51 protein-coding genes, 1 tRNA gene and 1 pseudogene (2 of these 53 only partly in view) are annotated in these 57,671 nt (G+C 75.3%); 19 read left to right on the top strand and 34 right to left on the bottom strand.

The features are described from left to right. Positions 1 to 473: the 3' portion of an EAL domain-containing protein gene (locus KKR89_RS11265; protein ID WP_208195425.1), read on the top strand. Its footprint begins 256 nt before the window's first position; 473 of the gene's 729 nt are visible here — the last part of the coding sequence; its start codon lies beyond the left edge, outside the window; its stop codon occupies positions 471 to 473. A gap of 115 nt (positions 474 to 588) precedes the next feature. Then, positions 589 to 1,203, top strand: coding sequence for an EAL domain-containing protein (locus KKR89_RS11270; RefSeq protein ID WP_208195426.1), 615 nt, complete (start codon positions 589 to 591; stop codon positions 1,201 to 1,203). 29 nt (positions 1,204 to 1,232) lie between these two features. Here the strand turns inward: KKR89_RS11270 and holA are convergent, their stop codons facing one another. From holA to leuS, 5 genes are all read right to left on the bottom strand, one after another. After that, a complete protein-coding gene (holA, locus tag KKR89_RS11275; protein ID WP_372438533.1) occupies positions 1,233 to 2,276 on the bottom strand; it encodes a DNA polymerase III subunit delta in 1,044 nt (347 codons plus the stop codon). Positions 2,277 to 2,340: 64 nt separating this feature from the next. Beyond that, positions 2,341 to 3,891, bottom strand: coding sequence for a ComEC/Rec2 family competence protein (locus KKR89_RS11280; RefSeq protein WP_208195427.1), 1,551 nt, complete (start codon positions 3,889 to 3,891; stop codon positions 2,341 to 2,343). Further along, entirely contained in the window at positions 3,888 to 4,862 is a 975-nt protein-coding gene (locus tag KKR89_RS18310) for a helix-hairpin-helix domain-containing protein (RefSeq protein ID WP_251140860.1), read from the bottom strand. The genes KKR89_RS11280 and KKR89_RS18310 overlap by 4 nt, the downstream gene beginning before the upstream one ends. 173 nt (positions 4,863 to 5,035) lie before the next feature. After that, complete coding sequence (locus KKR89_RS11290) at positions 5,036 to 6,016, bottom strand: DegV family protein (RefSeq protein WP_208195754.1); 981 nt, start codon at positions 6,014 to 6,016, stop codon at positions 5,036 to 5,038. Further along, a complete protein-coding gene (gene leuS / locus KKR89_RS11295) occupies positions 6,013 to 8,928 on the bottom strand; it encodes a leucine--tRNA ligase (RefSeq protein WP_251140861.1) in 2,916 nt (971 codons plus the stop codon). The genes KKR89_RS11290 and leuS overlap by 4 nt, the downstream gene beginning before the upstream one ends. A 104-nt stretch (positions 8,929 to 9,032) precedes the next feature. Here leuS and KKR89_RS18315 point away from each other — a divergent pair. After that, positions 9,033 to 9,362 (top strand): annotated as a pseudogene (locus tag KKR89_RS18315) (helicase HerA-like domain-containing protein); the annotation flags it as partial. Positions 9,363 to 9,529: 167 nt separating this feature from the next. On the opposite strand, the gene KKR89_RS11305 reads toward KKR89_RS18315, so the two are convergent. From KKR89_RS11305 to KKR89_RS11325, 5 genes are all read right to left on the bottom strand, one after another. Continuing rightward, a complete protein-coding gene (locus tag KKR89_RS11305) occupies positions 9,530 to 10,207 on the bottom strand; it encodes a metal-dependent transcriptional regulator (protein ID WP_208195428.1) in 678 nt (225 codons plus the stop codon). A gap of 19 nt (positions 10,208 to 10,226) precedes the next feature. Further along, positions 10,227 to 11,819, bottom strand: coding sequence for a D-alanyl-D-alanine carboxypeptidase family protein (locus KKR89_RS11310; protein WP_243882454.1), 1,593 nt, complete (start codon positions 11,817 to 11,819; stop codon positions 10,227 to 10,229). A gap of 140 nt (positions 11,820 to 11,959) precedes the next feature. Beyond that, on the bottom strand, positions 11,960 to 13,930 hold the full coding sequence (locus tag KKR89_RS11315) for a metallophosphoesterase family protein (protein WP_208195430.1): 1,971 nt from the start codon (positions 13,928 to 13,930) through the stop codon (positions 11,960 to 11,962). Between the two features lie 87 nt (positions 13,931 to 14,017). Further along, positions 14,018 to 14,809, bottom strand: a complete 792-nt coding sequence (locus KKR89_RS11320) for an LLM class F420-dependent oxidoreductase (RefSeq protein WP_208195431.1) — start codon at positions 14,807 to 14,809, stop codon at positions 14,018 to 14,020. A 43-nt stretch (positions 14,810 to 14,852) separates the two neighbouring features. Next, positions 14,853 to 16,574 (bottom strand): hypothetical protein, encoded by a 1,722-nt coding sequence (locus KKR89_RS11325; protein ID WP_243882455.1) that lies wholly within the window; start codon positions 16,572 to 16,574, stop codon positions 14,853 to 14,855. A 196-nt stretch (positions 16,575 to 16,770) separates the two neighbouring features. Between KKR89_RS11325 and KKR89_RS11330 the strand changes: the two genes are divergently transcribed. Further along, the gene (locus tag KKR89_RS11330) at positions 16,771 to 17,832 is read left to right on the top strand and encodes a glutathione S-transferase family protein (RefSeq protein WP_208195433.1); all 1,062 of its coding nucleotides are present in this window, start codon (positions 16,771 to 16,773) and stop codon (positions 17,830 to 17,832) included. Between the two features lie 15 nt (positions 17,833 to 17,847). Here KKR89_RS11330 and KKR89_RS11335 read toward each other — a convergent pair whose 3' ends face one another. Next, positions 17,848 to 18,480: a CYTH domain-containing protein gene (locus KKR89_RS11335; RefSeq protein WP_208195434.1), complete on the bottom strand. Its 633-nt coding sequence runs from the start codon at positions 18,478 to 18,480 to the stop codon at positions 17,848 to 17,850. 309 nt (positions 18,481 to 18,789) lie between these two features. On the opposite strand from KKR89_RS11335, the gene KKR89_RS11340 reads away from it, so the two are divergent. After that, positions 18,790 to 20,442, top strand: a complete 1,653-nt coding sequence (locus KKR89_RS11340) for a DEAD/DEAH box helicase (protein WP_208195435.1) — start codon at positions 18,790 to 18,792, stop codon at positions 20,440 to 20,442. 109 nt (positions 20,443 to 20,551) lie between these two features. On the opposite strand, the gene KKR89_RS11345 is transcribed toward KKR89_RS11340, so the two are convergent. After that, entirely contained in the window at positions 20,552 to 21,574 is a 1,023-nt protein-coding gene (locus tag KKR89_RS11345; protein ID WP_208195436.1) for a sigma-70 family RNA polymerase sigma factor, read from the bottom strand. 107 nt (positions 21,575 to 21,681) lie between these two features. Between KKR89_RS11345 and KKR89_RS11350 the strand changes: the two genes are divergently transcribed. From KKR89_RS11350 to KKR89_RS11360, 3 genes are all read left to right on the top strand, one after another. Further along, positions 21,682 to 22,083 (top strand): VOC family protein, encoded by a 402-nt coding sequence (locus tag KKR89_RS11350; RefSeq protein WP_208195437.1) that lies wholly within the window; start codon positions 21,682 to 21,684, stop codon positions 22,081 to 22,083. 37 nt (positions 22,084 to 22,120) lie between these two features. Next, entirely contained in the window at positions 22,121 to 22,627 is a 507-nt protein-coding gene (locus tag KKR89_RS11355) for an NUDIX domain-containing protein (RefSeq protein WP_208195438.1), read from the top strand. Positions 22,628 to 22,702: 75 nt separating this feature from the next. Continuing rightward, entirely contained in the window at positions 22,703 to 24,199 is a 1,497-nt protein-coding gene (locus KKR89_RS11360) for an AAA family ATPase (protein ID WP_208195439.1), read from the top strand. 103 nt (positions 24,200 to 24,302) lie between these two features. Here the strand turns inward: KKR89_RS11360 and KKR89_RS11365 are convergent, their stop codons facing one another. After that, on the bottom strand, positions 24,303 to 26,978 hold the full coding sequence (locus KKR89_RS11365; RefSeq protein ID WP_208195440.1) for a phosphoenolpyruvate carboxylase: 2,676 nt from the start codon (positions 26,976 to 26,978) through the stop codon (positions 24,303 to 24,305). A gap of 132 nt (positions 26,979 to 27,110) precedes the next feature. Here KKR89_RS11365 and KKR89_RS11370 point away from each other — a divergent pair, with 132 nt between their 5' ends. Together KKR89_RS11370 and KKR89_RS11375 are read left to right on the top strand one after the other, a co-directional pair. Beyond that, the gene (locus tag KKR89_RS11370; protein WP_208195441.1) at positions 27,111 to 27,611 is read left to right on the top strand and encodes a MarR family winged helix-turn-helix transcriptional regulator; all 501 of its coding nucleotides are present in this window, start codon (positions 27,111 to 27,113) and stop codon (positions 27,609 to 27,611) included. Continuing rightward, a complete protein-coding gene (locus tag KKR89_RS11375; RefSeq protein WP_208195442.1) occupies positions 27,608 to 27,841 on the top strand; it encodes a hypothetical protein in 234 nt (77 codons plus the stop codon). The genes KKR89_RS11370 and KKR89_RS11375 overlap by 4 nt, the downstream gene beginning before the upstream one ends. A 91-nt stretch (positions 27,842 to 27,932) precedes the next feature. Here the strand turns inward: KKR89_RS11375 and KKR89_RS18580 are convergent, their stop codons facing one another. Next, complete coding sequence (locus tag KKR89_RS18580; RefSeq protein ID WP_208195443.1) at positions 27,933 to 28,961, bottom strand: glycoside hydrolase family 11 protein; 1,029 nt, start codon at positions 28,959 to 28,961, stop codon at positions 27,933 to 27,935. Positions 28,962 to 29,286: 325 nt separating this feature from the next. On the opposite strand from KKR89_RS18580, the gene KKR89_RS11385 reads away from it, so the two are divergent. Continuing rightward, positions 29,287 to 29,577 carry a hypothetical protein gene (locus tag KKR89_RS11385; RefSeq protein WP_208195444.1) on the top strand — a complete coding sequence of 97 codons (291 nt, stop codon included), beginning with the start codon at positions 29,287 to 29,289 and terminating at the stop codon, positions 29,575 to 29,577. A 206-nt stretch (positions 29,578 to 29,783) separates the two neighbouring features. Here KKR89_RS11385 and KKR89_RS11390 read toward each other — a convergent pair. The 12 genes from KKR89_RS11390 to KKR89_RS11445 all read right to left on the bottom strand — a co-directional run bounded on the left by KKR89_RS11390 (position 29,784) and on the right by KKR89_RS11445 (position 41,821). After that, positions 29,784 to 29,856: transfer RNA gene (locus KKR89_RS11390), tRNA-Ala, on the bottom strand. A gap of 113 nt (positions 29,857 to 29,969) precedes the next feature. After that, positions 29,970 to 30,668, bottom strand: coding sequence for a histidine phosphatase family protein (locus KKR89_RS11395; protein ID WP_208195445.1), 699 nt, complete (start codon positions 30,666 to 30,668; stop codon positions 29,970 to 29,972). Beyond that, positions 30,665 to 31,048: a ribosome silencing factor gene (gene rsfS, locus KKR89_RS11400; protein ID WP_191781928.1), complete on the bottom strand. Its 384-nt coding sequence runs from the start codon at positions 31,046 to 31,048 to the stop codon at positions 30,665 to 30,667. The genes KKR89_RS11395 and rsfS overlap by 4 nt, the downstream gene beginning before the upstream one ends. Before the next feature lie 68 nt (positions 31,049 to 31,116). Then, entirely contained in the window at positions 31,117 to 32,415 is a 1,299-nt protein-coding gene (locus KKR89_RS18515; protein ID WP_214765491.1) for a hypothetical protein, read from the bottom strand. After that, a complete protein-coding gene (nadD, locus tag KKR89_RS11410; protein ID WP_208195447.1) occupies positions 32,408 to 33,025 on the bottom strand; it encodes a nicotinate-nucleotide adenylyltransferase in 618 nt (205 codons plus the stop codon). Before nadD ends, KKR89_RS18515 begins: the two co-directional genes overlap by 8 nt. 2 nt (positions 33,026 to 33,027) lie before the next feature. Next, entirely contained in the window at positions 33,028 to 33,183 is a 156-nt protein-coding gene (locus tag KKR89_RS11415) for a hypothetical protein (RefSeq protein WP_191781922.1), read from the bottom strand. A 128-nt stretch (positions 33,184 to 33,311) separates the two neighbouring features. Next, a complete protein-coding gene (locus KKR89_RS11420) occupies positions 33,312 to 34,616 on the bottom strand; it encodes a glutamate-5-semialdehyde dehydrogenase (RefSeq protein WP_208195448.1) in 1,305 nt (434 codons plus the stop codon). A gap of 80 nt (positions 34,617 to 34,696) precedes the next feature. Further along, a complete protein-coding gene (gene proB, locus KKR89_RS11425) occupies positions 34,697 to 35,845 on the bottom strand; it encodes a glutamate 5-kinase (RefSeq protein WP_208195756.1) in 1,149 nt (382 codons plus the stop codon). Positions 35,846 to 35,920: 75 nt separating this feature from the next. Continuing rightward, positions 35,921 to 37,438: a GTPase ObgE gene (gene obgE, locus KKR89_RS11430; protein ID WP_208195449.1), complete on the bottom strand. Its 1,518-nt coding sequence runs from the start codon at positions 37,436 to 37,438 to the stop codon at positions 35,921 to 35,923. Between the two features lie 106 nt (positions 37,439 to 37,544). Continuing rightward, complete coding sequence (gene rpmA / locus KKR89_RS11435) at positions 37,545 to 37,799, bottom strand: 50S ribosomal protein L27 (RefSeq protein ID WP_208195450.1); 255 nt, start codon at positions 37,797 to 37,799, stop codon at positions 37,545 to 37,547. Positions 37,800 to 37,857: 58 nt separating this feature from the next. After that, positions 37,858 to 38,166, bottom strand: a complete 309-nt coding sequence (rplU, locus tag KKR89_RS11440; protein ID WP_208195757.1) for a 50S ribosomal protein L21 — start codon at positions 38,164 to 38,166, stop codon at positions 37,858 to 37,860. A gap of 310 nt (positions 38,167 to 38,476) precedes the next feature. Further along, complete coding sequence (locus tag KKR89_RS11445; protein ID WP_243882235.1) at positions 38,477 to 41,821, bottom strand: Rne/Rng family ribonuclease; 3,345 nt, start codon at positions 41,819 to 41,821, stop codon at positions 38,477 to 38,479. Between the two features lie 466 nt (positions 41,822 to 42,287). Between KKR89_RS11445 and KKR89_RS11450 the strand changes: the two genes are divergently transcribed. Genes KKR89_RS11450 through KKR89_RS11470 form a run of 5 tightly spaced genes read left to right on the top strand, consistent with a single transcriptional unit; the run spans position 42,288 to position 50,176 of the window. Next, positions 42,288 to 43,811 carry a cytochrome ubiquinol oxidase subunit I gene (locus KKR89_RS11450; RefSeq protein WP_208195452.1) on the top strand — a complete coding sequence of 508 codons (1,524 nt, stop codon included), beginning with the start codon at positions 42,288 to 42,290 and terminating at the stop codon, positions 43,809 to 43,811. Between the two features lie 10 nt (positions 43,812 to 43,821). Next, positions 43,822 to 44,871 (top strand): cytochrome d ubiquinol oxidase subunit II, encoded by a 1,050-nt coding sequence (cydB, locus tag KKR89_RS11455; protein WP_208195453.1) that lies wholly within the window; start codon positions 43,822 to 43,824, stop codon positions 44,869 to 44,871. Between the two features lie 18 nt (positions 44,872 to 44,889). Further along, complete coding sequence (cydD, locus tag KKR89_RS11460; protein ID WP_208195454.1) at positions 44,890 to 46,599, top strand: thiol reductant ABC exporter subunit CydD; 1,710 nt, start codon at positions 44,890 to 44,892, stop codon at positions 46,597 to 46,599. Further along, entirely contained in the window at positions 46,596 to 48,407 is a 1,812-nt protein-coding gene (gene cydC, locus KKR89_RS11465; protein WP_208195455.1) for a thiol reductant ABC exporter subunit CydC, read from the top strand. Before cydD ends, cydC begins: the two co-directional genes overlap by 4 nt. Before the next feature lie 17 nt (positions 48,408 to 48,424). Beyond that, the gene (locus KKR89_RS11470) at positions 48,425 to 50,176 is read left to right on the top strand and encodes a sensor histidine kinase (protein ID WP_243882466.1); all 1,752 of its coding nucleotides are present in this window, start codon (positions 48,425 to 48,427) and stop codon (positions 50,174 to 50,176) included. A gap of 27 nt (positions 50,177 to 50,203) precedes the next feature. Here the strand turns inward: KKR89_RS11470 and KKR89_RS11475 are convergent, their stop codons facing one another. Beyond that, on the bottom strand, positions 50,204 to 50,830 hold the full coding sequence (locus tag KKR89_RS11475) for a response regulator (protein ID WP_208195457.1): 627 nt from the start codon (positions 50,828 to 50,830) through the stop codon (positions 50,204 to 50,206). Positions 50,831 to 50,915: 85 nt separating this feature from the next. Here KKR89_RS11475 and KKR89_RS11480 point away from each other — a divergent pair, with 85 nt between their 5' ends. Beyond that, positions 50,916 to 51,860 (top strand): NAD(P)-dependent oxidoreductase, encoded by a 945-nt coding sequence (locus tag KKR89_RS11480; RefSeq protein WP_243882236.1) that lies wholly within the window; start codon positions 50,916 to 50,918, stop codon positions 51,858 to 51,860. 33 nt (positions 51,861 to 51,893) lie between these two features. Here KKR89_RS11480 and mutM read toward each other — a convergent pair whose 3' ends face one another. The 6 genes from mutM to coaD all read right to left on the bottom strand — a co-directional run bounded on the left by mutM (position 51,894) and on the right by coaD (position 55,587). After that, positions 51,894 to 52,853, bottom strand: a complete 960-nt coding sequence (gene mutM / locus KKR89_RS11485) for a bifunctional DNA-formamidopyrimidine glycosylase/DNA-(apurinic or apyrimidinic site) lyase (RefSeq protein ID WP_208195458.1) — start codon at positions 52,851 to 52,853, stop codon at positions 51,894 to 51,896. A gap of 3 nt (positions 52,854 to 52,856) precedes the next feature. Further along, on the bottom strand, positions 52,857 to 53,582 hold the full coding sequence (gene rnc / locus KKR89_RS11490; protein WP_208195459.1) for a ribonuclease III: 726 nt from the start codon (positions 53,580 to 53,582) through the stop codon (positions 52,857 to 52,859). A gap of 46 nt (positions 53,583 to 53,628) precedes the next feature. After that, positions 53,629 to 53,826 (bottom strand): 50S ribosomal protein L32, encoded by a 198-nt coding sequence (gene rpmF, locus KKR89_RS11495; RefSeq protein ID WP_191781891.1) that lies wholly within the window; start codon positions 53,824 to 53,826, stop codon positions 53,629 to 53,631. Positions 53,827 to 53,828: 2 nt separating this feature from the next. Continuing rightward, positions 53,829 to 54,404, bottom strand: coding sequence for a YceD family protein (locus KKR89_RS11500; protein WP_251140862.1), 576 nt, complete (start codon positions 54,402 to 54,404; stop codon positions 53,829 to 53,831). Between the two features lie 179 nt (positions 54,405 to 54,583). Further along, entirely contained in the window at positions 54,584 to 55,084 is a 501-nt protein-coding gene (locus KKR89_RS11505; RefSeq protein WP_208195460.1) for a hypothetical protein, read from the bottom strand. Further along, complete coding sequence (gene coaD, locus KKR89_RS11510; RefSeq protein ID WP_208195461.1) at positions 55,081 to 55,587, bottom strand: pantetheine-phosphate adenylyltransferase; 507 nt, start codon at positions 55,585 to 55,587, stop codon at positions 55,081 to 55,083. The genes KKR89_RS11505 and coaD overlap by 4 nt, the downstream gene beginning before the upstream one ends. A 61-nt stretch (positions 55,588 to 55,648) precedes the next feature. On the opposite strand from coaD, the gene KKR89_RS11515 reads away from it, so the two are divergent. Next, positions 55,649 to 56,287, top strand: coding sequence for a GNAT family N-acetyltransferase (locus KKR89_RS11515; protein ID WP_251140863.1), 639 nt, complete (start codon positions 55,649 to 55,651; stop codon positions 56,285 to 56,287). A 4-nt stretch (positions 56,288 to 56,291) separates the two neighbouring features. Continuing rightward, positions 56,292 to 57,521, top strand: coding sequence for a saccharopine dehydrogenase family protein (locus tag KKR89_RS11520; RefSeq protein ID WP_208195462.1), 1,230 nt, complete (start codon positions 56,292 to 56,294; stop codon positions 57,519 to 57,521). Between the two features lie 24 nt (positions 57,522 to 57,545). On the opposite strand, the gene bla is transcribed toward KKR89_RS11520, so the two are convergent. Then, positions 57,546 to 57,671 carry the end of a class A beta-lactamase gene (gene bla, locus KKR89_RS11525; protein ID WP_208195463.1) on the bottom strand. The gene runs 837 nt beyond the window's last position, so the window shows 126 of its 963 coding nt (coding positions 838–963); its start codon lies off the right edge, out of view; it ends in the stop codon at positions 57,546 to 57,548.

Below are 57,671 nucleotides of genomic sequence, written 5' to 3' on the forward strand. Positions count from 1 at the left end.
GGGCCACCTTCGGACGCGCGGACCTCGAGCACGTCGCGCACGGGCGCCTGCTGTTCGTCCGGTGCCCGCGCGCGCACCTGCTCGGCGAGCTGCCGATCCCCGCACGGCCCGACCGCCTCGTCGTCGAGGTCAGCACCAACGCCGACGTCGACGCGGCTGCCCTGGCCGGCCTGCGCCGGCTGCGGGAGGAGGGGTTCCGGATCGCCCTGCCGGCGTTCGCGGACCGTCCCGAGCAGCGTCGACTCCTGCCGTACGTGGACTTCGTCAAGGTCGACGTGCGTGACCTCGACGTCGAGGGGCACCCGGTCGTCCGGGTCGCGCGGTCGTTCGGCGCGATGCTCGTCGCCGAGTACGTCGAGTCGCCCGACGTGCTGCGGCACGCGCGGGACCTGGGCTTCACGCTCTTCCAGGGCAACCTGATCGAGCGCGCGGGCGTCCTCGACCGCGCCGGCGCGCGCCTCGTCGGCAACTGAGCATCCGGCCCGCCGGCACCCCTGCCGACCGGCGCAGCGATCACCCGCTGCGGCCGAACGGGTGAGTCCGACGCGACCCGCGTCATGAACCTTCGGTACTGCGCTCTCCCACGGTGTGACCCACCACGGAGTCGAGGCGCCGCACGCGCCGGTCGCGCGCCAGCCCATCAGCTGCCCCGACGGCCGTGTGCTGGGGCACGAGTACCTGTACCGCTCGCGCGTCGGCCTCGCCGCAGGCGTGGACCGCTGGCCCCCGGCGCGTCAGGACGCGGCGTCCGCCGCCGTGCTGCACACGCTGTACGGGCACCACGCGCCGTGCGGCACCGGTCTCGTGTTCGTCAACGTCACCCGGGCCTTCCTGGTCGGCGAACGCCCGCTGCCCCCGGCCGACCACCGCCTGGTGCTGGAGGTCGTCGAGTCCGTGCCCGCCGACGCCGCGACGCTGGCCGGTCTCGCCCGGCTGCGGGCCCACGGCTACCGCGTGGCTCTCGACGACTGGACGGCGTCGCCCGCGCAGTGCGCGATGCTCCGTCACGCCGACTTCGTCAAGGTCGACTGCCGCGACCTCGAGCACCTCGGCGAGGCCGGCCTGCGCGAGGCGCGTACCGGCGGTGCGCGCCTGGTCGCCGAGCGCGTGGCGGACGAGCAGCTGCGGGCGCACTGCATCGACCTGCGCTTCGACCTGCTCCAGGGCTACGCCCTGGGCCGACCGGCGCTCATCGGCGCCTGACCTGCACCCGGGAGCGCGCGGCGTGGGTGTCAGCGGTCGACGGCCGCGGCGACGCGCAGCACCGCACGCTCCACGGCGAACCGCGGGTCACGCCCCTCGCCCTTGACCTCGGCGTCCGCCTGCGCGACCGCGGCGATGGCGACGGCGAGCCCCTCGGGGGTCCAGCGGCGCAGGTCCTGCGTCGCCCGGTCCACCTGCCACGGCGCCATGCCGAGCTCGCGGGCGGCGGCCGCGCCGCGCCCACGGACCGCGCCCACCTTTGCCAGGGTGCGGAGCCGGGCCGCGACGGCCGCGACGACGGGCACGGGGTCCAGGCCGGTCGCCAGGGCGTGGCGCAGCAGCGCGACGGCGCGGCCCGCGTCCCCCGCGACGGCGGCGTCGGCGACCTGGAACCCCGTGGCCTCCACCCGCCCGCCGTGGTACTGCTGCACGGCCTCCTCACCGATCAGGCCGCTGGTGTCCGCGACGAGCTGCGCGCACGCGGCGGCGAGCTCCCGCAGGTCGGAGCCCACGGCGTCGACCAACGCGCGCACACCCCGGGCGTCCGCGCGGCGACCCGCGCGCCGGAGCTCCTCGGAGACGAAGGCGCTCTTGTCGGCGTCGCTCCGCACCGGCTCGCAACCGACCGTCGGCACCTGCTCACGCTTCGCGGCGTCCAGCAGGCGCTTGCCGCGCTGCCCGCCGGCGTGCCGCAGCACGACCACCACGTCCGGCACGGGCGCCGCGAGGTAGGCCTCCGCGTCGAGGAGCAGCGCGTCGCCGGCACGCTCCACGCCCTCGACGAGCACGACCTTGGCCTCGGCGAACAGCGACGGGCTCGTCAGGACGGTCAGGTCGCCCGTCGCGTACGTGGCGGCGTCCACGCGCGTGACCTCGACGTCGGGGTCGTTCGCGCGCGCCAGCTCGACGATGCGGTCGCACGCACGCTCGGCCAGCAGCTGCTCGGCACCGCTGACCAGGACGACCGGAGCCGGCTCGGCCTGGGTCCAGGGGATGCCGGCCGGCGCGCCGCCCGCGCGGCCACGGGCGGATCCGCCGGAGCGGGACGAGCGTGCGGGGGTGCGGGCGGCCACGGTCCCAGCCTGCCATGCGCCGCCGACACCTCCGACCCGGGTGCCTGCGTCGGGCACCCCGACGTCAGGTCCGGCGCGGACGACCCAGCGCCAGGGCGGCCGCGGCCAGCGCGACGAGCGTGGCCGTCACGGCTCCCCCGACGCCCGGCCACCAGGCCAGCGCGGCGCCCGGCAGGCCGGCGGCCCAGCGCGCCACGGCGGCGATCCACCAGCAGCAGGCGCCCGCACCCGCCGCCACCAGGTCGGCCAGCACCGGGCACGGTGACGCGAGGAGCGCGGCGAGCAGACCCAGGACGGTCGCCGGCGCCACCGCCGGGACGACGGCGACGTTCGCGACGACGGACCACGGGCCGAGCGTCGGCCACAGCGCGAGGGTCACCGGCAGGCAGCCGAGCTGGGCCGCGACGGGTGCCGCCAGCATCGCTGCGGCGTCGCGGCCGCACCGGGCGGACCAGCGCTCCACGAGGGGGCCACCGAGCACGACGAGGCCTGCGGTCGCCGCGACCGACAGGCAGAAGCCGACGTCGACAGCGAGCCACGGGTCGGCGACGAGCAGCGCGACGACGGCGGCGGACAGCGCTGCCGGACCGGTGGCACGTCGGCCGGCGAGCAGCCCCACCAACCCGACGCCGCCCATGACGGCCGCACGCACGACGCTCGGCTCCGGCCCCACGACCAGGAGCAGTGCCGCACCGGCGGCCGCGGCCGCCGCGACGCGCACCGACGCCGGGGCACCGACGGCCGCCGCCGCGGCGAGCACCAGCGTCCCCAGGATCGCGAAGTGCGCCCCGGACACCGCCATGACGTGGGCCAGGCCCGCGGCGCGCATCGCCAGGACGAGGTCGTCGGGAACACCGTCGGTGTCCCCGACCGTGACCGCCGGGAGCAGCCCCCGGACGTCCGGTGGCAGGGGGCGGGCGACGTCGCGAGCACCGAGGCGCACCCGTGCGGCCCACGTGTGCGCGGCACGCGGTGGCACGGTGACGACGGGTGCCTCCCGCGCCTGGACGCGCACGGCGGCACGGCCGGCGCGCATCGTGCGGGTCGCGACGCCGCGCACGTGGACCACCGCGTCGAGGACCGCCCCGGCCGGGGCCGCGACCTCCACGGGTGCCCGCGCGCGGCGCCACGTGCCGTCGACGCGGACCGCGGAGGTCGTCACCGTGAGCACGACCCGGGGGCCCGCGTCCGAACCCACCTGCCGGGGCGCGACCGTCACCCGTCCGACCACCTCGACGGTGCCACCGTCGTCGGCGGCCGCCAGCAGGACGTCCGGTGCGCGGACCTGCTGGGCCGCGGCCCCGCTGACCAGCACCACCAGGGCGGTCGCGGTGCCGAGCACGACGGCCGGCAGCGCGCGCTGCCGCGCGCCGGCGCGCGGCCCGGGGAGCGCACCGGATCGGCCGGGTTCCCCGGCGCGGTCCCGGACGTGCCGGACCCCCGCGACCATGACGACGACGGCACCCGACGTGAGCAGCGCACCAGCGACCGGGGCGAGCCACGCGAGGACGTGCGGTGCGTGCACGACGACCAGCGCCGCGCACCACGCGGCCACCGCCGGCGGCACGAGACGCAGGTCGGCCGCTGCCGACGTCGCACCGGGGCCGCCGCTCACACCCGTACCCGTGGCAGCAGGTCGGCGAGCAGCGCGGGCCCGATCCCGGACACCTCGTCCAGCTCGTCGACGCTCGTGAAGGGTCGCTCGGTGCGCCGCTGCACGATGCGACCCGCCAGCACCGGACCCACCCCCGGCAGCTCCTCGAGGGCCGCGGCGTCCGCGGTGTTGAGGTCGACGAGACCGTCCGCGAGCGCGGCCGACGGCACCGGCACCGGCGCCCCGAGCAGGGGGACGACCAGCTGCTCCCCGTCCGTCAGGACGCGCGCCAGGTTCACGGCCGCCAGGCCCGCGTCGGGCGTGCCGCCGCCGACCGCGTCGATCGCGTCGGAGACCCGCGCGCCGAGCGGGAGACGCACGATGCCGGGACGCGCGACGGCACCGACGACGTGGACCACCACCTGGTCGGGTGCGTCGGGGGGTCCCCCCGCTCCGGTGTCGGCACCGGTCCCGGATCGGGTGACCGCAGGCACCGGCACGGCGACCGGTTCACCGCGCGGGGCGGACGCGGCGCGCAGCACGATCCCGCCGGCCACCAGCGCCAGGACCAGGACGGCCGCACCCGCCGTGCGCCACCCGGGTACCCAACGGACGCGGGTCACCCGGGCCGTGGGCGATGACGCCGCAGCCGCGGCGAGGGCGGAGGTGACGCTCGGGTGCCACGGGGACGCGTCCCGTGCCCGCGACGCGCCGTCGGCCGACGGGCCGGACAGCGGCGCGGCCTCCCCGGGCCCCTCGTCCGCCACCGGACCGTCGTCCGTCGCCGGACCGCCGTCCGCCACCGGACCGCCGTCCGCCACCGGACCGCCGTCCGCCACGGGCTGGTCGTCGCCGGCGGGCGACCAGGCGGGCGGGCGCGGCGTCCAGCCGGCGTGCGCGCGCGGTGCAGCGGCGACGCGGACCCGGTGCGCGGCGACCACTGCCAGTCGGCGGGCGACGTCCGGCGGGACGCTGGGGCGATCGAGGGGCACCGACGGCACGCTAGAAGGGCGCGCCGTCCGGGGGCGGCCGACGGTGCCCGCCGGTGGACGACGCACGGGTGCGGCGGGGCTGTGGTCGGCTCACCGGTGATCGACGCGCGCGATGCCGGCGCACCTCGCCCCGCGGACCCGTCGCGAGCCCGGTCCGTCCGGTGCCGTCGCCCTCAGGCGTCGGCGACGACGACCGCGAGCAGCCCCGGTCCGACGTGCGCGGCCAGCACGGCGCCGGCGTCCGCGACGAGGACGTCGGCCGTCGGGATGCCGACGGCCGACGCCAGGTGGGCGGCCACCTCGTCGGCGGCGTCGGACGGGCCGACGTGATGCACCGCGATGCGCGCCGCCGGGCGCCCCGCGAGCTCCGCGACCGCGAGCTGCTCGAGCCGGTCGCGCGCCGCCCTGCGGGTCCGGACCTTCTCGCACACGGCGAGCCGGCCGTCCTGGACCGACAGGATCGGGCGCAGCCCCAGGACGGTACCGAGCGCGGCCGCGGCGGTGCCCAGCCGCCCGCCACGGCGCAGGTGCTCGAGCGAGTCCACCAGGAACCAGACGCGGCTGCTCGCCGCGGCGGCGGCGGCGACCTGCGCGACCTCGGTGGCGTCGGGCCACACGGTCACCGGACCGCCCCGGTGGACCGTGCGTGCCATCCAGCGCCGGACCGCACCTCCGAGCCCGTCCTCGGGCTCGGGCGGTACGTCGTGCGCGCCGTCGACGGGCGTGCGCGCGCGGTCCGCCGCGGCGAGGGCCGCGAAGCCCAGGCCGAGGGCCGCGGTCCGCGAGTCGACGACCCGGACCGGGACCGGGCTGACCGTGGCTGCCGTGCGGGCCGACCGCACGGTGCCGGACATCTCGCCCGACAGGTGCACCGACACGATCTCGTGGGCACCCGCGGCGGCGGCCCGCTCGTAGGCCGCGGCGAACGCCGAGGGCGGCGGCTGCGACGTCGTGACCTTCGCACCGCGCTCGAGCGCGTGCAGCAGCTGCTCGGGGGTCACGTCGACGCCCTCGACGTACCGCGCACCGTCGATGGTGACGTCCAGGGGCACGACCTGGAGCCCGACGGCGTGCGCCAGCCCGGGGGGCAGCGCCGCCGTCGAGTCCGTGACGACCGCGACCCTCGGCGGGGGCGGCGTCGAGCCCGGGGTCAGGCGGGCACCACGTTCACGAGCCGCGGTGCACGCACGACGACGGTGCGCACGTCACGCCCCGCGAGCGCACGCTGCACGCCGGGGTCCGCGAGGGCGAGCGCACGCAGCTCGTCATCGCCGACGGACGGTGCCACCTCGCCACGGCCGCGCACCTTGCCCTGCACCTGGAACACGCAGGTCACGGTGTCCTCGACCAGGTACCGGGGGTCCGCCTGCGGGAACGTGGCGTGCACGACCGACTCGTCGTGGCCGAGCCGGGCCCACAGCTCCTCGGTGATGTGCGGCGCGACGGGCGCGGTCATGACGACGAGCGCCTCGACGACCGACCGTGGGCTGCGCTCGAGCGTCGTCAGGTGGTTGTTGAGGACGATGAGCTTGGCGATCGCGGTGTTGATCCGCATGCCGGTCATGTCCGCGCGCACGTCGGCGATCGTGCGGTGCAGGAGGCGCAGCGTCTCGACCGACGGGTCCTCGTCGGACACGACGACCTCACCGGTGGTCTCGTCGACGACGTTGCGCCACAGGCGCTGCAGGAACCGCTGGGCCCCCACGACCGCACGCGTCTCCCACGGGCGCGACAGGTCCAGCGGGCCCATCGACATCTCGTAGACGCGCAGCGTGTCGGCGCCGTAGGCCTCGTACATCTCGTCCGGCGACACCGCGTTCTTCAGCGACTTGCCGATCTTGCCGTACTCCCGGTTGACGGGCCGGCCGTCCCACCGGAAGCCCGTCGGCGACGTCTCGTCCTCGACGACCTCGGCGGCCGGCACGTACACGCCGCGCTCGTCGGTGTACGCGTAGGCCTGGATGTAGCCCTGGTTGAACAGCTTGTGGAACGGCTCCGAGCTGCGGACGTGCCCCAGGTCGTGCAGGACCTTGTGCCAGAACCGGGCGTAGAGCAGGTGCAGCACGGCGTGCTCGACGCCGCCCACGTACAGGTCGACGCCGCCGGTGGAGCCGGCGGGCTGGGCGCCGTGGCCCGGGCCCATCCAGTACTCCTCGAGCGCGGGGTCGACGAGCACGTCGTCCGAGTGCGGGTCCAGGTACCGCAGGTAGTACCAGCACGAGCCGGCCCAGTTGGGCATCGTGTTGGCGTCCCGGCGGTAGCGCTTGGGCCCGTCGCCGAGGTCGAGCTCGACGTACAGCCAGTCGGTGTTGCGGCCCAGCGGGGGCTCCGGCTCCGACTCCGCGTCGTCCGGCGCGTAGGTGCGCGGAGAGAAGTCCGGGACCTCGGGCAGCTCGACCGGCAGGGCGGACAACGGCAGTGCGATCGGCGTGTCGTGCTCGTCGTAGACGATCGGGAACGGCTCGCCCCAGTAGCGCTGCCGGCTGAACAGCCAGTCGCGCAGCCGGTACGTCACGGTGCCCTCGCCGACGCCCTTGCGGGACAGCCAGGCGACGATGCGCTCCTTGGCCTCGCCGACCTCCAGCCCGTCCAGGCTGATCTCGTCGTTCGCGGAGTTGATCACCGCGCCGTCGCCCGTGCGGGCACCCGGGGGGGTGCCCTCGGGTGCGTCGACCGTGTACACGACCGGCAACCCGAACGCCTCGGCGAACTGGAAGTCGCGCTCGTCGCCGCCCGGGACCGCCATGATCGCGCCCGTGCCGTAGCCCATGAGGACGTAGTCGGCGGTGAAGACGGGCAGCAGCTCGCCGTTCACCGGGTTCGCCGCCAGGTGGCCCGTGAACACGCCGGTCTTGCGGCCGGCATCCTGCTGCCGCTCCACGGCGGTCTTCGCGGCGGCCTGCCGGCGGTAGTCGGACACGGCGTCGGCCGGCGACGCGTGGCCGCCGGTCCAGGCGCTCGACGTGCCGTCGGGCCACTGCGCAGGCACCTCGTCGAGCAGCGGGTGCTCCGGGGACACGACGAGGAACGTGGCACCGAACAGCGTGTCGGGGCGGGTCGTGAAGACCTCGACCTGCTCGCCGCCCTGCACGGCGAACCGCACCCGGGCGCCCGTCGAGCGCCCGATCCAGTGCCGCTGCATCGACTTGACCTTCTCGGGCCAGTCGATGAGCTCGAGGTCGTCCGTGAGGCGGTCCGCGTACGCCGTGATGCGCATGTTCCACTGCCGCAGGCTGCGCTGGAACACCGGCATGTTGCCGCGCTCGGAACGCCCGTCCGACGTGACCTCCTCGTTCGCCAGCACCGTCCCCAGGCCCGGGGCCCAGTTGACCGGCGTCTGCGACAGGTAGGCCAGGCGGCGCGTGTCGACGACGCGCCGGCGCGCGGCCTCGTCCAGGTCCGCCCACGTCGCGCCCTCGGGGACGCCGTCGACGTCGGTCGGCAGCGGGCGGGTGCCGGCGGCGTACTCCTCGACCAGCTCGGACACGGGCCGCGCGCGGCCGGTCCCGCCGTCGGGACGCACCGCGTCCTCGTCGTACCAGGACTCGAAGATCTGCAGGAAGATCCACTGGGTCCACCGGACGTAGTCCGGGTCGATGGTCGCGAAGGACCGGCGCGGGTCGTGCGCGAGGCCCAGGCGCCGCAGCTGGCGCTGCATGATCGCGATGTTCGCCTCGGTCGTCACCCGCGGGTGCTGCCCGGTCTGCACGGCGAACTGCTCGGCCGGCAGGCCGAACGCGTCGAACGCGAGCGCGTGCAGGACGTTGTCGCCGCACATGCGCCGGAACCGGCCCACGACGTCCGTCGCGATGTAGCCCAGCGGGTGCCCGACGTGCAGCCCGGCACCCGAGGGGTACGGGAACATGTCCATGACGAAGAACGGGCGCGCGGACGGGTCGGCGTGGCGTCCCTGCCCGTCAGTGAGCGGTCCGACCGGGTTGGGCGTGAAGAACGTGCCGCGCTTGTCCCACTCGTCCTGCCAGCGCAGCTCGATCTCCTGCGCGAGGGCGGCGGTGTAGCGGAACGGGACGTCGTCGGGGGCCGGGTTCGGGGACTGGTCGCTCACCGGTGAATCGTACCGACGCAGGGGCTCCCCCACGTCCGCAGGCGTCCGGTCGCGAGGATCGACCCATGTCGGACAGCCCGCAGGGCGCACCCGGTGACGCCCACCTCGCCGAGCTCGAGGCGCAGGGCGCCGACGCGTTCTTCGGCGAACCGGCGTTCGACGTCGGCCCGCGCTGTTCTCCACGTTCCTCATGTGGCTGCTCGCCGAGCTGTTCGCTCCCCGAGGTCGGGGACCTCGAGCAGCCGCGGCTCGTGGTCTTCTTCGACGAGGCCCATCCGCTCTTCGCGGACGCGTCCAAGGACTTCCTGGCCGAGGTGGTGCGCACGGTGCGGCTCATCCGCTCCAAGGGCGTGGGCATCGTGTTCGTCACCCAGAGCCCGCAGGACGTGCCCGCCGACGTCCTGGCGCAGCTGGGCAGCCGGGTGCAGCACGCCGGCAGCGGTCGCAGCGCGCCACGGCTCGCACCCGCTCGACCCCCGCCGGCACGGTCAGCGCCCCGCTGGACGCCTTCCTGCGGTCGGCGGGCACCCAGCTCGGGCGCGAGATCACCCGCACGATCTTCGCCGCGCGCCGGCGCCGCGCAGCCCCAGGGCGCGGCGCGTCAGGGCGCAGCGAGCCAGATCGCACCCGCGGCGACCTCACCGAGCTCGACCCGGTCGGGCCGTCCCGCCACGTGCACGCTCACGACCCCGGTGACCGCACGTCGCTCCTCGAGCGTCACCGCCGCATCGAGCACCAGGCCGACGCCCTCGAGGTAGCGCAGCAGCTCGGGGTCCGCGTCGGAGATCCGTGCGACGCGGTACCGACCCGTCTCGACCTCCCACATGACGCGCGCGTCGGGCAGGTGCACCGTCCCGTCGGCGGCCGGGATCGGGTCCCCGTGCGGGTCGCGGTCCGGGTGGCCCAGGAGGTCGGCGACCCGCTCGACGAACCGGTCGCTCACGGCGTGCTCGAGGACCTCGGCCTCGTCGTGCACCTCGTCCCAGCCGTAGCCGAGCATCTGCACGAGGTAGGTCTCGATGAGTCGGTGCCGCCGGACCATCGCGACCGCGTGCGCACGGCCCGCGGCGGTGAGCTCCACCGCGCCGTAGGGGCGGTGCGACACCAGCCCGGCGTCGGCGAGGCGCTTGACCGTCTCCGACACCGTGGACGCGCCCACCCCCAGGCGGCCGGCGAGCAGCTTGGTCGTGACCTGCACGTCGGACCACTCCTGCGCGCCCCAGATGACCTTGAGGTAGTCCTGGCTCACCGCGGACAAGGGGGCAGCGCTCTGCGACACGACGCCCAGCGTAGAGGGCTCAGGATCCGTCGACGCTCCAGTGCCACGGCTCACCCGGCAGGTTCTCCAGCCCGTACGCGTCCGCGTGCTCCACGAGCCAGGCGTACGCCGCGGACCCCCGCGTCAGGGACCGGCCGGCCGTGGTGAAGTCGACGGCGAGCCCGCGCTCGTGCCGCGAGCTGCCCGGCCGTGCCGTGCTCGGCGAGCACGCCGACGCCGGCTTGTCGTACACGTCGGCGTCGCTCGGGCCGCAGTGCGCGCGCCGCAGCGCGATCTGCTGCTCCGGGCTGCGCCATCCGCCGCCCCCCAGCTCGACGCCGTCGGCAGCCGCCGCGACGACCAGCGCGTCGAGCGCGTCGGCGAGGCACGGGTGCACGCTGATGCCGCTGGCCGTGCGCACGACGTCCCCCGCCACCACCGGCCCGTCGACCAGCGCGCAGTCGGTGGGCTGCGCGCCCGTCGGGACCGGCGACGCCGGCACCTCCCTCGGGACCAGCGAGGCGGGCACCTCGGCCTTCCACAGCACCTCGCCCTCGGGCGTCATGAGGAGAACCGCCGCCTCCTCGACGGTCAGTCGCGCGCCGGGGTGCCCACCGGTGCCGGTCCGCCAGAACGGGGTCCCCGCGGCGTCGAGCAGCACGAGGTCGCCGTCCTCCTGCAGGCGCACGCCCACCGCGGTGTCCGTGGGCGACGACCAGAACGGCTCACCGTCCCAGCTGGCGACGAGCGCGCCGTCCACGACCCGCAGGCCGAGGTGCCCCGAGGGCGAACCCAGGGTGGCGCCCGCCGCGAGCTCGGCGCCCGGCTCCAGCACCGGCGGACCGATCGCGGTGCCCGAGGTCCACACGGGCTCACCCGTGGGTCCGAGCAGGACGAGGTTGCCGTCGTCCTGCAGCACGAGGGACGCCAGCGCGGTCCCTGCGGTGCGGCTGCGCCACACGACGTCGCCGTCCGCGTCGAGGGCCACGAGGTTCCCGTCCGCGCGCAGCTCGAGCGCGGTCGCCGGGTGCGCCGCAGGGCTCCCCGCCGCCGGCCGCGCGGCCGTCGCCGCCGCGGCGTCCGGCGGCGTCCAGCGCACGGTGCCGTCCGGGCCGTGCAGCTGCAGGCCCGCGACCGGGTCCACGAACAGCGTGTGGCGACCGTCCGGCGACGCCAGCATGTCGTCGGGCCCGAGACGGCCCGGCCCGACCAGGGTCGAGGGCACCACCGTCGTCCCGCTGCTCCACACCGTGGTGCCGTCCGGGAGCTCCACGACCAGGTCGCCGTCGTCGCGCATCCGCAGCGTCCCGCCCGACCCCCCGGTCGCGGTGGTCCACAGGACGCTGCCGTCGGGTGCGACGAGCCGCACGTCACCACCCGCGTCGGTGGTCAGCGTCGCGCCCGCCACACCGCGACCGGAGGACCACCGCACGACGTCGTCGAGCGCGTACATCCCGAGCGAGCCGTCGGGCTGCAGGACCAGGACGTGCGCACCACCCGGGGCCAGCAGGGCCTGACCGGACGTGAGCTGCTCACCGGGGCGCAGCACGTCCTCGCCCGGACCGGCGGACGCCGGCGCGGCGCCCGCGAGCACCACACCTGCCACGACCCCCACGACCGACAGGACCGACATCCGCCGCACGCGTGCTCCCCCCCGCGCGCGTCCCGCACGGCTCCGCGATGAGCCGTGCCCGACGCACCGATCCAGGCGACCACCCGATCCGCGGGAGCGCAACCCCACGGCACCGACTTCATCCGCGCACCTGCGGATGCTCACCCCTCGGGCGCCGCGTCCTCCCCGGGGGCGGTGCCGCCGTCCTCCGGGCCGAACCCCGGCACGTCCTCGTCCCGCGGCTCGACGATCGCCGGCCACAGCAGGCGCTCCCCGACGGTCACGCTCGTGTCCGGCGCGACGCTGACGACCTGGTAGTCCATGATCCGCCGCGACTCGGGGTCGAATCGCAGCACGGTCAGCTCGGCCACACCGCTCAGGGGACCGACCGTGGCCTGGTTCAGGGTCGCCCCCGCGGTGCTCGACGAGACGTAGCGCACGCCGAGCCCGACCTGCTCGGGACCGATCCGCCGGTGGAAGTGACCGGAGACCTGCGCGGGGACGCAGCCGTCCTCGAGGGCAGCGTCGCCCACGGCCGGGGTGTGGACGAGCAGCAGGTCCACCTCGCCGTCGTCGCACGCGGTCTCGGCGAGCCGGCGGCCCGCCTCCGCCGGCGTCTCGTCGGCCGCGGACGCCGTCCCGCCGCCACCGACACGCGTCTCGTTGGGGTCCCGGTCCCCGAGGATCCGCACCCCGGCGACCTCGACGACGCCACCGTCGAGGACGGTCGCGCCCGCGCGTGCGTAGTTGGCGGTCGTCTCGCGCGAGTCGTGGTTGCCCGGCGACGTCACCAGCTCGACGCCCGGTGGCACGGCGCGCGCGAACGACGTGACGCAGTACTGCTCGACCGACGTGCCGTTCATCGTGGTGTCGCCCGCGTCGAGGACGGCGTCGGCCCCCGCGAGCTCAGCGAGCCGCCCGATCAGCGGCGCCATCCCGACGTTGCAGTGCAGGTCCGACACGACGACGAGCACGACAGGGTCCACCGGCGGTGCCGTCGGCGACGGGCTCGCGGTCGCGGAGGGTGCCGCACCGTCCGGGTCGTCGGTCGCGGAGGGTGCCGCACCGTCCGGGTCGTCGGTCGCGGCGGGTGCCGCACCGTCCGGGTCGTCGGTCGCGGAGGGCTCGGGCTGCTCGGCGTCCTGCGCCGACGCGTCCGGGTCGCCGTCCCCACGGTCCGTCGACGTCTCGTCCGCACCCTCGTCGTCCTGGTCGGGTGCCGCGTGCAGCGCCGCGGCACGGTCGGCCGCGTCCTGCTGCGCCGCCTCCTGCGCGGCCTGCTCCTCCTCGGTCGCGCGGTCCTCCCACGCGGCGACGAGCGAGTCCTCGGCGCTGCGGTAGAAGTCCTCGTTCGCGCGCCACGCGTCCACCGCGTAGCCCCCGTAGGTGTCGATGACGCCGCCGAGACGCCCCGTGACGCGCGCGCCGGCCAGGGGCGTGCCGTCGAACACGGCGGACGTGGCCTGCGGCGCGGCCGGCCGGTCACCGGGTGCGACGCTCGAGGTCAGCAGCGTCCCGCCGACCACCACGACGAGCGCGGCCGCCTGCCACGCGCGCGCGTGCGGGCCGAGGCGGTCCACGAGCTCACGTCGCCGGTCGGGCCCCAGCAGCCACCGCAGCAGGAACCAGGCAGCGACCAGCACCACGAAGGCGACCGCCGAGCGCACGACGGCGTCACGCACCAGCGCGTAGGCGACGTCCTGCACGGCCGCGGCGGGACCGGAGAAGAAGGCCACGTACGCGTTGAGGTCCTCGCTGAGCGCCTGCAGCGTGCGGGCCTCGCCCAGCTCCGTGACGCTCGCCGGGATCTCCTGCACCGTGGCCCGGACCCCCAGCGTCGCGGGCAGCGGGGAGTCGATCTGCAGCGTGCCGAGCGGGCCGAAGTCGATGGTGACGGTCGCGTCCGTGGTGACGTCGTACCGCGTGACGTGGGGTCCGAGCGCCGCCTGCACGGACGCGGTGGTCACCCCGAAGACGACCGACGCGACGAGCGCGGCGAGGACGAGAGCGATCGTCGCGGGCCACCCGTGCCGCGGCCGCCACGCGCGCGCGGCTCGCGCGGCTCGGCCCACGGCCCGCCGGGCGCGGTGGAGCCGCCGGGGGGTCGGGACGTCGCTCGTCGGATCAGCCATCGGCCCCGAGCCTAGACGCGCTCGCGCACGTCAGGGCCGCCGCAGCCGGGTGGTGCCGCGTCCTGCCCACCTCCGACGCGACCGCGCTCAGGCTCGGGCGTCGCGCCACCTGACCCACGCTGCGGCGTTCGTCAGGTCGTAGTCCGGACCGCCCGCGCTGCAGGTGAACAGCCGCACGCCGGCAGCGAGCAGCTCGTCGCCGACCTCGTCGGGGTCCGACCCGTCGACGGCGAGGGAACGCGTGACGAGCGACGCGGTGTCCCGGCCGACCGCGGCGCCGTGCTCGTCGAGGATCGCGCTCTTGCGGCGCAGCGTCTCGACGTCGCCGAACGAGTGCCAGACGTCCGCGTGCTCGGCGACCACGCGCAGCGTCTTGCGCTCACCGCCGCCGCCGATCATCACCGGGATGTCGCGGGTCGGCGTGGGGTTCGCCGCAGCCCAGCGTGCCCTGATGCGCGGCATCGCCGCCGCGAGGTCGGCGATGCGCGACCCCGCCGTGCCGAACTCGTACCCGAACTCGTCGTAGTCCCGCTCGAACCACCCGGCACCGATGCCGAGGATCAGCCGGCCGCCGCTGATGTGGTCCACGGTCCGCGCCATGTCGGCCAGCAGGTCGGGGTTCCGGTAGGAGTTGCACGTCACGAGCGCGCCGATCTCGACACGGCTCGTCTGCTCGGCCCACGCACCCAGCATCGTCCAGCACTCGAAGTGCTTGCCGTCGGGGTCGCCGTAGAGCGGGAAGAAGTGGTCCCAGTTGAACACGATGTCGACACCGAGGTCCTCGGCGCGCAGGACCGCGTCGCGGATCTGGCCGTAGTCGGCCTGCTGGGGCTGGATCTGGACGCCGACGCGCACGCCGGTCGCGGGGGTCTGGGTCACGGGGTCACGCTAGCGCGCGGTCCCCGCCGGGGCGCGGGCTGACTCACTGGTAGGTGACGAGGTCCGGCACCGGCTGCACCTGGTACGTCTGCGCCGGGTCCAGCATCGGGACGTCCTCGTCGTAGAAGTTCTTCCAGCCCCAGTGCACGTTCGGCGCGCCGTTGCGCAGCGCCGCCCACGTGCCGGCCTTGGCCGGCTGGCCGCCCTGCCCGTCGACGTGGATGAGCGGAGCCAGCTCGTCGTGCGACGTGTCGAGCCGCTCGCGGTCGGAGATCATCCGCAGCGAGAACTGGTGCAGCACGAACATCTTCTGCGGCAGGTTCCGGTCCCGCGTGAGCTGCGCCAGCCAGGCGGCGGTCGCGTTCACCTCGTCGATGCCGACCGAGCCGATCTGGCGCAGGTGCACCTGGTCGGGCGCCAGCCGCCACTCCGGGTCCAGCGCGAGCCCCACGTGCGGCAGCTCGAGCAGCTCGGTGTACGCCCGCGCCTGGGTGACGAAGTCCTGACGGCCCGGCTGCAGGTCGAGCAGGACGTACTGACCGGCGGCACCGGCCGCGTCGACGAGCGGGCGCAGGTCGTCCACCGACCGCTTGCGCGAGTAGGTGCCGTCGTCCTCGGGCCCCGCCGACGCGATGGACGCGATGATCTCGACGGCGGGCACCACCGTGTCCGCGGTCAGGCCCCGGTAGAGGTCCGCGTGCTGGGCGGCGCGGGTCAGCGTCGCCGGCACGTCCTGCTCCCCCAGCACGCCGAGCGCACCCGACCCGGGGGTGCCGTACAGGGCGACGTACCGCTTGCCGGGCTGCCCCGCGACCGCCGGGAAGACGACCTGCCCGCCGCCGGGGAGCTCGACCCCCGTGCGTGCGGTCGCCGTGCGTGCCGCCAGGATCTCGGGCGTCCCGAAGGTCTCCCCGAAGGCGATCACCGACGTCGGTGCGGCCGCCGCGACGGCCTGCACCGCGCCCGACGTCGCCCGGGGGTCACCGCCCGGCACGTCCGCGACCGGGACCCCGAGGGCGCGCAGCGTCGCGGCCGCCGCGGCCGGGACCGCGCCGTCCGCGAGCGCGAGCACGCCCGTGGCGACGACCGGCGCCGTGGGTGGGAGCGTCGTGGCGACGTCGCCCGGTGCGGGTGCGACGGACGGGTCGCTCGGCACGTCGGCCGGCGCCGGCGCCTGGCCCTCGGGCACGAGCACCGCGGGAGCGGGACGCGTCAGGGCCCGCACCGCGGCCGTCTCGCCCCCGGCGGGCACCGGCGTGACGTCACCGAAGGGCACCCCGGTGGCCTGCGTGAGCGCGTCGGCGTCGGCACCGGCTGGCACCGCGACCGCCGCCACGTCGGCGGGCAGCGCCTCGGTCGTGACCTCCCCCACGACGAGCGCGTGCTGCGCACGGAGCCGCGTGAGCTCGGCCGCGACGTCGACCCCGTCGGCCGCCAGGAGGACGGGCGCGCCCGTCGCCACGGCCGCGGACGCCGCCGTGAGCACGGCACCGGCGTCACCGGCCGCCGCGAGCACGACGACCGGTGCGGACTCCAGCAGCGCGACGGACGTCGCCAGCGCGACCTGCGGGTCGTCGCCCGTGACGACGGAGGCAGGCGGAGGGCCGGCCGGTGTGGCGCTCAGGGGCTCCGGGGTCGGCGACGCGGTGACCGCCGGGGAGGTCGAGGGGGTGGCCACGTCGGCCGTCCCCCAGCTGCACCCGGCCAGGAGCGCGACGACGAGCGCTCCCGTCACGGTCGTCGCGCGCAGCCGCGCACCACCCATCTGCTCCACCACGTGCACCCGGCCCCTTTTCCGTCGCTCCGGCGGCGTGCTCGCCGCCGGCGAGCCACTGTAGGCAGGTCGGCCGGCCCTCGCCCGCCCGGCCAAGCGGTGCGATCCGGGACGGATCCCCCGCCGCGGCGCGCCCGACGTGGGCTCGGACCTGCGTCGACACCCTCCGGGAGGGCATCATCCGACGATGGACGAGTCCTCCCCCACGCCCGCCCCCGACGGCCGGACCGCGCACGAGCGACCCGGCGTGTACGCCACACCGGGCGCGGGTTTCGAACGTGACACCCGCTACCTGACCACCCGCATCACGGCCGACGGACGCGACGGGTGGCCGGTCGAGGCCGGCCGCTACCGGCTGGTCGTGTCGCGCGCGTGCCCGTGGGCCAGCCGGGCGATCGTCGTGCGGCGGGTGCTGGGCCTGGAGGACGCGCTGTCGATGGGGGTGTGCGGGCCGACCCACGACGAGCGCTCGTGGACCTTCGATCTCGACCGCGGCGGCGTGGACCCCGTCCTGGGCGTCGAGCGGCTGCGGGACGCCTACCTCGTGCGCGACCCGCGGTACGCCCGCGGGATCACCGTGCCCGCGATCGTCGACGTGCCGACGGGCGCCGTGGTGACCAACGACTTCGCGCAGATCACGCTCGACCTGTCGACGCAGTGGACCACCCACCACCGGCCCGGCGCACCCGACCTGTACCCCGAGGCGCTGCGCGGCGAGATCGACGAGCTGGGCGACGAGATCTACCGCGACGTCAACAACGGCGTCTACCGGTGCGGGTTCGCCGGCTCGCAGGAGACCTACGACCGCGCGTTCACGCGCCTGTTCGACGCGCTGGACCGCCTCGAGGCGCGGCTGACGCGCCGGCGCTACCTGGTCGGCGACACGATCACCGAGGCCGACGTGCGCCTGTTCACCACGCTCGTGCGGTTCGACGCGGTCTACCACGGGCACTTCAAGTGCAACCGGCACCGACTGACGGAGATGCCGGCGCTGTGGGCGTACGCGCGTGACCTGTTCCAGACGCCCGGCTTCGGGGACACCGTCGACTTCGTGGACATCAAGCGGCACTACTACGAGGTCCACCGCGACATCAACCCGTCCGGCATCGTGCCGCGCGGGCCCGAGCTGCGCGGGTGGCGGACGCCGCACGGCCGCGAGGCCCTCGGCGGGCGACCGTTCGGCGACGGGACGCCGCCCGGTCCCGTGCGGGACGGCGAGCGGGTCCCGGCCGGGCACGGAGCCGGGTGACGCCACCGCAGCAGGTCAGAAGCCGGTCATCCGGTGGTCGTGGCCGAAGCCCGGCAGGAACGTCGGCCCGCGCTGCGCGAGCTCGGCGGCCCACGCGTCCGCCCAGCGGGCGAACGGCGCGTGCGCCAGCCCGTCGTTCGCGAACCGCGGGTCCGTGGTCACCTCGGTGACGCAGAAGTCCGGGATCGCGAGGTCGGTGACCGGCCCGCCGCGCTCGACCTCGGCGACGACGAGGGGCGCGTTGGCACCGGCGAACACGTCGACGACCCAGCCGTCCTCCCCCAGCCACACCGAGTGCCGGATCTTCGCGACCCGGGCGCCGCCGCGCCGCACCATCTGGACGCCCACCTGCGGGTCGATCTCGCGCTCCGCCTCGTAGCGGGTCCCGCCGTTCATCGGCCCCTTGACCGTGACCGCGCAGAAGTCCACCCGGTCGGCGTACCGCTCGAGGAGCGTCACCTCGTCGAGATCGACGTCCACTCCCGCGACCGCGGAGGCCTGCGCACGCACGCGCAGCGCGTACCCCTCGTCGGCCAGGTAGTAGCTCTGGACGATCAGCGCCGGCTCCGCGTCGAGCAGCCCGGCGGGGACGTCGCGCACGAGGAACCGTCGCTCGAACTCGAAGTCGCCGTTCCCCGTGTCGCTCATGGCCACCCGTCCGTGCCCCGACGGCCCCGGCGACCGTCTGCGCACACCGTACCGACCCCGCCGGGCCGACCCCGCGCAGCCCGGTCCACCAGGGCGCGATCACGGGCGTGTGTGCGCCGCGACGGACCCCAGGGCAGCTCCGTGGCGGGCCCCTGACCTGCGGCGACACCGCCGCGCCGCGGTCCGGGGCGCCAGGTGTGAGACAGTTGCCCCCAGAGGCAGCGCGATCGACCGCGCGCCCGCGTCGTGGAGTCCCCCCGGGAATCGTGCGGCGGACCCTGACGTCAACAGCCCGAGAGGCACCATCCTGTGACCACCTTCACCGACCTCGGCGTGCCCGAGGTGCTGGTTCGCGCGCTCGCGGACCAGCAGATCACCACCCCCTTCCCCATCCAGACCGCGACGCTGCCCGACACGCTGCGCGGCGCTGACGTGCTCGGCCGCGGGCGCACCGGCTCAGGCAAGACCCTCGCGTTCGCCCTGCCCGTCGTGACGCGCCTCGCCGCGTCCGGCACGCCGCGCCGCGCGCGCCGCCCCCGTGCGCTGGTGCTGTGCCCCACGCGTGAGCTCGCGACCCAGATCGAGGCCGTGTTCGCCCCGCTGGCCAAGGCCGCGGGCCTGCGCACCGCCGTGGTCTTCGGTGGCGTCGCGCAGTCGCGCCAGGTCACCGCCCTGGACCGCGGCGTCGACGTGCTCGTCGCGTGCCCCGGCCGCCTCGAGGACCTGCTCCGCCAGAACCTGGTCACGCTCGACGGCATCGAGATCACCGTGCTCGACGAGGCCGACCACATGGCCGACCTGGGCTTCCTGCCGGTCGTGCGGCGCCTCATGGACCGCACCCCGAAGCGCGGGCAGCGCCTGCTGTTCTCGGCGACGCTGGACAACGGTGTCGGCACGCTCGTCGACCGCTACCTGACGACGCCCGTCGAGCACGCGGTCGACCCGGCCGCCCAGACCGTGGTCGCCAGCACGCACCACGTGCTCGAGGTCGCCGACGCCGCCGCCAAGAAGGCCGTCGTGGAGATGCTCGCGGCGGGCTCCGGCCGTCGCGTGCTGTTCATGCGCACCAAGCACCACGCGAAGAAGCTCGCACGCCAGCTCACGCTCGCGGGCATCCCCGCGGTCGACCTGCACGGCAACCTCGGCCAGGGGGCGCGCGAGCGCAACCTCGCCGCGTTCTCCTCCGGTGAGGCCCGGGTGCTCGTCGCGACCGACATCGCGGCGCGCGGCATCCACGTCGACGAGGTCGAGCTCGTCGTGCACGTCGACCCGCCGGCCGAGCACAAGGCGTACCTGCACCGCTCGGGCCGCACGGCCCGCGCCGGGGCGTCGGGCACGGTCCTGACGCTCCAGCTGCCCGAGCAGCGCGCCGACGTGCGCGCGATGACGCGCGCCGCGGGCATCACCGTGACGCCCGTCTCGGTGCGCCCCGGTGACGCGCTCGTGCGTCAGCTCGCCGACGCACCCGGGACGGTCGGCGCCGACAACGGCGGCACGCCCGCCCCGACGACGTACGTGGCTGCTCCCGCGACGTCGGACGACCGCCCCACCTCCGCGGGCGGCGGGCGGTCCGGCGGTGGCCAGCAGAGCGCGGGCCGCGGCCAGGCGGCCACGCGCGGCCGGTCCACGTCCGCGCGGGGCCAGGCCTCGCCGGGCCGCGGCCGCTCCCCGCAGGAGGCCGGTAGCCCCCGTGCCGCGTCCCAGACCGACGGTGCCGCACGGCGCCGCACCGGCACGCGCGCCGCGGCGCGGCCGGCCGGTCCTGCCGTCGTCTGGACCTCGGGCGGGCCCGACGCCGTGCGCAGCCACGACCCGCGCACGACCACGACGCCGCAGCGCGGCACCGGTCCGTCGGCCGGGCGCGACGGGGGCTCGGCGCCGTCCGACGCCGCCGGTGCGCCCCGTCGTCGGCGCGGTGGCCGCGGTCGCAGCCGCTCCGGCGCGGGCAGCTCCGCCGCCTGACGCACGCCCACGCACGCCGAGCCCGGAGCTCGGCGGTCCCTGACGCATCAGGACCGTCGAGCTCCGGGCTCGCTGCTGCCCGGCCCCGCGTCTGGCGCGGCCGGGCCCGTCAGTCCAGGTGGGCCGGCAGGCCGAACCGCGCGAACAGCTCGGCCCCGAACCACACGGTCACGTGCCTGACCCCGTCGTCCGTCACCGTGACCTGCTGCACCTGGAACGCCGCGTGACGCCCCTGCGCGTCGCGCATGTACATCGCGAACGCCGGCAGCCCGTTGGCCGCCGTCGGCACCATCCGCATGTCGCCCGGGCCCTGCGCCGGGCACCACGTGCCGATGAGCTCGCCCACCGCCTGCGGGCCCGTGTACCAGCCGGGGAACGGGGGCATCTCCCACACCACGTCCGCCGCGAGCAGGTCCACGATGGCGGCGATGTCGTACGCCTCGAAGGCCGCGACGTACCTTTCGACCAGCGCCCGGTGGCGCGGGTCCGTCGGCTCCATCGGCGTCAGGTGCTGCACGTTCGCCATGTGCGCACGCGCTCGCTGCAGCGTGGAGTTCACGGCGGCGACCGACAGGTCGAGCGCGTCCGCGACCTCGGCCGCCGACCACGCGAGGACGTCGCGCAGCAGCAGGACGGCCCGCTGCTGCGCCGTCAGGTGCTGCAGCGCGGCGACGAACGCGAGGCGCACCGAGTCGCGGTGCACGGTCGTCTCGGCGGGGTCCACGGGCGGCTGCGCCCACACCAGCGCGTCCGGCAGCGGCTCGAGCCACGGCGTGCCGAGGTCCTCGCGCGGCTGGTCCCGCGGGTCGGCGGCCGGTGCGCCGAGCCCCGTCGGCAGCGGGCGGCGGCGCCGACCCTCGAGGTGCGTCAGGCACGTGTTGGTCGCGATGCGGAACACCCAGGTGCGCAGCGACGAGCGGTTCTCGAAGCCGCGCATCGCACGCCACGCCCGCAGGTACGTCTCCTGGAGCATGTCCTCGGCGTCGTGCACCGAGCCCGTCATGCGGTAGCAGTGCGCGAGGATCTCGCGCCGCATGGGGGCGAGCCGCTCGGCGAACTCGTCGGCGGTCAGGTCACCGGGTGCGGCGTTCGGCGCGGCCCCGGACGGGTGTGCGGGTGTGGTCGTCGTCACACCACGACGGTAGCCGCGACCACCGACACGGCACACCCCCGATGACCCGTGACGTCGGCGCGGGTCGGCACCGGTGTCGCCGCACCCCGCACCCGGCAGGAGCGCCCGTGGACCGCATCCTCTTCGTCACCCTCCCGGTCCACGACGTCGCGACCTCGCGCTCGTTCTACACCGGGCTCGGGCTCCCGGTGAACGAGATGTTCAGCGACGAGCAGATCGTCTGCGTGGTCGTCTCGGACACGATCTGCGTGATGCTCATGGACCGCGACCGGTTCGCCGACTTCACGCCCCTGCCGGTCGCCGACGCCCGCACGGGCACGCAGGTCCTGCTCTGCCTGACCACGTCGTCCCACGCCGAGGTCGACGCGCTCGTCACGGCTGCGCTCGCGCGTGGCGGCTCGGAGTTCCGGCCGCCCCAGGACGACGGGTCGATGTACGCACGCGCGGTCGCCGACCCGGACGGGCACGTCTGGGAGCTCCTGCACGTGGACCACGCGGCGGGCGCCTGAACCACCGCCGTCGCGGCCGCGTGCCAGACTCGCGCTCATGCCCGCGCACCCCGACGCCTACGAGCCGGACGACCACCTGGACGAGCGCACGCTGCTCGTCGCCGCCGCGTACGTCGTCCTGCGCCGGGCCGGCGAGAGCGGCGACGAGGTGCTCCTGCAGCGTCGCGCGGGCACCGGCTACATGGACGGGAGCTGGGCCGTGCTGGCCGGCCACGTCGACCCGGGCGAGTCCGTGCACGAGGCCGCCGTCCGCGAGGCGGCGGAGGAGGCTGGCGTCGTCGTGCCCGTGGCCGCACTGCGCCCCCTGACCGCGATCCACCGGTTCGTCCGCGGCGGACCGCAGGTCGAGCAGCGCGTCGACGTCTTCTTCGAGGTGACGGTGTGGAGCGGCGAGCCCACGCTCCGCGAGGCCCACCGCGCCGCCGCGATGGGCTGGTTCCCGCTGCACGACCTGCCGGACCCCGTCGTGCCGCACGAGCGCGTCGTGCTGGACCTGCTGGCGGCCGGCGCGCCCGTGCCCGCGGTGCTCTCGCTGCCCCGCTGAGGCGAGCGGGTGGAACTCGCGCGTCCGGCCCTGCGGCCACCTCGGGCAGGTCGCACGCACCGCTAGCGTGGCGGCGTGCACCCGGATCCGACGCGTGACGACATCGCGGCACTCGTCGCCGCCCGCACCCCGATCGTCGTGCTGGAGACCGAGGACGAGGCGGACGCCGTCGAGCTCGTCCTGCGCGCCGCGTCCCGCAGCCCGGGGGGGCACGCCGGTCGGCCGGTCTTCCGCTGGACCGTCACGGACGGGCTGCGCCGCATGGACGTCGACCTCGGCGGTGCGCAGCTGCACAACGCCGACCCGCCGACCCTGCTGCGGTCCATCGTCGACGGCATGGCGCCCGCCGTCTACGTCCTCCTCGACCTGCACCCGTGGTTCGACGACCCGGTCGTCGTGCGCCTCCTCAAGGACGCCGCACTGCGCCCCGTGGGCCTGCGCAGCACGCTCGTGCTCGTGTCGCACGCGCTCACCCTGCCGCGCGAGGTCGAGCACCTGGCGGTGCGTGTGCCGGTCTCGTTCCCCGCACCCGCCGAGCGCGCCGTGATCGTCGACCGCACCGTCGCCGCCTGGGGGAACGTCACGGGTCTCTTCCCCCAGGTCGACCCGCAGGCCCGCGAGCTCCTCGTGCAGCGGCTCGCCGGGCTGTCGCGCTCCGACGTCGGGCGCCTGGCGCACGGCGCGATCGTCGACGACGGCGCGCTGACGGTCCGCGACGTGCCCGTCGTCGAGCGCGCGCGCTTCGAGGCGCTCGCGGCGGACGGCGTGCTGTCCTACGAGTACGCCACCGTCGCGCCGGCGGACGTCGTGGGGCTCGACCGCGTCGTGCGCTGGTTGCTGCTGCGCCGCCCGGCCATGGACGGCTCGGCCCCGCACCTCGACGCCCCGCGCGGCGTGCTGCTGCTCGGCGTGCAGGGGTGCGGCAAGTCGCTCGCGGCGCGCGCGGCGGCCTCGATCCTCGGGGTCCCGCTGCTGCGGCTCGACCTCGCGGGTGTGCACGACAAGTACGTGGGCGAGTCCGAGCGCAGGCTGCGCGACGCGCTCGCCGCGGCGGACGCGCTCGCGCCGTGCGTGCTCTGGGTCGACGAGATCGAGAAGGCCGTCGCGAGCAGCGACTCCGACGGCGGGTCCGCGCGCCGCGTGCTGGGGACGCTGCTGACGTGGCTGGCGGACCGCGGATCGCGCGTCTTCGTGGCGGCGACCGCCAACGACATCTCCGCCCTCCCGCCCGAGCTCGTGCGCAAGGGCCGGTTCGACGAGCTCTTCTTCGTCGACCTGCCCGACGAGGACGCGCGTGCGGGCCTGCTGCGGCTGCACGCCGCCCGCCGCGGCCTGACGCTGCGCGACGACGAGACCGGGCACCTCGTGGCCGCCTCGGACGGCTTCTCGGGCGCCGAGGTCGAGCAGGCCGTGGTCGCCGCCACGTACGCCGCCCACGCCTACGGCCGGGCGCTCGACGCGGCCACCGTGCTCGACGAGCTGCGCGCGACGCGTCCGCTCGCCGTGGTCATGGCCGAGCGTGTGGCGGCCCTGCGCGCGTGGGCCGCGACGCGCACCGTCCCCGCACGCTGAGGCGGCCGCAGCCCCGACCACCCTGCACCGCTGCACCACGACGCAGGACGCCCCGCACCGGACGGGTCGACCGTCCGGTGCGGGGCGTCCTCGCGCGGCGCGGTCAGCCGGTGTTCTGCAGCCCCGCCGCGACACCGTTGACGGTGAGCAGCAGCAGCCGCTGCAGCTCGTCGGTCGACGCCTGCTCCTGCCCCGTGCGCAGGCCGCGCAGGGCGCGCAGCTGCAGCAGGGACAGCGCGTCGACGTAGGGGCTGCGCAGCTGGACGGCACGTCCCAGGATGCGGCGACGGGACAGGACGTCCGTGCTGCCGGTCGTCGCGAGCACCCACTGGCGCGTGAGGCGCATCTCGTCGAGGACGAGCCGGGCGAGGTCGTCCCGGTCGCCGAGCGCGAGGTAGCGCGCGGCGATGCGCTCGTCGGTCTTGGCCAGCGACATCTCGACGTTGTCGATGATCGTCGCGAACAGCGGCCACTCGGCATACGCGGCGCGCAGCTCCTCGACGTCCCCGACGGCCGCGAGCGCGGTACCCAGGCCGTACCAGCCGGCCAGGTTGATCCGGGCCTGCGACCACGAGAACACCCACGGGATCGCGCGCAGGTCGTCGAGCGAGGACACCGACAGCCCGCGTCGTGCCGGGCGCGACCCGATCGGCAGCAGTCCGATCTCCTCGAGCGGCGTGACCTGCGCGAACCAGGACGGGAACCCGTCGGCGCGCACCAGCCGGTGGAAGTGCTCGCGCGAGGCCACGTCGAGGCGGGACGCGAGGTCGGCGAACCGTGCGGCCGCCTCGTCGTTGCGCCGCACGACGCTCGGCGCGTCCGCGAGCAGCGTGGCCGCCGTGACCTGCTCGATGTGCCGGGTCGCGATGTCCGCGTCCCCGTAGCGGGCGAAGATGACCTCGCCCTGCTCGGTGAGCTTGAAACGGCCGTCGACGGAGCCCGGCGGCTGCGCCAGGACGGCGCGGTTCGCGGGGCCGCCGCCGCGCCCGAGGGCACCGCCGCGGCCGTGGAAGAGCGTGAGGACGATGTCGTTGCGCTTCGCCCAGTCGGCGATGCGCCGCTGCGCGTCGTCGAGGGCGAGCGTCGCGGACAGGGGCCCGACGTCCTTCGAGGAGTCGGAGTACCCGAGCATGACCTCGACGCGCCGGCCGTTGGCCGCCAGGCGCTCCTGCACGCGCGGGTGCTCGAGCGCGGCGTCGAGCAGGTCGACGCTGTTCTGCAGGTCGGCGAACGTCTCGAACAACGGGATGGCGTCGATGACGGGCGCGTGCTCGGGACCGCCGAACGCCAGGTCGGCGAGGCGGTACACGGCGGGCAGGTGCTCGGGCGACTGCGTGAACGACACGATGTAGCGGCGCGCGGCGGCCACCCCGAACCGGCGCTGCACGGTGCCGAGCGCCCGGAACGTGTCGAGCACCTCGAGGGTCATCGGCTGCAGGTCGCCGTCGATGCCGTGGGCGTCGATGTCGGCCAGCGCCGCGGCGTGCACCTGCGAGTGCTGGCGCAGCTCGAGCTCGGCGAGGTGGAACCCGAAGGTCTGCACCTGCCAGATGAGCCGCTGCAGGTCGCCGAACGCCGCCCGGCGAGCGCCGGCGGCCTCCAGCGAGTTCTGCACGATCCGCAGGTCGTCCTCGAGCTCGTCGGCGTTCGCGTACGCCAGGTCGGCGTCCCGCCGGCGGGTGGCCGCGATGCGCTCGACGATGCCGAGCAGCGCGCGGCGGTGCGGCTCGTTGGGGGCCGAACCGGCGATCCGTGACGTGATCGCGTCCGAGAGCGAGCGCTGACGCTGCCACAGCGCGCTGAGCTCGGCCGACGGAGGCGTCCCCGCGGCGTCGAGCGTGAGGCAGTCGGCCGTGCGGCGGGCGGACGCCAGGAGCGCGCCGAGCGCGTGCTCGGACGCCATGGCGGCGGCGGCACGGGTGACCTCGGCGGTGACGTTGGGGTTGCCGTCGCGGTCACCACCGATCCACGACCCGAGCCGCGCGAACGGGCTCACGGCGGGCGTGGTGGTGCCGGCCGCGTCCTCGAGGAGCCAGTCGTCGAGGCGGCGGTAGACCGTGGGCAGGACGTCGGCGAGCGTGGCGTCGAAGATCGACAGGACCGTGGCGACCTCGTCGAGCACCGTGGGCTTCTCGGCGCGCAGGGGTGACGTCCGCCACAGCGTGTCGATCTCGGCGAGCAGGCGCCGCTCGTTCTCGGCGAGGCTGGTGCCGCCGATGTGCAGCGTGTCCCGCTCGGCGACGAGCTCGGCGACGCGACGGATCGACCGGGACACCGCACGACGACGAGCCTCGGTCGGGTGCGCCGTGAACACCGGCCGGAACTCGAGGTCGCGCAGACGCTCGCGGGCGGTCTCCTCGCCGACCTCGGTGACGAGCTGCTGGTACGCGGCGGGCAGCGAGTCGTCGGGCGCGAGCTCGTGCGGCGAGAGCCGCGACTCACGGTCGCGCAGCACGCGCACCCGGTGGTACTCCTCGGCGAGGTTGGCGAGGTGGAAGTAGCAGGTGAAGGCACGTGCCACCTGCTCGGCGCGCGCGTGGCTGAACCCGGCGACCAGCGCCTCGGCCTCGTCCAGCGCATGGCCGTTCGGCTCGCTGTGCGACGCGATCGCCAGCTCACGCAGCCGTTCGACGTCCGCGAGCAGGTCCTCACCCCCGGCGTCGCGCAGCACGCGGCCGAGCAGCTCACCGAGCAGCCGGACGTCGTTGCGCAGAGGCTCCGGTACCTCGTGGCTGACGACGCCGCGAGGGACGTCCGACCCGATCTCCACTTCGTTCACGGGAGAAAGGTAGTTGACTTTCGGTCGTGCTCGACCGGAGCGACCGACGGGTGGGCGTTCCGCGCCGCCGCGGCGAGCCGACGAGAAGAGAACGTGTAGTTGTTGCATCAACTTTTGCGGTAGCATGTCGCCGTGCCCCCCGAGACCCGCTGGCTGACGCCCGACGAGCTCCGTGCCTGGCTGGGTCTCGTGACCGTCGCCGAGCTCCTGCCCGCGCAGCTCGACTCCCAGCTCCAGCAGGACGCGGGCCTCACGCACTTCGAGTACCAGGTGCTCGCGATGCTGTCCGAGGCCTCCGGCAGGACGTTGCGCATGTCCGACCTCGCCCGACGCACCAACGCGACGCTCCCCCGCCTGTCGCACGTCGTGCGGCGCCTCGAGGACCGCGGGCTGGTCGAGCGCGCACCGTGCACCGACGACCGTCGCGCGACGAACGCGCACCTGACCGAGGACGGCTGGGACCTCGTCGTCCGCACCGCTCCCGGCCACGTCGAGACGGCCCGCGCGCTCGTCGTCGACGCCCTGACGCCCGAGCAGGTCCACCTGCTCGAGGAGCTCACGCGCACGATGCTGCAGCGCCTCGACCCCGAGGGCCGGCTCACACCGCCGCTGGACGAGGTCGGGCGCGCGTGACGAGGCACACACCGCAGGACGCCGTCGCGGTGCTGCGCCGGTGGGAGGACTCGGGCGCGGCGTGGCGCGTGCTCGAGCGTGACGGCGCCCGGGTCACCGTGGGCCTGTGGACGTGCACGGGCGACGAGCTCGTGGACCGCGTGGAGGCGCAGGGTCCGGCCCTCGAGGCCTTCGTCGCCGGGCGCTCGAGCAGCGAGGACCTCGCCCCATCACCCGCCGGCGCACCCTGACGCTTCCCCGCCGGAGCGCCGCGGCGCGACTCGACGCGGACGCACCGCGGGGGCGCCGGGGCCGCAGCCCCGACGCCCCCGCGCACGACGGCTACGAGCAGACGCCGGTGGGCGTCCAGTCGACGTTGTTGCTGCCCTTGTAGTACGTCACGCCGAAGCTGTTGGAGCCGTTGGGCGTGAAGGTGTTGCCGTTGCGGTTGGCACCCCACGAGCTCTGGATCGACTGCCCGTTGCTCGGGTAGACCGTGACGGACCAGTTCGACTTGCCCGAGACCGTGTAGGTCACATTGAACCGGTCACCCCAGCTCTCGGCCTTGGTCGCGGTCGCGGTGCACGAGCCGGTGCTCCCGCCGCCGGTGTTGCCGCCACCGGTGTTGCCGCCGCCCGTGTTGCCACCGCCGGTGTTGCCACCACCGCCCGAGCCCGCCGACATCGTGATGTTCGAGCTGCCGGAGGACTGGTAGCCCTCGGTCGCCAGGATCATGTAGTTGTGGTTGCCCAGCTGCATGCCCTTGGACGCCCACGCGGAGAAGTGGTTGCCGGCGGTGATGGTGCCGCCCACGCGCTTGGACTGCCGGACCGACCAGAACTGCTTGAACGTCGAGGAGTTGCCCTCGATCGACGGGGCGTTGACGCGGGTCGTCTCGTAGATGTCGTACGTGCCACCGTCGGACGTGACCGTGCCCTTGTGGGTGCCGGTGGGGCGGTAGGTGCCCCACGAGTCGACGATGTAGTACTCGATCAGCGGGCCGTTGGTCCACCCGTAGAGCGTCAGGTAGGCGTTGCCCGAGGGGTTGAAGGAGCCCGAGTAGGACACCACCTTGGAGCTGTCCCCCTTGGACCAGCCCTTGCCGATGACGAAGTTGCCGGTGTTCTGCCAGTTCGTCGTGTAGTTGCCGCCGTCGTTCATGCCGGCCGAGACGGTGCCGGGGCTGTCGGTCCAGAACGAGAACCAGTAGCCGCCGCTGGTGCCGGTCTGGTTGCTGTTGATCGTGGCAGCCATCGCGGGCGCTGCGGCGGCGACACCGCCTGCCAGCAGCGCACCGACGGCGACGGCGCCGATCAGCCGGCGGACCGGACGTCGCGTCCGGTCCGCGGTGCGGGTGGGGACAGAGGACATGGAAGCACTCCTTCGTGCGTCAAACGGGGAACGTCCTCGGAAGTCCACCGTGACCCCACGTCGGGACCGGCAGCCCGCGCCTTCCGGGCAGCAGGGACCGACGGCTTCCGCCACCGGGCCGCAGCCGCCCGGCGAGTGTGCTAGGTCATCCCACAAGAGTCAAGTCACCCTACGACTCGCCACCACGACGTCACCGCCCGGCCGAGCCCGGACACGCTCGGGTCCAGCACCGTGCGGGACTTGAGGGAGCCCCTCGCCGCGCGACCGACCGCTCGCACCCACGAGCCGGCGACGGTCCGCCGCGGAACGCGGCAGACTGCCGGTCATGAGCGAGCTCACGCTGTGCTGCCTGCTGTGGGCCGCGCCGGGCCAGGAGGCTGCGATGACGCGCTACGAGGACACCGTGCTCGCGCTCGTCGCGGGCCACGGCGGGCAGCTCCTCCAGCGCGCCGTCGGCGACGGCAGCGACGGCCACCCCCACGAGGTGCAGGTCTACCGCTTCGCCGACCGGTCGGCGCTCGACGGGTACCTGGCCGACCCCCGGCGGGTACGTCTCGCCGCCGAGCGCGACCGCGTCGTCGCACGCACCGAGATCTTCCCCGTCCAGGTGCGCTGACGGGCGGTGCCGACGGGAGCGGGCAGACGACGTGCCACCGTCAGCGCGCACCCACCGCTCGCCCGCGAGGTCGCGGCGACCCGCGCCCTCGACCCCACCCGCAGCTGCTCGCGCGGCGACGAACGAGGGCCCGGCCGACGGCCGGGCCCTCGTGGAGAACGAACGACGCGGGACACCGGTGAACGGTGTCCCGCGTCATCACGACGTGGAGCTGAGGGGATTCGAACCCCTGACCCCCTGCATGCCATGCAGGTGCGCTACCAGCTGCGCCACAGCCCCGTGGTCCGCGAGCGGACCTCGACGCCCCTGGGGGCGCCCCGAGAGTCTAGGACGAACGAGCGGCGAAGCGCCAATCGCGTCCCGGCGGTGGTGGTGTGACGTGCAACGCGTCGTCAGTCCGGGTCGCGGGTCGCGTCGTCCGCGTCCTGCTCCGCCGGCTCCGGGTCCGGCCCGGCGTTCCAGTCCGACGACGCGTCGGTCGGACCGATGTTGTAGCCGAGCAGCCGCCAGGCGGGATCCACGTCGGGGCCCGATGCCGTCATCTGCGCCCAGTGGGCGTTGTGCATGCCGACCAGACCGCGCCATGCCGGTGGCTGGCCGAGGAGCTCTGCCACGAGCGAGCCCAGGGCCGCTCCGTGGGAGACGATCACGAGGTCGTCTCGGCCCGGCGTGCGGCTCACCTGGTCGAGCACCGCCGCGGACACGCGTGCCGCCAGGGCGGCGCGCGACTCGGCACCGACCCCGGCCGGATCGCCGCCCGCACGCCACGCCGTGAACTCCCCCGGCCAGTCGGCCTCGATCTCCTGGCCGGTCAGGCCCTCCCAGGCTCCGAACGCCCGCTCACGCAGCCGGGGGTCGAGCTCGACCGGCACGTCCAGCGCGCGACTGAGGTACGTCGCCGTCTCGACGGCCCGCGTCAGGTCGGACGCGACGATCCGCACCGGCCGGTGCCGGACCGCCAGCCGGGCCGCCGACGTCCGGGCCTGCCAGTGCCCCACCTCGTCCAGGGGGATGTCGATCTGTCCCTGCAGGCGTGCCTGCGAGTTGTACGCGGTGCGCGCGTGACGCCAGAGCAGCAGGTGCTGCGTCACGCGTCGGCCTGCTCGCCGCGCTCCTCGGGAGGCAGCTCGATGAGCGGGCAGTCCTTCCAGAGCCGCTCGAGCGCGTAGTACACGCGGTCCTCGGCGTGCTGCACGTGCACCACGATCTCGCCGAAGTCGATCAGCACCCACCGTCCCTGCGCCTTGCCCTCGCGGCGCACCGGCTTCGCGCCCAGGTGGTGCAGCGCCTCCTCGACGGCGTCGACGATGCCGCCGACCTGCCGCTCGTTCGTACCGGAGGCGATGAGGAAGACGTCGGTCAGGACCAGCTGCTCGCTCACGTCGAGCGCGATGATCTCCTGCGCCTTCAGGTCGGAAGCGGCGCGCGCTGCCGCGTGGGCCAGCTCGATCGCGCGGGTGCTCGCAGGCACATGGGCTCCTCGTGTCGTGGGGACGGCGTCCACCGGGTGGTGCGACGCCGCGGGAGGTGCGGGAGACGTCAGGCGGGGCCGGCGACGGAGACCGTCGCGACCGCGGGTGCGGCCTCGGCCTCGGTGCCCGTGCCGTCGGAGCGCGTCTGGATGACGAGCAGCATGATGAGGAAGCCGAGCACGAACGCCACGAGCGCCAGCACCAGCACATGCAGCCAGGTGTACGGGTGCAGGCGCCGCGAGGGCTCGTCGTCCTCGTCCTCGTCGTCGTCGAGGTCGTCGTCGTGCGTCGCGGCGGCGGTCCGCGACGCCGCCCACGGCGGGGCTGCCGGCTCAGGAGCCGGCGGCGCCTCCGGTGTGCGCGTCCACGCGTCCGGCGACCGCTCGGTCTCCGGGGCCGGCGCAGCGGCAGGCTCGGCCGGTGTCGGCGCGGCCGGAGCGCCGCCCGGCGTCCAGACGGGCGACGGCGCGGGACGCGGCGGCGCAGCAGGCGCCGACGACTGGAACGAGGTGACCGACGGCGCCGGGGCAGGTGCCTGCGCCGGGGTCGACGGGGTCCAGGGTGCCGGGGCCGGGCTCGGCGGCGCAGCCGACGTCCCCGAGCCCCACGCGGACGTGCGCGGCGGTGCGGCGGACGCCGACGAGGCACCTCCTGCCCAGCTGGGCGCACCCGTCGACGGAGCGGCACCACCCTCGCGTCCCCAGCCGGTGCCCTCGGTCGGACGCGGCGTCGCGGCGGGCGCGGGCGTCGCGGACTGCTGGCCCCACGGGCCGGCGGGTGCCGGCTGCGGTGCCGCCGCCGGGCGGGACGCGGCGCGCCGGTCGGGCGCGGCCTGACCCCGCGTGCCCCAGTCGGACGACACGGGCGGCGTCGGGGGCGTCGGTGCGGGCCGAGGAGACGGCGCGGGAGCCGATCGCTGCGGTGCCGGGGTCGTCGCCGGCCGGGGCGCGGGTGCCGAGGCGGCGACCGGGCGGGCGGGCGGGCGGGCTGCCGGCGGTGCGGCGGGAGGCGTCGCCGCACGCGGTGCCGAGGTGGGGTCCAGCGCCGAGTCGCGGTACGAGCGGCGGGACCGGGCACCGTCGTCGGAGGACCCGCGCGGGCTCGGGGCGGCAGGCCCGGCGGAGACCGGGCCGGGCCGGGCAGGCTGCTGGCCGGCGCCCGACGACCACGCCGGGGTGCCTGTCGGGCCGGCCGACGACGTGCCGGCCGGCGGCGTCACCAACCGGCTGCGCATGGCCCGACGCGAGCTCGGGGCGGACGTGTCGTCCCCCGCGGGCGGGGCGGGCGGGCCGCCGGGCCCCTGCCCACCGTCCTGGGCCGCACGCTCCATCTCACGACGGCGCCGGCGCTCTCCGGGTTCACTCATGACGACCTCGATACAACCTGTGCTTGGCGATGTACTGGACGACCCCGTCGGGGACGAGGTACCACACCGGCTCCCCTGCGCGGGCACGCGCACGGACGTCGGACGAGGAGATCGCCAGGGCAGGGACCTCCAGCACGTCGACCCGCCCGGCGGGCAGGCCGTCCACCGACAACGCGTGGCCCGGACGGGTGACCGCCACGAACCGCGCCGTGTCGAACAGCTCGGCAGCATCCTTCCACGTGAGGATCTGCGCGATCGCGTCGGCACCGGTGATGAAGAAGAGGTCGGCGTCCGGACGCTCGGTCTTGAGGTCGCGGAGGGTGTCGACCGTGTAGGTCAGCCCGGCGCGGTCGATGTCGACGCGGCTCACGGTGAAGCGCGGGTTCGACGCGGTCGCGATCACCGTCATGAGGTAGCGGTGCTCGGCGGGCGACACCTCGATGTGCTGCTTGAACGTGGGGTTGCCCGTCGGGACGAACACGACCTCGTCGAGGTCGAACCGGGCCGCGACCTCGCTCGCCGCGACCAGGTGCCCGTGGTGCACGGGGTCGAACGTGCCGCCCATCACACCGAGGCGTGGGCGGGTGGGGACCTCCGCGGTGGCCGGCACCGTCAGTGGCGCGACCCGACGGAGCGGAACGCGTACGTGACCAGCAGCATCGCCAGCAGCCCCACGAACGCGCCGACGCCGAAGACGGCGGGCGCGAACGGCAGCGCTTCGTTGTGCTCGGCGGCCGTCTCTGCGGCGGCGATGAGGGTGGCGTGCACGTGGTCCTCCTGCTGGTCCTCGTCGGTCTTCCGTGTCCGTCACGGCGCCCGTCGGTCGTCCCGGAGCCGCAACGACCCAGTGTCGCACGCGTCGCCGGTGACCCCGGACCACGCCACGACGGGTCGCGTCAGGGGCGCACGTGCCCGTCCCCGTGCACGACCCACTTGGTCGTCGTGAGCTCGGCCAGCCCCATCGGACCGCGCGCGTGCAGCTTCTGCGTCGAGATCCCGATCTCGGCGCCGAGGCCGAACTGGCCGCCGTCGGTGAACCGGGTCGAGGCGTTGACGATCACGGCGGCGGCGTCGACCTCCGCCACGAACCGCTCGGCGGCGCGCAGGTCCTGCGTGACGATCGCCTCGGTGTGGCCGGTCGACCACTGCCGCACGTGCTCGATCGCGGCGTCCAGGCCGTCGACGACCCGCACCGCGAGGTCGAGGGACAGGTACTCGGTCGCCCAGTCCGCGTCCGTCGCCGGGGCGGTCGCCGCGTCCCGCGGCGCGTGGCGCAGGGTCACGTCGTCACCGTGCACGGTGACGCCCGCCGCGGCCAGCGCGGTGAGCGCCGACGGCAGGAACGCGTCGGCCGCGTCACGGTGCACCAGCAGCGTCTCCACCGCGTTGCACACCCCGACGCGCTGCGTCTTGGAGTTGAGCAGGATCGCCAGCGCGTCCGCCTGGTCCGCGCTCGCGTCCACGTACAGGTGGCAGTTGCCGACGCCCGTCTCGATGACCGGGACCGTCGCCTCCCGCACGACCGTCGCGATGAGGTCGGCGCCGCCGCGCGGCACCAGCACGTCGACGAGGCCGCGGGCGTGCATGAGGGCCACGGCACCCGGGCGCCCCCAGGCGTCGACCGACTGGACGAGGTCGCCGGGCAGGCCCTGGGCGACGAGCGCGTCCGCGAGGACCTCGACGACCACCTCGTTGCTGCTCGCGGCCGCGGAGCCGCCGCGCAGGATCACCGCGTTGCCGCTCTTGAGCGCCAGGCCGGCGGCGTCCACGGTCACGTTGGGACGGGCCTCGTAGATCATCCCGACGACACCCATCGGCACCCGCAGCTGCCGCAGCCGGAGCCCGTTGGGAAGGGTCGAGCCCCGCACCACCTCACCGACCGGGTCCGGCAGCGCCGCGAGCTCGCGCAGGGCGTCCGCGATCGCCGCGACCCGCTCGGGCGTCAGCGCCAGGCGGTCGAGCAGCCCGGGTGACATGCCGTTCGCGCGGCCGCGCTCCAGGTCCTGCGCGTTGGCGGCCAGCACGCGGTCGGTGGCGGCGACCAGCGCGTCGGCCAGCGCGCGCAGCGCGGCGTCCTTCGTGGCGCGCGTGGCGGTCGCCAGCGCGCGCGAGGCCTCGCGCGCTCGTCGTGCGACGGCGAGGACGGCGACCTCGGGGTCGTCCAGGACGGCGGGCGTCGACTGCTCCAGCGACGTGGTCATGGCGCCAGGTTAGCCGCGCCCGGCCGCGGGACCACGGCTGTCCGCACCTCGGTCCCGCCCCGCCCGGGCGGGCGACCTGCTCAGCCGCGTCGACGGACCAGCACGAGGTCGTCGCGGTGCACGAGCTCACGGTCGTACCCGGCGCCGAGCGCCTCACGCAGCTCGCCCGTGCTGCGCCCCAGCAGCTGGGGCACCTCCTGCGCGTCGTAGGCGACCAGGCCCCGGGCGACGACGACGCCCGCCGCGTCGACCAGCTCGACCGGGTCGCCGGCCTCGAACGCTCCCTCGACGCCGGTGACACCGGCGGGCAGCAGCGACGTGCGGCGCTCGACGACCGCGCGGACGGCACCCTCGTCGAGGACCAGCCGACCGCGCGTGCGTGCGGCGTGCGCGAGCCACAGCAGGCGGATGGAGCGACGGCGACCCGTCGCGTCGAACCACGTGCCCACGTCCTGCCCCGTCAGCCCCGCGGCGCCCTGCGCGACGGACGTCAGCAGCACCGGGATGCCGGACTGCGTCGCGATCGCGACCGACTCGAGCTTGGTGAGCATGCCGCCCGTGCCGACGGCGCTGCCGCGGGCCGTCACGTCGATCCCCTCGATCTCGCTGAGGCCCCGCACCTGCGCGATGCGCTGCGAGCCCGCTCGGGACGGCGGTCCCGTGTACAGCGCGTCGACGTCCGTGAGGAGCGCCAGCGCGTCCGCGTGCACCAGGTGGGACACGAGCGCCGCGAGGCGGTCGTTGTCGCCGAACCGGATCTCGTCGGTGGCGACGGCGTCGTTCTCGTTGATGATGGGCACGACGCCGAGGTCGAGCAGCCGCGTCAGCGCCCGGTGCGCGTTGCGGTACTGCCCGCGCCGCCAGGTGTCCTCGGCGGTCAGCAGCACCTGCGCGACCGTCAGCCCGTGGACCGCGAACGCGCGCGTGTAGTGCGCCACGAGCAGCCCCTGGCCGACCGACGCGGCGGCCTGCTGCGTCGCGAGGTCGCGCGGCCGGGCGGCCAGGCCCAGCGGGCCGATGCCCGCCGCGATGGCGCCGGACGACACCAGCACGACCTGCGTGCCGGCGGCACGCCGCGCCGCGAGCAGGTCGACCACGGCAGCGAGCCGCTGCGGGTCGAGGTGCCCGTCCGTGCTCGTCAGCGACGAGGAGCCGACCTTGACGACGATCCGGCCCGCGTCGGGCAGCTGGTCACGTCCCGACAGGGCGGCGGCACTCACGGCACCTATGATGCCTCGCCGCGGGGGCACCTCCGTGCAGCGACCGCCTCCCGGACGCGCCGTGGGCGCGTCCGGGAGGGGTGCTCACACGTCCGGGTCCGTCCAGACGCCCTGCTCGCGCTCCGTCCACATCTCCGCGCGGGCCGCAGCCTTGGCGTCCATGCGCTCGGTGTACTCGCGGCGCTTCTGCCCGCGCGTGGGGCGGGACCGGTCCTCGAGGCGCACGTCGCTGCCGCGCGGCCCGCCGAGGAGCTCCGAGCCCGTCAGGAGCGTGGGCTCCCAGTCGAACACGACCGAGTTCTCGTCGGGACCGATGCGCACCTCGTCGCCCGCGACCGCACCGGCCTTGTAGAGCGCGTCCTCGACACCGGCGCGCGCGAGCCGGTCCGCGAGGTAGCCGACGGCCTCGTCGTTCGCGAAGTCGGTCTGGCGCACCCACCGCTCGGGCTTCTCGCCGCGGATCGCGAACCACACCTGACCGCCACCCTCGCGGCGCTTGACCGTGAAGCCGGAGTCGTCGACGGCGCGCGGACGCAGCACGACGCGCGTCGCCTCGGCGACCGGGGCGGCCCGGCGCGCGGCCGCGACCCGCTCCGCGAGCGCGAACGTCAGCGCGCGCAGGCCCTCGTGGCTGGCAGCGGAGATCTCGAACACGGGCACGCCGCGCCCCTCGAGCTCGGCACGGACGAGGTCGGCCAGCTCGCGCGCCTCGGGCACGTCGATCTTGTTGAGCACGACCACGCGGGGACGCTCGACGAGCGGCACCCCGCCCGCCGCGACCTCGAGGTCCTCCGAGTAGGCGGCGAGCTCCGCCTCGATCACGTCGAGGTCGGAGACCGGGTCCCGCCCCGACTCGAGCGTGGCGCAGTCGAGCACGTGGACGACGACCGCGCACCGCTCGATGTGCCGCAGGAACTCCAGACCGAGCCCCTTGCCCTGCGACGCCCCGGGGATGAGCCCGGGCACGTCGGCCACCGTGTACCGGAAGTCGCCGGCCTGGACGACACCGAGGTTCGGCACGAGGGTCGTGAACGGGTAGTCGGCGATCTTGGGACGCGCCGCGGAGATCGCGGCGACGAGGCTCGACTTGCCCGCGGACGGGAAGCCGACGAGGGCGACGTCGGCGATGGTCTTGAGCTCGAGCACGACCTCGGCCGTCTCCCCCGGCTCCCCCAGCAGGGCGAACCCGGGCGCCTTGCGGCGCGGGGACGCGAGGGCGGCGTTGCCGAGCCCACCGCGACCCCCGGCCGCGACGACGTAGCGCGAACCGGCACCGACGAGGTCGGCCAGGACCGTGCCGTCGGGCGCCTTGACGACCGTGCCGTCCGGGACGGCCAGCACGAGGTCCTCGGCGGTCGAGCCGCTGCGGTGGTCGCCCATGCCCTGCGTCCCCGACGCGGCGCGCCGGTGGGGCAGGTGGTGGAACGGCAGCAGCGTCGTGACCTGCGGGTCCACCTCGACGATCACGGAGCCGCCGTTGCCGCCGTTCCCGCCGTCGGGCCCGGCGAGGGGCTTGAACTTCTCGCGGTGGATGGATGCACAACCGTGCCCACCGTCACCGCCGGTCGCGTGCAGCACGACACGGTCGACGAACGTCGCCACGGCTGGACCTCCTTCGTCTTTCATGCAGTTGGTGATCGTCACACGACGAAGGGGCGCACCGCACCGGTGCGCCCCTCGACCGTGAAGCTGGGATTGTGTCGTGACCTCAGACGGAGGCGACGATGTCGATGACCTTGCGGCCACGACGCGTGCCGAACGCCACCAAACCGGCGGTCAGCGCGAACAGCGTGTCGTCGCCACCGCGGCCGACGTTGTCGCCCGGGTGGAAGTGCGTGCCGCGCTGGCGGACGATGATCTCGCCGGCCTTGACGACCTGACCACCGAAGCGCTTGACGCCGAGGCGCTGGGCGTTCGAGTCGCGACCGTTGCGCGAGGAGCTCGCGCCCTTCTTGTGTGCCATGACTGACCTGCTCTCCGGATGCTGCGGAAGGGGGGACGGCCGCGTGAGCGGCCGGGGCTCACTGGATGCCGGTGACCTTCAGGCGCGTCAGCTTCTGGCGGTGACCCTGGCGCTTGCGGTAGCCGGTCTTGTTCTTGTACTTGAGGATGTCGATCTTGGGACCCTTCTCGTCCCGCACGACCTCCGCCGTCACCGTCACCTTGGCCAGCGCCGCGGCGTCGGTGGTGACCTTCTCACCGTCGACGAGCAGGAGCGCCGGCAGCTGGACCGACGACCCCGCCCCGGCGGCGAGGCGGTCGACGACGACGACGTCGCCGACGGCGACCTTCTCCTGGCGGCCGCCAGCCTTCACGATCGCGTACACCACGTTGCTGCTCATCTCTGCTCGTCGGACCTGCTCATCGGTGCTTCGTTCGTCCTGCCCGTCGGTGCCGCGTGACCCGCCGGAACCCGCGCACCGCCCAGCCACGGGGGCGAGGGGGTCGCGTCGGCGGTGCCATCCGCGGCGCCTGCACCGGGACCTGCGCCGTGACCGGCTCGAGTCTCCTCGAGAGATCCGGCACGCAGCGCTCCCGGCACGCGCGCGACGCACCGACGTTCTAGGGTACGGACCCGCTCGCGCCCGGTCAAACGAGCCGGGCGGGACCGCACCTGTCGGCCGGGCGTCGCGCGTCCGGTCATCCCTCGTCGGGCGCCGGCGGCCCGTCCGTCCCGGCATCGGGCGCGGCGTCGGGCTCACCGTCGGCGTCCTCGAAGACCTCGGGCGCGACCGCGTGCAGCTCGAGCGGCGCGTCCGTCTCGACAGCGGTCGTCGGGACGGCGCCGGTCGCGGTGGCCTCGACACCCGCCGTGCTCAGCTCGGCCATGACGTCGAGCGTCCCGAGCTTCCTCGCACCGCCCGATCGTGCGCGGCGCGGGGCGCGCGGCGCCTCCACGGGGGCCTCGGCGGGTGCGACGTCGGCGGTCGTCGTGGCGTCCGGGGCGTCGGCGTGCGCCACGGGCGCCTCGTCGACGGGTGCGTCGGCGTCGGCGGGCGGCGTCGTCGTGGCGTCCGGGGCGTCGGCGTGCGCCACGGGCGCCTCGTCGACGGGTGCGTCGGCGTCGGCGGGCGGCGCGGCCTCGTGCGCGTGGGCTGCGGCGGCCGCGATCGTCGCGAGCGTCGCCTTGACCGCCTCACGCGCCTCCGGCAGCACCGGCACGGCCGGGTGCGGTGCCGAGACTGCCGACTCCGTCGCGCCGCGCTTGCGGCGCGCACGCTTGGACTCCCCCGGCTCCGGCGTCGGCTGCGCGTGCACGTCGGGACGTCCGCCCTTTCCGACGGGGTCGGTGTGGACGATGAACCCACGGCCGTGGCAGTGCTCGCACGTCTCGCTGAACGCCTCGACCAGCCCCTGGCCGACGCGCTTGCGCGTCATCTGCACGAGCCCGAGCGACGTCACCTCGGCCACCTGGTGCTTGGTGCGGTCACGCCCGAGGCACTCGACGAGCCGCCGCAGGACCAGGTCGCGGTTCGACTCCAGCACCATGTCGATGAAGTCGATGACGATGATGCCGCCGATGTCGCGCAGCCGGAGCTGGCGCACGATCTCCTCGGCCGCCTCGAGGTTGTTCCGCGTGACCGTCTCCTCCAGCGTCCCGCCCACCCCGGTGAACTTGCCGGTGTTGACGTCCACGACGGTCATCGCCTCGGTGCGGTCGATGACGAGCGAACCACCCGAGGGCAGCCAGACCTTGCGGTCCATCCCCTTGGCCAGCTGCTCGTCGACGCGGTGCACCGTGAAGACGTCCTGCGTGCCGGTCCACTTCTCGGTGCGCGCGGCCAGGTCGGGCGCCAGCTCGCCGACGTACGTCGAGATGGTCGACCAGGCGTCGTCGCCCTGCACGACGAGCGAGGAGAAGTCGTCGTTGAAGATGTCGCGCACGACGCGGATCGCCATGTCCGGCTCACCCTGCAGCAGCGCCGGTGCGTTGGCGGTCTTGCGCTTCTTCTCGATCGCCTCCCACTGGCCCTGCAGCCGGACGACGTCGGAACGCAGCTCGTCCTCGCTCGCCCCCTCGGCGGCCGTGCGCACGATGACGCCGGCCGAGTCGGGCACGAGGTCGCGCAGGATCTTCTTGAGGCGCGACCGCTCGGTGTCCGGCAGCTTGCGGCTGATGCCGGTCATCCCGCCGCCGGGCACGTACACGAGGTACCGGCCCGCGAGCGTGATCTGGCTGGTCAGTCGCGCACCCTTGTGCCCGATGGGGTCCTTGGTCACCTGGACCAGCACCGCGTCGCCGGACTTCAGCGCCTGCTCGATGCGGCGCGGCTGCCCGCCCTCGAGCCCGGCGGCGTCCCAGTTCACCTCGCCGGCGTACAGCACCGCGTTGCGGCCCTTGCCCACGTCGACGAACGCGGCCTCCATGCTCGGCAGCACGTTCTGCACGCGGCCGAGGTACACGTTGCCGACCATCGACGCCTGCGCCTGGTTGGAGACGTAGTGCTCGACGAGCACCCCGTCCTCGAGGACCGCGATCTGGGTCCGGGCGTCGAGCTCCCGCACGACCATGGTGCGCTCGACGGCCTCGCGACGTGCGAGGAACTCCGCCTCGGTGATGACCTGGCGGCGACGGCCGGCGTCACGCCCCTCGCGGCGCCGCTGGCGCTTCGCCTCGAGACGCGTCGACCCGCGCAGGGCCGTGACCTCGTCGCTGCTCGTGCGGCGACGCGGCTCCTCGGCCACCTCGCCGCGGGCCCCGCGGCGACGCCGCCGGCGGCGACGGCTCGACCCGGTCCCGTCGTCGTCGCCCGCGTCGTCGGGCGTCTCGGCCTCGGCAGGCGCCTGCGGCTCGTCCTCGGTCGCCTGCTCGTCGGCCGCCTCGTCATCGCCCGGCGCGTCGGCGCGCCCGCGGCGTCCGCGACCCCCCCGGCGACGGCGTCGGCGCGGCGACGTCCCGTCGTCGTCGCCACCGTCGTCGTCCCGCTCGTCGTCGTCGCCCTCGGCCTCGTCGACCCCGTCGGGCGTCTCGACGTCGGGCTGCTCGAGCTCGTCCTCGTCGACCACGTCGGCCGGCTGCGTGTCCTCGACCTCGACCGGTGCCTTGCGTCCGCGACCGCCGCGGCGGCGGCGCGTCCGGCCGGCGCTCTCCTCGGGGGCGTCGTCGACCGAGGTCGTGACCTCGTCGGCCGCCGCGGCGTCGTCGCTCGCGAGCTGCTCCTCGGCCTCGGCGCGCGCGGCCTCCGAGATCTCCTGCGGGGAGCCCGCCGACGACTGCGCACGCCGGCGCCGCGGCCGCGAGGCGGGCTCGGGCGCCTGGAACAGCAGAGCGGTCGTCGCGAGCCGTGCGCGGGACTCCGGCTCCTCGGTGCGCACCGGGCCCAGCTCGGCGAGCACGTCCAGCGGCGCGTCGGTGCGCGGCGCGTCGGTGGCGCCCGCGGGCTCCTCGACCGCGGCGCCGTCGTCGGCCGTCTCGTCGGGGCCCGCGTCCTGCGCGGACCGGCCCGTGCGGCCGCCCCGGCGTCCGGAACGCCGGCGCCGCGGTGCACGCTCCTCGGCGTCCTGCGCGGGGAGGTCGGCGGGCTCGGGCTCGTCGACGGGTGCCGGCTCCTCGACGGCGGCCGGCTCGTCACCCGGGGCGACCTCCGCCGTCGCCTCGTCGTCCTGCGGCTCGTCCACGACCGGCGTCTCCGGGACCTCGTCCTGGGCGGGCACGTCCGCGACCGGTGCGTCCGGCACCGCCGGGGCGGCGACGTCGTCGAGCACGACGGTGCGCGTCACGCGGCGCGAGCGCCGAGCGCGCGTCGTCGCCACCGGCGCCGCTACCGGCTCGGGCACCTCGGCGGGAGCGGGAGCCTGCGGCTCGGCCGCGACCGGGGCGGGGTCGACGGGCGACATGGCGGGTGCCACGTCGGCCTGCACCTCGGCGGCCGCCGGGGTGCCGGGTGTCGCGACGTCACGGACGACACGGCGACGCCGCTTCTTGGGGGCCGCCTCGCCAGCGTCGACGGCGTCGGTGTTCTCGGGGCTGTTCACGGGAGACAAAGCGCGTACTCCTGAGCACCGGGGGCCCCGCCCACACGACGTGCGCCCCCGGGCGGTCGGTCGTCGCTCGCGGCCGGTGGACCCGGTGCGGCGACGGAAGTCGTCGGTCCGGCTGCCGCCCGTCCGGCGCCATCGCCTGCCAGGCCGTCTCGGGGCTCCGGGCTGGAGCCCGCCGAGGGCGGGGCGGCGGCTGGCCTGCACGGTCACTGCTGCGGCGAGCTCGTCGGTCCCGACGGTGTGGGCGCCAGGACCAGTGACGAGTATCGCACAGGACCTCGGCTCCGCCGTTCGTCCGCGGGTGAGATCACGACGTGTCGTCAGCACGCGGGACCTTGGTCCCGGCGCGCGGCGACCTCCAGGCCTACCTTCGAAACGGCGGTACAGGTACGCGCGCGCCCCCTCGCGCCTCCCGACGCCACCCGTCCGGCACGCACGACCCGCCCCCTCGCACCCGCCCGGAGACTCCGTGGACGCCCTCGACCTGGCCCGCTGGCAGTTCGGCATCACGACCGTCTACCACTTCATCTTCGTCCCCCTGACGATCGGCCTGTCGCCGCTGGTCGCGATCATGCAGACCGCCTGGGTGCGCACCGGCAACGAGCGGTGGCTGCGGCTGACGAAGTTCTTCGGCAAGCTCCTGCTCATCAACTTCGCGATCGGCGTGGCGACCGGCATCGTGCAGGAGTTCCAGTTCGGCATGAACTGGTCCGAGTACTCGCGGTTCGTCGGCGACGTGTTCGGCGCGCCGCTCGCCATGGAGGCGCTCGCCGCCTTCTTCGTCGAGTCGACGTTCCTCGGCCTGTGGATCTTCGGCTGGGACAAGCTGCCGAAGAAGATCCACCTCGCCTGCATCTGGGCCGTGGCGATCGCGACGAACCTCTCGGCCTACTTCATCCTGGCCGCCAACTCCTGGATGCAGCACCCCGTGGGGACCACGTTCAACATGGAGACCGGCCGCGCGGAGATGACCGACATCGTCGCGGTCCTCACCAACTCCACCCTCCTGGCGGCGTTCCCGCACACGATCTCGGCCGCGTTCCTCACCGCCGGCACCTTCGTCGCCGGCATCGCCGCGTGGTGGATGGTGCGCCTGGTCCGCTCCGGGCAGGTCGACAAGGCGCGCGACGTCTACCGCCCGGCGGTCGTGCTCGGGCTCGTCACGATGCTCGTCTCGGGCGCCGGCGTCGCGCTGTCGGGTGACTGGCAGGCCAAGCTCATGTTCGAGCAGCAGCCCGCGAAGATGGCGGCCGCCGAGGGCCTGTGCACGTCGCAGGACGGTGCACCGTTCTCGATCCTGGCGATCGGTGACCTCACCAACGACTGCGACGGCGTGCGCCACCTCCTCGAGGTGCCCGGCCTGACGTCGTTCCTCGCGACGAACGACTTCGACGCGCCCATCCGCGGCGTGGACGAGCTCCAGGAGCAGTACTCGCAGTGGATCACGGAGTGGGACGAGGCCAACGGCGTGTCGTCCGGGGTCGACGAGGACACCCGCTTCTACCCCAACCTGGCCGTGACCTACTGGTCGTTCCGGCTCATGATCGGCCTGGGCGCCGGGTCGGCCGCCCTGTCGCTGGCTGCGCTGTGGCTGCTGCGTCGCAAGGGGTCGGTGACCGGCAAGGTCTGGTTCGGCCGGCTCGGCCTGGCGGCGATCGCGACGCCGTTCCTCGCCTCGGCGTTCGGCTGGATCTTCACCGAGATGGGCCGCCAGCCGTGGGTCGTCGCGCCCAACCCCGACGCGTCCGGCGTCGACGGCGTGTGGCTGCTGACGGCGCGTGGCGTCAGCGAGGTCGTCAGCCCCGGCATGGTCCTGTTCTCGATGATCGGGTTCACGCTGCTGTACGGCGTGCTCATGGTCGTGTGGTTCCGGCTCATGAAGCGCTACGCGGTCCAGGGCGTCGCGGACACGGAGCACGACCCCAGCCCCGAGGCCAACCCGCCGTCCGACGACGCGGACGGCACCGCCCGTCCGCTGTCCTTCGCCTACTGAGGAGACCGTCATGGACCTCCCCGTCGTCTGGTTCCTCCTCATCGCGGTCCTGTGGACCGGCTACCTCGTCCTCGAGGGCTTCGACTTCGGCGTCGGCATGCTGCTGGCGATCCTGCCGCGGGGCGACAAGGCGCGCCGGGAGAAGGAGCGGCGGCTGATGATCAACACCGTCGGCCCCGTGTGGGACGGCAACGAGGTGTGGCTGCTCACCGCGGGCGGCGCGACCTTCGCGGCGTTCCCGGAGTGGTACGCCACGCTGTTCTCCGGCTTCTACCTGCCGCTGTTCCTCATCCTGATCGCACTGATCGTGCGCGTCGTCGCCTTCGAGTGGCGCGGCAAGATCGACGACCCGGTGTGGCGCGCCTGGGCCGACCGCGCGCTGATCTTCGGCTCGTTCGTGCCCGCGCTGCTGTGGGGCGTCGCGTTCGCGAACCTCGTGCGCGGCGTCGAGCTCGACGCGAACCACCAGTACGTCGGCGGGTTCGTGGGGCTGCTGTCGCCGTTCGCGCTGCTGGGAGGGCTGGTCACCCTCAGCCTCTTCCTCACCCACGGCGCCATCTTCCTGGCGATGAAGGTGGACGGCGACATGCGTGAGCGCGCGGGCGCGTTCGCCGCGCGCAGCTCGGTGGCGACGCTCCTCCTGGCGGGCGGCTGGGCCGTGTGGGCCCAGGTCGCGTACAGCGGCAAGGGCTGGACGTGGGCGGCCGTCCTGGTGGCCGCCGCGGCGCTCGTCCTCGTCGTCGCCGCCACCCGGCTGCGCCGCGAGGGCCCGGCGTTCGCGGCCTCGGCCGTCGCGATCGTCGCCGCCGTCGTCCTCATCTTCGGCTCGATGTTCCCCGACGTCATGCCGGCGTTCGACCCCGCGAACTCGCTGACGGTCGACAACGCGTCGTCCACCGACTACACGCTCACCGTCATGACGTGGGTCGCGGCGTTCCTGACGCCGGTCGTGCTGCTCTACCAGGGCTGGACGTACTGGGTCTTCCGCAAGCGCCTGACGATCGAGCACATCCCCGAGGCGACGGGCCTCACGTTCGACCGCGTCGTCTCGCGGTCCTGACGCGGGGTCGCGAGACGCGTGAAGCCCCTCGACCCCCGGCTGCTGCGGTACGCGCGCTCGGCGCGCGGCTACCTCGCCCTGACGGTCGGCCTCGGCCTGCTCACGGGTGCCCTGGTCGTGGCGCAGGCGCTGCTCCTGGCGCACGCGCTGGGCGCGGCCGTCGCCGAGGGCGCGCCGCTCGCGCAGGTCGCCCCGCTGGTCGGCTGGCTCGTGCTCGTCGTCGTGCTGCGGGCGCTGACCGCGGGCGTCCAGGAGCGCTACGCCCACCGCGCCGCCACGCGGGCCGTCGCCGAGCTCCGCGAGCGCGTGGTGGCGCACGCCGCCGCCGTCGGCCCGCGACGGGCCGCACCCGGCGACCCCGCCGGTCTCGTGACGCTCGCGACACGCGGCCTCGACGCGCTCGAGCCGTACTTCGTGCGGTACCTGCCCCAGCTCGTGCTCGCCGCCACGCTCACGCCCGCGACCCTGTGCGTGGTGCTGGGGCTCGACTGGGTCTCCGCGGTGATCATCGCCGTCACCGTGCCGCTCGTGCCGGTGTTCATGTGGCTCGTGGGCGTCATGACGCAGGGGCGCTCGGAGCGCGGACTGGCCACCATGCAGCGCCTGGCCTCCCAGGTGCTCGACCTGCTCGCCGGCCTCACGACGCTGCGCGCCTTCGGCCGGGAGCGTGGCCCCGTCGCACGCGTCCGCGAGCTCGGCGAGGCGCACCGCCGCGCCACCATGGGCACCCTGCGGGTGGCGTTCCTCTCGGGCATGGTGCTCGAGCTCCTCACGACGCTGTCCGTGGCGCTCGTGGCGGTCGGCATCGGGCTGCGGCTCGTCCACGGCGGCATCGACCTCGTCACGGGCCTCGCCGTGCTCGTGCTCGCGCCCGAGGTGTTCTTCCCCCTGCGCCAGGTGGGTGCGCACTTCCACGCCTCCACCGACGGCGTCGCGGCCGCCGACCGCGCGTTCGCGGTGCTCGAGGTCCCGGTCCCGCAGCCGGGGACGCGGCCCGCCCCGGACCTCGCCCGCGGTGCGGTCCGCGCGCGCGGCGTGGCGGTGCGGTCGCGGGGCGGCTGGGCACCGGCACCGGTCGACGTCGACCTCGTCCCGGGGCGGGTCGTCGCGCTCGTGGGCCCGTCCGGTGCCGGCAAGTCGACGACCGTCGAGGTGCTGCTCGGGCTGCTCACGCCCGACGCCGGCCGCGTCATGCTCGTCGCGGCCGACGGCGCCGCGACCGACCTCGTCGACGTCGACCTGCACGACTACTGGCGCCAGGTGACGTGGCTCCCCCAGCGGCCGGTGCTCGAGCCGGGCACGCTCGCCGAGGTCCTGGGTGCGGCGACCCCCGACGAGCGCGACCGTGCCGCCGCCCTCACCGGTCTCGACGCGGTCGTCGCGTCGCTGCCCGACGGGTGGGGCACCGTGCTGGGCAGCGGCGGGACCGGCCTCAGCGTCGGTCAGCGGCAGCGCCTCGCGCTGACCCGTGCACTGCTGCGGCCGAGCCCCGTCGTCGTGCTGGACGAGCCGACGGCGCACCTCGACGCCGCCGGCGAGCAGGTCGTGCTCGCGACGCTGGACGCGCTGCGTGCGGCGGGCTGCGCCGTGCTGCTCGTCGCCCACCGGGCCTCGCTCGCGGGCCGCGCCGACGACGTCGTGCACGTCGTGTCGGCCGAGGCCGTGTCGGCCGAGGCCGTGACGGCCGGGGCCGGCACGCCGTCCGAGGACGCCGGGGTGCCGCGATGACGGCGTCGGTCCCTGCCCCGCTCACCGCGGCCCGCCCCGCGCGCGGCACGCTGCGACGCGCCGTGCGCCTGCTCGACGTGGACCCGCGACGTGCCGCGCTGGCGGTCCTGCTCGGGACGCTGGCGCTCGGGTCGGCGGTCGCACTCGCCGCGGTGTCCGCGTGGCTCATCGCGCGCGCCTCGCAGATGCCACCCGTGCTGGAGCTGTCGGTCGCGACCGTGGCGGTCCGCGCGTTCGGCATCGGGCGCGGGGTCATGCGGTACCTCGAGCGGCTGGTGTCGCACGACATCGCGCTGCGGGGCATGGCGCACCTGCGCGCGACGCTCTACGAGCGGCTCGCGGCCGGGTCGCCGCAGACGCTGCTCGCGGTGCGGCGCGGCGACCTGCTGGCCCGTGTGGGCGCCGACGTGGACGCCGTCGGCGACGTGGTCGTCCGCGGCCTGCTGCCCTCGGCCGTCGCCGTGACGCTCGGCACCGGCACGACCGTGGCGATGGCACTCTTCTGGCCGCCCGCGGGGCTGGCGCTCGGCGTCTGCCTGCTCGCCGCGGGAGTCGTCGCGCCGTGGCTCACGGCGCGCGGCGCGCGCACGGCCGAGGCGCGCGGCGTGCAGGCGCGGGCACGCATGAGCGCGGCGTCCCTGGGCGTGCTCGACGACGCCGGGCCGCTCGCGGTGTCCGGGCGCCTGAGCGGCGAGCTGGAGGCGCTGCGCGCCGCCGACGCGGACCTGGCGCGCGCCGCCGACGCCGGCGCCCGCCCGGCGGCGCTCGCGGCGGCCGTGGGCCAGCTCGCGGTCGGCGCGGCCGTGGTCGCGGCGCTCGTCACCGGTGTGCCGGGCGTCCGGGCGGGCCTGCTCACGCCGGTGGAGCTGGCCGTGGTCGTCCTGACGCCGCTGGCGGCGTTCGAGGCGACGTCCCTGCTGCCGGCGGCCGCCGTGCAGCTGCAGCGTTCACGTGCCGCCGCGGCGCGCGTGCTCGCCCTCCTCGACGGCCCGGGACCGGCCCCGGGGAGCGTCTCCCGGCCCGTGTCCGCCGCAGCCGACCCGCCGGCGCGCGGACGAGGCCCCGTGCTCGTCGCGACCGGCCTGGCCTGCGGCTGGCCCGGACGGCCACCCGCGCTGCGCGACGTGGACCTCACGCTCGCGCCCGGAGGGCGCCTGGCCGTCGCCGGCCCCAGCGGGGAGGGCAAGACGACCCTCCTGCTCACCCTCGCCGGCCTGCTGCCCCCTGTCGCGGGCAGCGTCACCCTCGACGGCGTCCCGCTGTCGACGGCCGGTCCCGGGCGCGTGGTCGGGGACGTCGTCATGACCGGCGAGGACGCCCACGTGTTCGGCACGTCCGTCCTGGAGAACCTGCGGGTCGCCCGCGGCGACGTGACGCCCGCCGAGGCGACCGACGCGCTGCGCCGGGTGGGGCTCGGCAGGTGGCTCGCCGGCCTGCCCGACGGCCTGGACACGCTGGTCGGCTCCGACGCGCGCACCGTGTCCGGCGGTGAGCGCCGGCGCCTCCTGCTGGCGCGCGCCCTGCTGTCCGACGCCCCGCTCCTGCTGGTCGACGAGCCGGCCGAGCACCTCGACGCCGCCACGGCCGACGCCGTGCTCCACGAGCTGTGGCACGCGCCCGCGACGCGGCGGGGCACCGCGCGCGGCGTGCTGGTCGTCAGCCACCGCCTCGGCCCGCTCGCAGCCGCGGACGAGGTCCTGTGGCTCGCGGACGGGCGCGTCGCCGCGCGCGGCACGCACGCGCACCTGGCGACCCACGTGCCGGACTACGGTGATGCGGTGCAGTCCGAGGAGCAGGAGACGTCGTGAGCGAGCACAGGGGCGAGATGCGCCAGGTCGTCGGCCGGTTGCCGGTCGCCGGGGCGCCCTTCGAGCACGGGGTCATCCTCGACGCGCCGCCGGAGCCCACGCCCCTGACCGGGGACGCGCTGACGGACCTGCTCAGCGCGATGCTCGCCGTCGCGGGACAGCTCGAGCTGCCGGCCGTGCTGGACCGGTTCGTGCAGGTCACGGCCGAGCTCACGTCCGCCCGGTTCGCGGCCATCAACGTCCTCGACGACACCGGGACGTCCACCACGTTCGTCTACACGGGTGTCCCGACGGCCGTCGCACGCGCCATGCGCCACCCCCCGCACGCGCAGGGCGTCCTCGGGCAGATCCCCGTCGACGGCGTCCTGCGCCTCGACGACCTCACGCAGCACCCGGCCTTCCAGGGCTGGCCCCCGCACCACCCGCCGATGGGGTCCTTCCTCGGCGCGTCGGTCAAGGTGGGCGAGCACGTGTTCGGCCAGCTGTACCTCTCCGAGAAGGACGGGGGCGGCGGGTTCACGCAGCGCGACGAGCACATGGTGCTCGCGCTCGCCGCGGCCGCGGGCGTCGCGGTCTCCAACGCCCAGATGTACGCGGAGGCCGAGCGGCGCGAGCACTGGCTGCGCGCCGGGCAGGACATCACGACGATGCTGCTGGAGGGCGTCGACGAGGAGTCCGCCCTCGAGCACGTCGCCCGCACGGCGCGCGAGGTCGCGGGCGCCGACACCGCGGCGCTCGCCCTGCCGGGCATGGGCGGCGAGCTCTTCATCGAGCTCGCGGACGGCTACCGGGCCGCCGAGCTGACGGGGCTGGTCATGCCGCGGGGCGGCCGGGCATGGACCGTGCTCGAGGAGGGGCGCGGCCTGCTGACGCCGTCGCTCTCGGCGTCCCGCACCGTCAAGCTTGAGGAGATGCGCGCCTTCGGGCCGGCGATGTTCGCCCCGCTGCACTCGTCGGGCCGCGGCGTGGGCGTCCTGGTGCTGCTGCGGCGCATCGGCAACACGCCGTTCGACGACAGCGACCTGGCGACCGCCGAGTCGTTCGCGGCGCAGGCGGCGCTCGCGTACGTCCTGGCCGAGGCGCGGCACGCGCAGGACGTCGCCGCGCTGCTCGACGAGCGCGAGCGCATCGCGCGGGACCTGCACGACCTGGCGATCCAGCAGCTGTTCGCCACGGGCATGCAGCTGGAGACCGTGCGGCGCCGTGCGGCCCGGGGTGTCGACCCGCAGGAGCTCATGAGCATCGTCGACGACGCTCTCGACAACGTCGACAGCTCCGTGCGGCAGATCCGCCAGATCGTCTACGCGCTGCGCGACCCCGACGCGGCGACGGGCCTGGTCGAGCGGCTGCGTAGGGAGACGTCGCTCGCGCGCACGGGTCTCGGGTTCGCCCCGTCGCTCGTGCTCTCCCTGGACGGCGAGGGGCTCACCCCCGGCGACGGCGACGCCGAGGACCGGATCGACGAGCGGCTCGAGCAGGAGCTGACCGACGACGTGGTGGCGGTGGTGCGCGAAGGTCTCGCGAACGCCGCGCGCCACGCGCACGCGTCGTCCGTGAGCGTGCGGGTCGACGTCCGCGGGTCCGGGCCCACCGGCGACGTCGAGGTGGAGGTCGAGGACGACGGGGCCGGGCTGCCGGCCCTGCGCGAGCGCAGCTCGGGCACCAGCAACCTCGCGTCGCGCGCGCGCCAGCACGGCGGCACGTTCACCCTGGGGACCTCCCCCAGCGGCACGGGCACGCTCCTGACGTGGCGGGCGCCGCTCGGCTGAGCGGCGCCACGGGCACGCGCCTGCCGGTCAGTGGCCGGGCTCGGCCCGCCAGCCGGAGTTCTTGCGGGACGCGACCCACGCCGCGACCTGCGTCCGGCGCTGCAGGCCCATCTTCGCCAGCAGCGACGTGATGTGGTTCTTCACGGTCTTCTCCGCGACGCCGAGCCGCTCGGCGATCTCCCGGTTCGACATGCCCTCGCCGATGAGGTCGAGGACGCGCAGCTCGCTGGGAGTCAACGACTCGGTGGGGTCCTCGTGACCGGCGCGGCGGCGTGCGACCGTCCGGTCGTCGAGCAGCGTGCGCCCTGCGGCGACCGCGCGGATGACGTCGGTGATCTCGGCACCACGGACGCTCTTGAGCAGGTACGCCGACGCCCCGGCGTCGAGCGCGGCGGCCAGCGCGTCGTCGTCGTCGAACGAGGTCAGGACGATCGCCCGCGCGCTGGGCAGCGTCTCGCGCACCGCCTTGAGCAGGTCGATGCCCGTGCCGTCCGGCAGCTGCAGGTCGACGAGCATGACCTGGGGACGCACCAGCGTGGCACGACGGACGCCGTCGGCGACCGAACCGGCCTCCGCGACGACGGTCATCCCGTCGGTACGTTCGACGACCTCGGCGATGCCGCGCCGGACGACCTCGTGGTCGTCGACGATCATGACGGAGATGGGTCCGGGCCGACCGCCCGAGGGGGGCGGCGGCGTCGACTGGCTCGTGGCTGACACCATGGCATCGTATCGACCCATGCCCCTGATCCTGCTGCCGACGACGGTCGACGGCGCGCCGAACGCCCCGCCGGGCGTCGAGTGCGTCCGCTACGACGTGGCGGCACCGCCCCCGCCGCAGGCCGCGCACGCCGACGCGGTCGTCGTGTGGGGCAACCCGGCCGACCGCCTGGCCGAGCTCGCCGCGGCGGCGCCGCGCGTGCGCTGGGTGCAGACGCTCGCGGCCGGGCCGGACGCCGTGCTCGCCGCGGGCTTCGCGCCCGACGTGGTCGTGACGAACGGACGCGGGCTGCACGACGCGACCGTCGCCGAGCACGTGCTGGCCCTCGTGCTCGCGTGCGTGCGGTCCGTACCGGCCATGGTGCGCGCGCAGGCGGAGCACCGGTGGGCCGACGACCTGGGCGGTCTGCAGCCGCTGCACTCCCCCGACCGCGTGCGCACGCTGATCGACGCGCACGTCACCGTGTGGGGGTTCGGGTCGATCGCGGCCCGCCTGGCACCGCTGCTGGCCGGCCTCGGCGCGCACGTGACGGGCGTCGCCACGACGGCCGGGGACCGGCACGGGTTCCCGGTGGTGAGCCCCGCGAGCCTCGCGGAGGTGCTGCCACGCACGGACGTGCTGGTGGGCCTCCTGCCGGCGCTCACCGCCACCCGGCACGCCATCGGCCGGGACGTGCTGGACCTGCTCCCCAGCCGCGCCTGGGTCGTCAACGCCGGTCGGGGCTCCACCCTCGACGAGGACGCGCTCCTCGACGCGGTGCGCACCCGGCGCGTCGCGGGCGCCGCGCTCGACGTGTTCGCGACCGAGCCGCTGCCGACCACGTCGCCGTTGTGGGACGAGCCGCACGTCCTGGTCAGCCCGCACGCCGCCGGTGGCCGCCCGGTCGGCTGGCAGGACCTCGTCGCCGAGAACCTCGAGCGCTTCGTCGCGGGCGCGCCCCTGCGGAACGTGGTCCGGCGCTGAGGCCCGGACCCGCTGCGAGTCCCGTCGGCGGGGTCAGGCGTGGCGCCGCCGCGGACGCGGCTGGCAGCGCGGGCAGGTGAAGGACGAGCGGTTGGCGAACGCCTCGCGGCGCACGGGTGTGCCGCACCGCGGACAGGGCCGACCCTCCTGCCCGTAGACGGCCAGCGACCGGTCGAAGTACCCGGACGCCCCGTTCACGTTGACGTACAGGGCGTCGAAGCTCGTCCCGCCCTGCGCGAGCGCCTCGGTCATGACCGTGGTGGCGGCGTCGAGCAGGCGCACGACGTCGGTGGCGCGCAGCGCGGCGGTGGGCCGTGCGCCGTGCAGGCGCGCGCGCCACAGGGCCTCGTCGGCGTAGATGTTGCCGACCCCGGACAGGAGGGTCTGGTCGAGCAGGGCGCGCTTGACCTCGGTGCGCCGGGCACGGACCGCCCCGACGAGCGCCGCCCGGTCCAGCGCGGGGTCGAGCAGGTCCCGTGCGATGTGCGCGACCGGGGCCGGCAGGACGGGACGCGGCGACCCGTGCCCGCCGGGCGCGCCGTCGAGTGCGGGGACCAGGTCGGGCACCGACAGGTGACCGAACGTCCGCTGGTCGACGAAGTCGAGCGCCGAGCCGTCGTCGAGCGCGAGGCGCACGCGCAGGTGCGGGTGCTCGACCCACCCCGTCGGGCCCGGTGCCGCGACGGGGTCGGCGGTCAGGGCCGTGCCCGCTGCGGGACCGCGCACGAGGAGCTGACCGCTCATCCCGAGGTGCGCCATCAGCGCGTCGTCCCCCCGGCCCGGGCCGTCGTCCAGCAGGAGCCACAGGAACTTGCCGCGGCGGACCGCGGCCTCCAGGCGCCGGCCGACGAGCCGCGCCGCGAAGTCGGCGGGACCGGCCTCGTGCCGCCGCACCGAGTAGTCGCGGCGTACCTGCACGTCGGTGACCGTGCGGCCCAGGACGTGGCGTGCGAGCCCGTCGCGGACGGTCTCGACCTCGGGGAGCTCGGGCACCCGTCAGTCCAGGTCGGTGGCGGGGACCTCGTCCCCCGTGGCCTCGCGCAGCGCGTTGAGGGCGGCCCAGGCGGCGGACGCGGCCTCCTGCTCGGCGACCTTCTTGGCCGGGCCCGTGCCGGACCCGCGCACCTCGCCACCGACGACGGCGTGCGCGGTGAACGTGCGGGCGTGGTCGGGCCCCTCGCCGGTCACCTCGTAGTACGGCGCTCCGAGGCCGAGCACGGCGGACAGCTCCTGCAACGAGGTCTTCCAGTCGAGCCCCGCCCCGAGGTCCGCAGCGGCGGTGAGGGTCGGCCGGACGAGCCGGTCGACGAGCACCCGCGCCGGCTCGAGGCCGTGCGAGAGGTACACCGCACCGAAGATCGCCTCGAGCGTGTCGGACAGGATCGAGTCCTTGTCCTTGCCGCCGGTGGCGAGCTCACCCTTGCCGAGCAGCACGTAGCTGCCGAGGTCCAGCGTCCGGGCGACCTGCGCCAGAGCGCGCTGCGACACGGTGGCGGCACGCATCTTGGCGAGGTCGCCCTCGGAGTTCGCAGGGTGCGCCCGGTAGAGGTGCTCGGTCACGACGAGCCCCAGGACGGTGTCGCCGAGGAACTCGAGACGCTCGTTGGTGGGGATGCCACCGGCCTCGTGGGCGAACGAACGGTGCGTGAGAGCCAGCACGAGAAGCTCGGGGTCCAGGTGGACCCCGAGCTTCTCGAGGAGCGACTGCGCTGCCGCGCTCACGCGACGTCGGTGTCGACGGCTGTGCCGGTCATCGGACCCGTGAGGGTCAGACGGCCTCGTGCTCGCTGCGCACGGCCTCGACGTAGCGACGGCCGTTGTACGCGCCGCACGTCGGGCACGCGATGTGCGGCCGCGTCTGCGACTTGCACTGGGGGCAGCTGGTGAGCGTCGTGGCAGTGGTCTTCCACTGCGACCGACGCGCACGGGTGTTGCTGCGCGACATCTTGCGCTTCGGAACCGCCACGGTCAGCTCTCTCTCTTCTCGTCGTCAGTGCCCTGCAGGCCGCCGAGGGCGGCCCACCGGGGGTCGATCGTCTCATGCGCATGGTCCGGGTCGTCGGCGAGCCGCGCCCCGCACTCCGAGCACAGTCCCGGGCAGTCCGTCCGGCACAGGGGCCGGAAGGGCAGCGCGGGCACGACCGCGTCACGCAGCGCGGGCTCGAGGTCGACCAGGTCGCCCTCCAGCTCGCGCAGGTCCTCGTCGTCGTCACCGTTCGCCTCCGCGACGTCGGCACGCTCGGGGTACACGTACAGCTCCTGCAGCGGGACGTCGACAGGCTCGACCACCCGCTCCAGGCACCTCACGCACTCCCCGACGGCCTCGCCGCGGATCGATCCGGTAACCAGAACCCCTTCCATGACCGCCTCGAGCCGGAGATCCAGCTCGAGGTCGCTCCCGGCAGGGATGCCGATCATGCCGCTGCCGAGCTCGTCGGGTGCCGCGACCGTCCGCTGCACCTTCCGCATCGATCCCGGGCGTCGGCCCAGCTCGTGCGTCTCGAGCACGAACGGCGAACGGGGATCGAGGTGGGATGGGCGCACGGTCCGGTCCCCTCGTTCCAGGTGGCACCGGGCGCGGGCGCGCGGTGCCTAGTTGCGGCAATGACGACTCGGCCCACACCACGACCGGCAGGACCAACCGGAAACTCTACGGCACCATCGGCCGCGGTCCCAAACCGAGGGGGCCGCGCAGCACAACGACCGGGCGAGGAACGACCGGTCTACGCGCCCTCGCCCGGCAGCAGCCGACCCGCGAGCTTCGCGCGGCCGGCCTGCACCTGCGCGAGGACCTTGCCCAGGTCGATCTCGAAGTCCGCCAGCCGACGGTCGCAGTAGTCGTCCGCGTCGCGCCGCAGGGACTCCGCCGTCTCCTGCGCCTGTGCGACGATCTCGGCGGCGCGGGACCGTGCCTCCGTGACGACGCTCTCCTGCTCCACGAGCTCGGCCGCACGGGTCCGGGCACGGGCCACGACCGCGTCGGCCTCGGTCTGCGCCGCGGCGCGCGCCGCGTCCGCGTCCGCGAGCACCTCGTCCGCCCGGTGCAGCTGCGAGGGCAGCGCCGCCCGCACCTGGTCCACGAGCTCGAGGATCTCCGCGCGGTTCACCAGGACCGACGACGACATGGGCATCGCCCGCGCCTGCGTCACCGCGTCCTCGAGCGCGTCGAGCACACCCCCGACGCCCTCCGTGCGCTCCTCGCCGTCGTCCACGTGCTCGGTCATCGTCCGTCCTCTCCCCCGACGCCCGGGTTCGGTGCCAGTGCGCGTCGCACTGCCGCCGCCACCGCGGGCGTCACCATGTCGTCGATCGGTCCGCCGTGCCGTGCCACGTCCTTCACCAGGGACGACGCGATGTGCGCACGCCCCGGGTCTCCCAGGACGAACACGGTCTCCACCCCGGACAGGTGGCGGTTCATGAGTGCCATCGCGAGCTCCGCGTCGAGGTCCGCACCGCTGCGCAGGCCCTTGACGACCGCACGCGCACCGACGTCGCGCACCAGGTCGACCAGCAGCCCGTCGGTCGCCACGACCCGCACGCCCGCCATCCCGCTCAGGGCGTCGACCGCGAGCCGCACCCGTTCGTCCGGGGGGAGCAGCGACCGCTTCGACGCGTTGTGCGCCACGGCCACCACGACCTCGTCGAACATCGACGACGCACGCCGGACGACGTCCACGTGGCCGAGCGTGATCGGGTCGAACGACCCGGGGCAGACAGCGGTGCTCACGGACGCCAACCTACGTCACGAGCCCCGGACGGACCCGGCGGCGGCTCGCTAGGGTCGCGGTGTGACGAGGATCCGTCCGGGGACGTCCGCGGACGTCCCCGCCCTGCGCACGGTGTGCGCGCTCGCCTACGACGAGAACCCGCTCATGCGCTGGGTGCTGCCGCAGGCACCGACCCGGGCCGACGCGTGCGCGGCCTGGCTGGGGCCGTCGCTCGAGCGCTACCTGGCGGCGGGACGGGTCGACGTGCTGCTCGTCGACGAGCAGGTGGTCGCGGTCGCGGCGTGGCGTCCGCCGGGCGCGGAGGCGGCGGGCGCGGTCGCCGCGACCCTGCCGTCGCCCGCCGGCGCGCTGCGCGCGCTCGTCGGTGCGGCGCGGGCCACGCACGTGCTCGCTGCCCTCGGTGGCACGGCGCAGCTCGCCCCCGCGGAGCCGGGCGCCTACCTCAACTACCTCGCCGTGCACCCGGAGCACCAGTCGCGTGGGCTCGGGAGCCGGCTGCTCCGGCACGGGCTCGACGCCCTGCGCGGCGAGCCCGGCACACCGTGGCTCGCGACGACCGACCCCCGCAACGTCCCGTTCTACGAGCGGCACGGGTTCTCGCCCGCGGGGACGCGGACGCTGGGCGACGACGGGCCCGTGCTCACGGTCCTGCACGCCCCCGGCCCCGGTTGCGCTCCCCCGCCCGCACCGTCAGCCTGACCGGATGGTCGGCACCGCACGTGAGCACGACGTCGTGGTCCTGGGTGCGACCGGGTTCGTCGGGACGCTCGTCGCCGAGCACCTCGCGCTGGCGGCACCCGCCGGGGCCCGCATCGCGCTGGCCGGCCGGTCCCGGGACAGGCTCACCCGCGTCCGCGCCCTGCTCCCGGCGCCCGCGCGGGCCTGGCCGCTCCTGGTCGCGGACACCGACGACGACGCCTCCCTGCGCGCCCTGGCCGCCGCGACCCGTGTGGTCGTCACGACCGTCGGGCCGTACCTGCGTTCGGGTCTTCCGGTCGTCGAGGCGTGCGCGCGGGCCGGGACCCACTACGCCGACCTCACCGGCGAGGTCCCCTTCGTCCGCCGCGCCGCCGACACGCACGGCGAGGTCGCCCGCGCGACGGGCGCCCGCCTGGTCCACGCGTGCGGGTACGACGCCGTCCCGTCGGACCTGGCCGTGCTCCTGCTGCACCGCCGGGTCGCGGCCGACGACGCCGGCACCCTGGGGCACGTCCGCCTCGTCGCGAGCGCGCGCGGGGGCGTGAGCGGCGGGACCGTCGCGTCCGTGCGCGGCGTCGCCGAGCTCGCGGTGCGGGACGCGTCCGTCCGCCGGCTGCTCGCCGACCCGTACGCGCTGAGCCCGGACCGTGCCGCCGAGCCGAGCACGACCCAGCCGAGCGACGCACCAGCGCCCGGGCGGACCGTCGACGGGCGCTGGGTCGCCACGTCGCCCATGGGGTCGTTCAACACCCGCGTGGTGCGGCGGTCGAACGCCCTGCAGGGCTGGGCGTACGGGCGCGACCTGCGGTACGAGGAGGTCGCCGCGACGGGCCGCGGCCTGCGGGGCGCCGCGGCCGCCGTGGGGCTGAGCGTCGGCCTGCCGCTCGCGCTCGCCGCGCTCATGGTGCCCCCGACGCGTGCGCTCCTCGACCGCGCGCTGCCCGCCGCCGGCACCGGCCCGGACGCCGCGACGCGCCGCGCCGGCTGGTTCCGGATGGGCGTCCACGCCGTCACGACGACGGGTCGGCACTACCGCGCGCTCGCGGCCGGTCACGGCGACCCCGGCTACGCCGCGACGGCCGTCATGCTCGGCGAGGCGGCGCTCGCCCTGGCGCTGGACGGCGACCGCCTCCCCGACCGCGCCGGCTCCCTCACCCCCGCGACCGGCATCGGCGACGTGCTCGTCGAGCGGCTCCGGGCGGCGGGGCACACCTACGAGGCGGCCGAACGCTGACCGAGCCGCACCGCGCGGTCTCGCTCAGCCCCGGCCCAGCGCGGCGACGGCAGCCGACGCCGCCTCGGCGACCAGGGCGTCGTCGTGCTCGGCGTCCCGGTCCGCGCGGTCCGACATGACCGCGACGACGATCGGTGCGCCGCCCGTCGG

The sequence above is a fragment of the Cellulomonas dongxiuzhuiae genome, from assembly GCF_018623035.1.
Taxonomy (GTDB): Bacteria; Actinomycetota; Actinomycetes; order Actinomycetales; family Cellulomonadaceae; genus Cellulomonas; species Cellulomonas dongxiuzhuiae.

Coding starts and splice junctions, on each gene's coding strand:
- KKR89_RS11310 (WP_243882454.1), bottom strand. CDS start 11,819: ATGTCGGTCCTGTCGGTCGTGGGGGTCGTGGCAGGTGTGGTGCTCGCG.
- KKR89_RS11315 (WP_208195430.1), bottom strand. CDS start 13,930: ATGGCTGATCCGACGAGCGACGTCCCGACCCCCCGGCGGCTCCACCGC.
- KKR89_RS11325 (WP_243882455.1), bottom strand. CDS start 16,574: ATGGGTGGTGCGCGGCTGCGCGCGACGACCGTGACGGGAGCGCTCGTC.
- KKR89_RS11330 (WP_208195433.1), top strand. CDS start 16,771: ATGGACGAGTCCTCCCCCACGCCCGCCCCCGACGGCCGGACCGCGCAC.
- KKR89_RS11335 (WP_208195434.1), bottom strand. CDS start 18,480: ATGAGCGACACGGGGAACGGCGACTTCGAGTTCGAGCGACGGTTCCTC.
- KKR89_RS11355 (WP_208195438.1), top strand. CDS start 22,121: ATGCCCGCGCACCCCGACGCCTACGAGCCGGACGACCACCTGGACGAG.
- KKR89_RS18580 (WP_208195443.1), bottom strand. CDS start 28,961: ATGTCCTCTGTCCCCACCCGCACCGCGGACCGGACGCGACGTCCGGTC.
- KKR89_RS11385 (WP_208195444.1), top strand. CDS start 29,287: ATGAGCGAGCTCACGCTGTGCTGCCTGCTGTGGGCCGCGCCGGGCCAG.
- KKR89_RS18515 (WP_214765491.1), bottom strand. CDS start 32,415: ATGAGTGAACCCGGAGAGCGCCGGCGCCGTCGTGAGATGGAGCGTGCG.
- KKR89_RS11420 (WP_208195448.1), bottom strand. CDS start 34,616: ATGACCACGTCGCTGGAGCAGTCGACGCCCGCCGTCCTGGACGACCCC.
- rpmA (WP_208195450.1), bottom strand. CDS start 37,799: ATGGCACACAAGAAGGGCGCGAGCTCCTCGCGCAACGGTCGCGACTCG.
- cydB (WP_208195453.1), top strand. CDS start 43,822: ATGGACCTCCCCGTCGTCTGGTTCCTCCTCATCGCGGTCCTGTGGACC.
- cydC (WP_208195455.1), top strand. CDS start 46,596: ATGACGGCGTCGGTCCCTGCCCCGCTCACCGCGGCCCGCCCCGCGCGC.
- KKR89_RS11470 (WP_243882466.1), top strand. CDS start 48,425: ATGCGCCAGGTCGTCGGCCGGTTGCCGGTCGCCGGGGCGCCCTTCGAG.
- KKR89_RS11475 (WP_208195457.1), bottom strand. CDS start 50,830: ATGATCGTCGACGACCACGAGGTCGTCCGGCGCGGCATCGCCGAGGTC.
- KKR89_RS11480 (WP_243882236.1), top strand. CDS start 50,916: ATGCCCCTGATCCTGCTGCCGACGACGGTCGACGGCGCGCCGAACGCC.
- KKR89_RS11505 (WP_208195460.1), bottom strand. CDS start 55,084: ATGACCGAGCACGTGGACGACGGCGAGGAGCGCACGGAGGGCGTCGGG.
- KKR89_RS11520 (WP_208195462.1), top strand. CDS start 56,292: ATGGTCGGCACCGCACGTGAGCACGACGTCGTGGTCCTGGGTGCGACC.